The 56,101-nt window shown below is 68.4% G+C and carries 61 protein-coding genes, 1 tRNA gene and 1 pseudogene (2 of these 63 cut by a window edge); 24 read left to right on the forward strand and 39 right to left on the reverse strand.

Features of this window, described 5'->3' with window-relative positions:
- On the forward strand, window positions 1-13 hold the 3' end of the coding sequence (locus A5688_RS18275) for an adenylate/guanylate cyclase domain-containing protein (RefSeq protein ID WP_067908680.1). It extends 1,616 nt beyond the left edge of the window; 13 of the gene's 1,629 nt are visible here — the last part of the coding sequence; the start codon falls outside the window, past its left edge; the stop codon is at window positions 11-13.
- Window positions 14-19: 6 nt separating this feature from the next.
- Here A5688_RS18275 and topA read toward each other — a convergent pair whose 3' ends face one another.
- The 3 genes from topA to cspA form a co-directional block, all read right to left on the reverse strand.
- Window positions 20-2,845: a type I DNA topoisomerase gene (gene topA, locus A5688_RS18280; RefSeq protein WP_067831359.1), complete on the reverse strand. Its 2,826-nt coding sequence runs from the start codon at window positions 2,843-2,845 to the stop codon at window positions 20-22.
- Between the two features lie 214 nt (window positions 2,846-3,059).
- Window positions 3,060-3,659: a hypothetical protein gene (locus A5688_RS18285; protein WP_067831361.1), complete on the reverse strand. Its 600-nt coding sequence runs from the start codon at window positions 3,657-3,659 to the stop codon at window positions 3,060-3,062.
- A gap of 167 nt (window positions 3,660-3,826) precedes the next feature.
- The gene (cspA, locus tag A5688_RS18290; protein WP_007166602.1) at window positions 3,827-4,030 is read right to left on the reverse strand and encodes a cold shock protein CspA; all 204 of its coding nucleotides are present in this window, start codon (window positions 4,028-4,030) and stop codon (window positions 3,827-3,829) included.
- A 296-nt stretch (window positions 4,031-4,326) separates the two neighbouring features.
- Here cspA and A5688_RS18295 point away from each other — a divergent pair, with 296 nt between their 5' ends.
- Complete coding sequence (locus A5688_RS18295) at window positions 4,327-6,666, forward strand: DEAD/DEAH box helicase (protein ID WP_068268235.1); 2,340 nt, start codon at window positions 4,327-4,329, stop codon at window positions 6,664-6,666.
- 71 nt (window positions 6,667-6,737) lie between these two features.
- Window positions 6,738-7,775: a PAS domain-containing protein gene (locus A5688_RS18300; RefSeq protein WP_067831366.1), complete on the forward strand. Its 1,038-nt coding sequence runs from the start codon at window positions 6,738-6,740 to the stop codon at window positions 7,773-7,775.
- On the opposite strand, the gene A5688_RS18305 is transcribed toward A5688_RS18300, so the two are convergent.
- Genes A5688_RS18305 through ssd form a run of 7 tightly spaced genes read right to left on the reverse strand, consistent with a single transcriptional unit; the run spans window position 7,772 to window position 12,280 of the window.
- Window positions 7,772-8,089 (reverse strand): Rv3654c family TadE-like protein, encoded by a 318-nt coding sequence (locus A5688_RS18305; RefSeq protein ID WP_067831368.1) that lies wholly within the window; start codon window positions 8,087-8,089, stop codon window positions 7,772-7,774. The genes A5688_RS18300 and A5688_RS18305 overlap by 4 nt on opposite strands.
- A 16-nt stretch (window positions 8,090-8,105) precedes the next feature.
- Entirely contained in the window at window positions 8,106-8,396 is a 291-nt protein-coding gene (locus A5688_RS18310; protein ID WP_207546698.1) for a TadE family type IV pilus minor pilin, read from the reverse strand.
- A 26-nt stretch (window positions 8,397-8,422) separates the two neighbouring features.
- Window positions 8,423-8,623 (reverse strand): DUF4244 domain-containing protein, encoded by a 201-nt coding sequence (locus A5688_RS18315; protein ID WP_067831370.1) that lies wholly within the window; start codon window positions 8,621-8,623, stop codon window positions 8,423-8,425.
- 18 nt (window positions 8,624-8,641) lie between these two features.
- Complete coding sequence (locus A5688_RS18320) at window positions 8,642-9,235, reverse strand: type II secretion system F family protein (protein WP_067908668.1); 594 nt, start codon at window positions 9,233-9,235, stop codon at window positions 8,642-8,644.
- A 14-nt stretch (window positions 9,236-9,249) separates the two neighbouring features.
- Window positions 9,250-10,050 (reverse strand): type II secretion system F family protein, encoded by an 801-nt coding sequence (locus tag A5688_RS18325; protein WP_067908665.1) that lies wholly within the window; start codon window positions 10,048-10,050, stop codon window positions 9,250-9,252.
- A complete protein-coding gene (locus tag A5688_RS18330) occupies window positions 10,047-11,222 on the reverse strand; it encodes a TadA family conjugal transfer-associated ATPase (protein WP_067831377.1) in 1,176 nt (391 codons plus the stop codon). Before A5688_RS18330 ends, A5688_RS18325 begins: the two co-directional genes overlap by 4 nt.
- Entirely contained in the window at window positions 11,219-12,280 is a 1,062-nt protein-coding gene (gene ssd / locus A5688_RS18335) for a septum site-determining protein Ssd (RefSeq protein ID WP_120312172.1), read from the reverse strand. Before ssd ends, A5688_RS18330 begins: the two co-directional genes overlap by 4 nt.
- Window positions 12,281-12,772: 492 nt before the next feature.
- On the opposite strand from ssd, the gene A5688_RS18340 reads away from it, so the two are divergent.
- Window positions 12,773-13,630, forward strand: a complete 858-nt coding sequence (locus A5688_RS18340; RefSeq protein WP_067908659.1) for an HAD-IB family hydrolase — start codon at window positions 12,773-12,775, stop codon at window positions 13,628-13,630.
- A gap of 462 nt (window positions 13,631-14,092) precedes the next feature.
- Here the strand turns inward: A5688_RS18340 and A5688_RS18345 are convergent, their stop codons facing one another.
- From A5688_RS18345 to A5688_RS18365, 5 genes are read right to left on the reverse strand one after another with little or no spacing between them, the layout of a single operon-like run.
- Window positions 14,093-14,851: an oxidoreductase gene (locus A5688_RS18345; RefSeq protein ID WP_067831382.1), complete on the reverse strand. Its 759-nt coding sequence runs from the start codon at window positions 14,849-14,851 to the stop codon at window positions 14,093-14,095.
- 4 nt (window positions 14,852-14,855) lie between these two features.
- Window positions 14,856-16,490, reverse strand: coding sequence for a dipeptide ABC transporter ATP-binding protein (locus tag A5688_RS18350; RefSeq protein ID WP_068268249.1), 1,635 nt, complete (start codon window positions 16,488-16,490; stop codon window positions 14,856-14,858).
- Window positions 16,487-17,350: an ABC transporter permease gene (locus tag A5688_RS18355; protein WP_067908658.1), complete on the reverse strand. Its 864-nt coding sequence runs from the start codon at window positions 17,348-17,350 to the stop codon at window positions 16,487-16,489. Before A5688_RS18355 ends, A5688_RS18350 begins: the two co-directional genes overlap by 4 nt.
- The gene (locus A5688_RS18360; RefSeq protein WP_067831386.1) at window positions 17,343-18,269 is read right to left on the reverse strand and encodes an ABC transporter permease; all 927 of its coding nucleotides are present in this window, start codon (window positions 18,267-18,269) and stop codon (window positions 17,343-17,345) included. The genes A5688_RS18355 and A5688_RS18360 overlap by 8 nt, the downstream gene beginning before the upstream one ends.
- Window positions 18,270-18,272: 3 nt before the next feature.
- Window positions 18,273-19,901 carry a peptide ABC transporter substrate-binding protein gene (locus A5688_RS18365; protein WP_207546699.1) on the reverse strand — a complete coding sequence of 543 codons (1,629 nt, stop codon included), beginning with the start codon at window positions 19,899-19,901 and terminating at the stop codon, window positions 18,273-18,275.
- A gap of 83 nt (window positions 19,902-19,984) precedes the next feature.
- Here A5688_RS18365 and A5688_RS18370 point away from each other — a divergent pair, with 83 nt between their 5' ends.
- On the forward strand, window positions 19,985-20,791 hold the full coding sequence (locus A5688_RS18370; RefSeq protein WP_067908653.1) for an LppU/SCO3897 family protein: 807 nt from the start codon (window positions 19,985-19,987) through the stop codon (window positions 20,789-20,791).
- Between the two features lie 6 nt (window positions 20,792-20,797).
- Here A5688_RS18370 and A5688_RS18375 read toward each other — a convergent pair whose 3' ends face one another.
- Window positions 20,798-21,340: a DUF4232 domain-containing protein gene (locus A5688_RS18375; protein WP_082951120.1), complete on the reverse strand. Its 543-nt coding sequence runs from the start codon at window positions 21,338-21,340 to the stop codon at window positions 20,798-20,800.
- A 115-nt stretch (window positions 21,341-21,455) separates the two neighbouring features.
- Between A5688_RS18375 and acs the strand changes: the two genes are divergently transcribed.
- The gene (gene acs / locus A5688_RS18380) at window positions 21,456-23,408 is read left to right on the forward strand and encodes an acetate--CoA ligase (protein ID WP_067908645.1); all 1,953 of its coding nucleotides are present in this window, start codon (window positions 21,456-21,458) and stop codon (window positions 23,406-23,408) included.
- A 10-nt stretch (window positions 23,409-23,418) separates the two neighbouring features.
- Here acs and A5688_RS18385 read toward each other — a convergent pair whose 3' ends face one another.
- Entirely contained in the window at window positions 23,419-24,117 is a 699-nt protein-coding gene (locus tag A5688_RS18385; RefSeq protein ID WP_120312169.1) for a S1 family peptidase, read from the reverse strand.
- A gap of 207 nt (window positions 24,118-24,324) precedes the next feature.
- Between A5688_RS18385 and A5688_RS18390 the strand changes: the two genes are divergently transcribed.
- Window positions 24,325-24,867 carry a phage holin family protein gene (locus A5688_RS18390; RefSeq protein ID WP_067908644.1) on the forward strand — a complete coding sequence of 181 codons (543 nt, stop codon included), beginning with the start codon at window positions 24,325-24,327 and terminating at the stop codon, window positions 24,865-24,867.
- Window positions 24,868-25,827 (forward strand): alpha/beta fold hydrolase, encoded by a 960-nt coding sequence (locus A5688_RS18395; protein WP_067908642.1) that lies wholly within the window; start codon window positions 24,868-24,870, stop codon window positions 25,825-25,827.
- 10 nt (window positions 25,828-25,837) lie between these two features.
- Here A5688_RS18395 and marP read toward each other — a convergent pair whose 3' ends face one another.
- Genes marP through nth form a run of 4 tightly spaced genes read right to left on the reverse strand, consistent with a single transcriptional unit; the run spans window position 25,838 to window position 29,246 of the window.
- Window positions 25,838-27,031 (reverse strand): acid resistance serine protease MarP, encoded by a 1,194-nt coding sequence (gene marP, locus A5688_RS18400; RefSeq protein ID WP_120312173.1) that lies wholly within the window; start codon window positions 27,029-27,031, stop codon window positions 25,838-25,840.
- A gap of 5 nt (window positions 27,032-27,036) precedes the next feature.
- Window positions 27,037-27,849, reverse strand: coding sequence for an NUDIX hydrolase (locus A5688_RS18405; protein WP_067831400.1), 813 nt, complete (start codon window positions 27,847-27,849; stop codon window positions 27,037-27,039).
- 29 nt (window positions 27,850-27,878) lie between these two features.
- Entirely contained in the window at window positions 27,879-28,532 is a 654-nt protein-coding gene (locus A5688_RS18410; protein WP_067831402.1) for a TlpA family protein disulfide reductase, read from the reverse strand.
- Between the two features lie 33 nt (window positions 28,533-28,565).
- Window positions 28,566-29,246, reverse strand: a complete 681-nt coding sequence (gene nth, locus A5688_RS18415) for an endonuclease III (protein ID WP_067831404.1) — start codon at window positions 29,244-29,246, stop codon at window positions 28,566-28,568.
- Window positions 29,247-29,419: 173 nt separating this feature from the next.
- Here nth and A5688_RS18420 point away from each other — a divergent pair, with 173 nt between their 5' ends.
- The gene (locus tag A5688_RS18420) at window positions 29,420-29,815 is read left to right on the forward strand and encodes a hypothetical protein (RefSeq protein WP_242660210.1); all 396 of its coding nucleotides are present in this window, start codon (window positions 29,420-29,422) and stop codon (window positions 29,813-29,815) included.
- A gap of 105 nt (window positions 29,816-29,920) precedes the next feature.
- The gene (crp, locus tag A5688_RS18425) at window positions 29,921-30,595 is read left to right on the forward strand and encodes a cAMP-activated global transcriptional regulator CRP (protein ID WP_036465140.1); all 675 of its coding nucleotides are present in this window, start codon (window positions 29,921-29,923) and stop codon (window positions 30,593-30,595) included.
- A 268-nt stretch (window positions 30,596-30,863) separates the two neighbouring features.
- Here crp and A5688_RS18430 read toward each other — a convergent pair whose 3' ends face one another.
- From A5688_RS18430 to A5688_RS27410, 3 genes are read right to left on the reverse strand one after another with little or no spacing between them, the layout of a single operon-like run.
- Window positions 30,864-31,664: an MBL fold metallo-hydrolase gene (locus tag A5688_RS18430; RefSeq protein ID WP_067908636.1), complete on the reverse strand. Its 801-nt coding sequence runs from the start codon at window positions 31,662-31,664 to the stop codon at window positions 30,864-30,866.
- A gap of 5 nt (window positions 31,665-31,669) precedes the next feature.
- Window positions 31,670-32,125 carry a RidA family protein gene (locus A5688_RS18435; RefSeq protein WP_067908633.1) on the reverse strand — a complete coding sequence of 152 codons (456 nt, stop codon included), beginning with the start codon at window positions 32,123-32,125 and terminating at the stop codon, window positions 31,670-31,672.
- Window positions 32,126-32,137: 12 nt separating this feature from the next.
- Window positions 32,138-32,299 carry a DUF4177 domain-containing protein gene (locus A5688_RS27410; RefSeq protein WP_007772224.1) on the reverse strand — a complete coding sequence of 54 codons (162 nt, stop codon included), beginning with the start codon at window positions 32,297-32,299 and terminating at the stop codon, window positions 32,138-32,140.
- Window positions 32,300-32,369: 70 nt separating this feature from the next.
- Between A5688_RS27410 and A5688_RS18440 the strand changes: the two genes are divergently transcribed.
- Window positions 32,370-33,389, forward strand: coding sequence for an ArsA-related P-loop ATPase (locus tag A5688_RS18440; RefSeq protein WP_067831411.1), 1,020 nt, complete (start codon window positions 32,370-32,372; stop codon window positions 33,387-33,389).
- On the forward strand, window positions 33,386-34,543 hold the full coding sequence (locus A5688_RS18445; RefSeq protein WP_068268237.1) for an ArsA family ATPase: 1,158 nt from the start codon (window positions 33,386-33,388) through the stop codon (window positions 34,541-34,543). Before A5688_RS18440 ends, A5688_RS18445 begins: the two co-directional genes overlap by 4 nt.
- Before the next feature lie 147 nt (window positions 34,544-34,690).
- Here the strand turns inward: A5688_RS18445 and A5688_RS18450 are convergent, their stop codons facing one another.
- On the reverse strand, window positions 34,691-35,041 hold the full coding sequence (locus A5688_RS18450; RefSeq protein WP_067831881.1) for a WhiB family transcriptional regulator: 351 nt from the start codon (window positions 35,039-35,041) through the stop codon (window positions 34,691-34,693).
- A 352-nt stretch (window positions 35,042-35,393) separates the two neighbouring features.
- Here A5688_RS18450 and ponA2 point away from each other — a divergent pair, with 352 nt between their 5' ends.
- From ponA2 to A5688_RS18470, 4 genes are all read left to right on the forward strand, one after another.
- A complete protein-coding gene (ponA2, locus tag A5688_RS18455; protein WP_067831883.1) occupies window positions 35,394-37,823 on the forward strand; it encodes a transglycosylase/D,D-transpeptidase PonA2 in 2,430 nt (809 codons plus the stop codon).
- Window positions 37,824-37,925: 102 nt separating this feature from the next.
- Window positions 37,926-38,885 (forward strand): metallophosphoesterase, encoded by a 960-nt coding sequence (locus tag A5688_RS18460; RefSeq protein ID WP_067831891.1) that lies wholly within the window; start codon window positions 37,926-37,928, stop codon window positions 38,883-38,885.
- A complete protein-coding gene (locus A5688_RS18465) occupies window positions 38,882-39,997 on the forward strand; it encodes a PLP-dependent cysteine synthase family protein (protein WP_067831894.1) in 1,116 nt (371 codons plus the stop codon). Before A5688_RS18460 ends, A5688_RS18465 begins: the two co-directional genes overlap by 4 nt.
- 61 nt (window positions 39,998-40,058) lie before the next feature.
- Window positions 40,059-40,132, forward strand: a tRNA-Pro gene (locus A5688_RS18470).
- Between the two features lie 39 nt (window positions 40,133-40,171).
- Here the strand turns inward: A5688_RS18470 and A5688_RS28350 are convergent.
- Window positions 40,172-40,297 (reverse strand): hypothetical protein, encoded by a 126-nt coding sequence (locus A5688_RS28350; protein WP_278184164.1) that lies wholly within the window; start codon window positions 40,295-40,297, stop codon window positions 40,172-40,174.
- A 159-nt stretch (window positions 40,298-40,456) separates the two neighbouring features.
- Here A5688_RS28350 and A5688_RS18475 point away from each other — a divergent pair.
- Window positions 40,457-40,786 (forward strand): annotated as a pseudogene (locus A5688_RS18475) (ANTAR domain-containing protein); the annotation flags it as partial.
- A gap of 45 nt (window positions 40,787-40,831) precedes the next feature.
- Here A5688_RS18475 and A5688_RS18480 read toward each other — a convergent pair.
- The 3 genes from A5688_RS18480 to A5688_RS18490 form a co-directional block, all read right to left on the reverse strand.
- Complete coding sequence (locus tag A5688_RS18480; RefSeq protein ID WP_067907972.1) at window positions 40,832-41,479, reverse strand: restriction endonuclease; 648 nt, start codon at window positions 41,477-41,479, stop codon at window positions 40,832-40,834.
- Between the two features lie 109 nt (window positions 41,480-41,588).
- A complete protein-coding gene (locus A5688_RS18485; RefSeq protein WP_067831900.1) occupies window positions 41,589-41,891 on the reverse strand; it encodes a DUF4193 domain-containing protein in 303 nt (100 codons plus the stop codon).
- Between the two features lie 234 nt (window positions 41,892-42,125).
- Window positions 42,126-42,443, reverse strand: a complete 318-nt coding sequence (locus tag A5688_RS18490) for a hypothetical protein (RefSeq protein WP_067831902.1) — start codon at window positions 42,441-42,443, stop codon at window positions 42,126-42,128.
- A gap of 200 nt (window positions 42,444-42,643) precedes the next feature.
- On the opposite strand from A5688_RS18490, the gene A5688_RS18495 reads away from it, so the two are divergent.
- Entirely contained in the window at window positions 42,644-43,360 is a 717-nt protein-coding gene (locus tag A5688_RS18495; RefSeq protein ID WP_067831905.1) for an HAD family hydrolase, read from the forward strand.
- A 15-nt stretch (window positions 43,361-43,375) separates the two neighbouring features.
- Here A5688_RS18495 and A5688_RS18500 read toward each other — a convergent pair whose 3' ends face one another.
- The gene (locus A5688_RS18500; protein ID WP_067831906.1) at window positions 43,376-43,876 is read right to left on the reverse strand and encodes a DUF6328 family protein; all 501 of its coding nucleotides are present in this window, start codon (window positions 43,874-43,876) and stop codon (window positions 43,376-43,378) included.
- Between the two features lie 184 nt (window positions 43,877-44,060).
- A complete protein-coding gene (locus A5688_RS18505; protein WP_242660185.1) occupies window positions 44,061-44,426 on the reverse strand; it encodes an STAS domain-containing protein in 366 nt (121 codons plus the stop codon).
- Window positions 44,427-44,586: 160 nt separating this feature from the next.
- Between A5688_RS18505 and A5688_RS18510 the strand changes: the two genes are divergently transcribed.
- The 6 genes from A5688_RS18510 to A5688_RS18535 all read left to right on the forward strand — a co-directional run bounded on the left by A5688_RS18510 (window position 44,587) and on the right by A5688_RS18535 (window position 50,225).
- A complete protein-coding gene (locus A5688_RS18510) occupies window positions 44,587-45,489 on the forward strand; it encodes an STAS domain-containing protein (RefSeq protein ID WP_067831910.1) in 903 nt (300 codons plus the stop codon).
- 22 nt (window positions 45,490-45,511) lie between these two features.
- A complete protein-coding gene (locus tag A5688_RS18515; RefSeq protein WP_067831912.1) occupies window positions 45,512-45,901 on the forward strand; it encodes an STAS domain-containing protein in 390 nt (129 codons plus the stop codon).
- Window positions 45,891-46,301, forward strand: a complete 411-nt coding sequence (locus tag A5688_RS18520) for an anti-sigma regulatory factor (RefSeq protein ID WP_067831914.1) — start codon at window positions 45,891-45,893, stop codon at window positions 46,299-46,301. The genes A5688_RS18515 and A5688_RS18520 overlap by 11 nt, the downstream gene beginning before the upstream one ends.
- Entirely contained in the window at window positions 46,294-46,920 is a 627-nt protein-coding gene (locus tag A5688_RS18525; protein ID WP_067831916.1) for a SpoIIE family protein phosphatase, read from the forward strand. Before A5688_RS18520 ends, A5688_RS18525 begins: the two co-directional genes overlap by 8 nt.
- Window positions 46,917-49,127, forward strand: a complete 2,211-nt coding sequence (locus tag A5688_RS18530; RefSeq protein WP_067831919.1) for a SpoIIE family protein phosphatase — start codon at window positions 46,917-46,919, stop codon at window positions 49,125-49,127. The genes A5688_RS18525 and A5688_RS18530 overlap by 4 nt, the downstream gene beginning before the upstream one ends.
- Window positions 49,128-49,193: 66 nt before the next feature.
- Window positions 49,194-50,225 carry an iron-containing redox enzyme family protein gene (locus A5688_RS18535; RefSeq protein ID WP_067831921.1) on the forward strand — a complete coding sequence of 344 codons (1,032 nt, stop codon included), beginning with the start codon at window positions 49,194-49,196 and terminating at the stop codon, window positions 50,223-50,225.
- Here A5688_RS18535 and A5688_RS26975 read toward each other — a convergent pair.
- The 8 genes from A5688_RS26975 to fdh all read right to left on the reverse strand — a co-directional run.
- Window positions 50,161-50,406 carry a CDGSH iron-sulfur domain-containing protein gene (locus A5688_RS26975; protein WP_165606903.1) on the reverse strand — a complete coding sequence of 82 codons (246 nt, stop codon included), beginning with the start codon at window positions 50,404-50,406 and terminating at the stop codon, window positions 50,161-50,163. The genes A5688_RS18535 and A5688_RS26975 overlap by 65 nt on opposite strands.
- Window positions 50,403-51,092, reverse strand: coding sequence for a HemK2/MTQ2 family protein methyltransferase (locus A5688_RS18540; protein WP_067907976.1), 690 nt, complete (start codon window positions 51,090-51,092; stop codon window positions 50,403-50,405). The genes A5688_RS26975 and A5688_RS18540 overlap by 4 nt, the downstream gene beginning before the upstream one ends.
- Before the next feature lie 106 nt (window positions 51,093-51,198).
- The gene (locus A5688_RS18545; RefSeq protein WP_067907979.1) at window positions 51,199-51,753 is read right to left on the reverse strand and encodes a type 1 glutamine amidotransferase domain-containing protein; all 555 of its coding nucleotides are present in this window, start codon (window positions 51,751-51,753) and stop codon (window positions 51,199-51,201) included.
- A gap of 52 nt (window positions 51,754-51,805) precedes the next feature.
- Window positions 51,806-52,204: a malate dehydrogenase gene (locus tag A5688_RS18550; RefSeq protein ID WP_242660186.1), complete on the reverse strand. Its 399-nt coding sequence runs from the start codon at window positions 52,202-52,204 to the stop codon at window positions 51,806-51,808.
- A gap of 184 nt (window positions 52,205-52,388) precedes the next feature.
- Window positions 52,389-53,375 carry an LLM class F420-dependent oxidoreductase gene (locus A5688_RS18555; RefSeq protein WP_067907982.1) on the reverse strand — a complete coding sequence of 329 codons (987 nt, stop codon included), beginning with the start codon at window positions 53,373-53,375 and terminating at the stop codon, window positions 52,389-52,391.
- 47 nt (window positions 53,376-53,422) lie between these two features.
- Window positions 53,423-54,508 carry an NrfD/PsrC family molybdoenzyme membrane anchor subunit gene (gene nrfD / locus A5688_RS18560; RefSeq protein WP_067908009.1) on the reverse strand — a complete coding sequence of 362 codons (1,086 nt, stop codon included), beginning with the start codon at window positions 54,506-54,508 and terminating at the stop codon, window positions 53,423-53,425.
- A complete protein-coding gene (locus A5688_RS18565; RefSeq protein ID WP_067907985.1) occupies window positions 54,505-55,488 on the reverse strand; it encodes a 4Fe-4S dicluster domain-containing protein in 984 nt (327 codons plus the stop codon). The genes nrfD and A5688_RS18565 overlap by 4 nt, the downstream gene beginning before the upstream one ends.
- Window positions 55,488-56,101, reverse strand: the final stretch of a protein-coding gene (gene fdh, locus A5688_RS18570) for a formate dehydrogenase (protein ID WP_165606904.1). 2,656 nt of this gene lie beyond the right edge of the window; 614 of the gene's 3,270 nt are visible here — the last part of the coding sequence; its start codon lies off the right edge, out of view; it ends in the stop codon at window positions 55,488-55,490. Before fdh ends, A5688_RS18565 begins: the two co-directional genes overlap by 1 nt.

Genomic DNA, 56,101 nt, shown 5'->3' on the forward strand with positions numbered 1-56,101 from the left:
CCCCGGCTACTGAACCCGGCTAGCTCCGCTTGGTGGCCCTTTTCGCCCCCGCCTTCTTGGCCGGCGCCTTGCGGGCGGCCTTCTTGGCGGGACGCTTCGCCGGACCACGCGCCCGGCGATCGGCCAGCAGTTCGGCGGCGCGCTCGTCGGTGATCGAGGCCACGTCGTCGCCCTTGCGCAGGCTGGCGTTCGTCTCACCATCGGTGACGTACGGGCCGAACCGGCCGTCCTTGATCACCATCGGCTTGCCGGTCGCCGGATCGTTGCCCAGCTCACGCAGCGGCGGCGCGGCGGCGCCCTGCCGGCCCCGGCGTTTGGGCTCGGCGTAGATCTTCAGCGCTTCCTCGAGGGTGATGTCGAACATCTGCTCCTCGGTCGCCAGTGAGCGAGAATCGGTGCCGCGCTTCAGGTATGGACCGTAGCGGCCGTTCTGCGCGGTGATCTCCTCACCGGAGGCGGGGTCGACACCGACCACCCGGGGCAGCGACAGCAGCCGCAGCGCGTCCTCGAGCGTGACCGTCTGCAGGTCCATGGTGCGCAGCAGCGAGCCGGTGCGCGGTTTGGGACCGGTGGGCTTCTTGCCCTTCTTCGCGGGCGCGGCGCTGCCGTCGTCGTCGCCGGGTGGCGGCTCCGGCAGCACCTCGGAAACGTATGGCCCGTACCGGCCGTCCTTGGCGACGATCTCGTGCCCGGTTGCCGGGTCCACGCCCAGCACCCGACCTTCCTGCGGCGTGGCGAACAGTTGCTCGGCCACCTCCAGCGTCAGCTCGTCGGGGGTCAGCGAGTCGTTGAGGTTGGCCCGCTGCGGCTTGGGCTCTCCGTCGTCGCCGGTCACCATGCGTTCCAGGTAGGGCCCGTTCTTGCCCACCCGGACGTAGACCGGCCGACCCTGCTCGTCGTCAAAAAGCTTGATGGAGTTGACTTCTCGAGCGTCGATGCCTTCCAGGTTGACGCCGACGAGTTTCTTCAGACCACCGGAGCGGGCCACCGAATCGGCCACCCCGTGCTCGCCACCGAAGTAGAAGTTGTTGAGCCAGTCGGTGCGTCGTTCCTGACCCGAGGCGATCGCGTCGAGCTCGTCTTCCATCGCGGCGGTGAAGTCGTAGTCGACGAGGCGACCGAAATGCTGTTCCAGCAAACCGGTTACGGCGAACGCCACCCAGGACGGCACCAGCGCGCTGCCCTTCTTGTGCACGTAGCCGCGGTCCTGGATGGTCTTGATGATCGACGAGTACGTCGACGGGCGGCCGATGCCCAGCTCCTCGAGCGCCTTGACCAGCGACGCCTCCGTGTAGCGCGCCGGCGGGTTGGTGGCGTGGCCGTCGGGCGTGAGCTCGATGGCGTCCAGCCGCTGGCCCTGGGTCAACTGCGGCAGCCGGCTCTCGGCGTCGTCGGCCTCGCCGCCGGCCAGCTCGTCCACCGTCTCCACGTAGGCCTTCAGGAAGCCCGCGAACGTGATGGTGCGACCGCTGGCCGAGAACACGACGTCTCTTGGGGTCTGCGCCCCGCGTGATTGGCCGTTGATCCGCAGGCTCAGCGTGGTGCCGCGGGCATCGGCCATCTGCGAGGCCACCGTGCGTTGCCAGATCAGCTCGTAGATGCGGAATTCGTCGCCGTCGAGTTCGCGACGCACCGCGTCCGGGGTCGCAAACGTCTCCCCCGCGGGGCGGATCGCTTCGTGGGCCTCCTGCGCGTTCTTGACCTTGCGGGTGTACTGGCGCGGCGATGGCGAGACGTATTCGGCACCGTAGAGCTGGCGGGCCTGGGTACGCGCGGCGTTGATCGCCGACTCCGACAGCGTGGTCGAGTCGGTACGCATATAGGTGATGTAGCCGTTTTCGTAGAGCCGCTGGGCGATGCTCATCGTGCGCTCGGAGGAGAACCGCAGCTTGCGGCCGGCCTCCTGCTGCAGCGTCGAGGTCATGAACGGCGCGTACGGGCGCCGGGTGTAGGGCTTTTCCTCCACCGACGCGACGTTGAGCTGGGCGCCGCGCAGGCCCGCGGCCAGCTGGGTCGCGCTCGCCTCGTCGAGAACGGTCACCTCGTCGGCCTTGCGCAGTTTCCCCAGCGAGTCGAAGTCGCGGCCGGAGGCCACGCGCAGGCCGTCGACGCCGGTCAGGCGGGCGGTGAAGGTGGGCGGCGAGGCCTGCGGGTCGGACACGCTCGCATCGAGCTGGGCCACGATGTCCCAGTAGGACGCGCTGCGGAACGCCATGCGGTCGCGTTCGCGCTGCACGATGATCCGGGTGGCCACCGACTGGACCCGGCCCGCCGACAACTTGGGCGCGACCTTCTTCCACAGCACGGGGCTGACCTCGTAGCCGTACAACCGGTCCAGGATGCGCCGGGTCTCCTGCGCGTCGACCAGGTCGATGTCCAGGTCGCGGGGGTTCTCGGCGGCCTCGAGGATGGCCGGCTCGGTGATCTCGTGGAACACCATCCGCTTGACCGGGATGTTCGGCTTGAGGGTTTCCAGCAGATGCCAGGCGATGGCCTCGCCCTCGCGGTCACCATCCGTGGCCAGATAGAGCTCGTCGACGTCTTTGAGCAGGCCCTTGAGTTCGGTGACGGTGCTCTTCTTCTCGGGGCTGATGATGTAGAGGGGTTCGAAGTCGTGATCGACGTTGACCCCAAGCCGGGCCCAGGGCTCGGATTTGTACTTCGCGGGCACGTCGGCGGCGGCCCGGGGCAGGTCGCGGATGTGGCCGCGCGACGATTCGACGATGTACCTGGAGCCCAGGTAGCCGGCCAGTTTGCGCGCCTTGGTGGGCGACTCGACAATGACGAGTCGCCGACGGCTGCCATTCCCGCCGCTGCTGGTGTCCTTTAGTTTCGGGTCAGCCAACTGCCCTTACGCTCCATCCCTGATTGGTCCCCCCTGCGAGACCACCTGCAGGAAGAATGACAGGTCGGCTTCGAAAATTCCGGTGAAATTCAGGTACGCGACCGTTCCTTCGCCCTGCGGCATCTGACAATTTCGCACCCTTGGGCGGGCCTGCGCAAACTGACATTCGCGGAAACGGCGCAAAGCCGACGCGATTTCGGACGTTACCTCCTGGCTAAACTCGCGGCCACCGCGACAACGCCTCGGCGCCGTCTGGCGGTTCCCCCACGTTCTCTACCAGGCGCGATAGCCTCCGGCGTCCGCTGATCCGCAGCGCCGGCCGACCGCCCCGGGTGCCGATCAGGGTGGGCGCGATCCCGACGCGCATCAACGCCGACGCCAGCGGCGAGTGCGTGTCCGGCGCGTGCGGGTCCAGCGCCAGCAGGTAATGCTCGCCCTCCGGGTTTCCGGCCGCCAGCGTCCAGGCCCGCAACTCGCGGGGCCCGGGCAGCCAGCGCGGCGGCACCGTCTTGACCGCCCCGCGTGTCCATTCGGTGGCCAGCGCGCTCAGGGAGGGGTCCACCGCGGTCCGCACCAGCGGGGTGTCCTCGTCGGTCCGGCTGATCTCGGCCACCAGACCCGCCTCCCGGATCATCTCCGCGAGCGCCGAGGCCCGCCACGCCTGATCCACGACCACCGACAGCCGGGCGCCGGCCACGTGACTTTCACCGGTAGCGCCGACGGTGACGATCTGCCCGGACGCCGCCAGCACCCCGGAAAGATCGGTGGCCGCGGGCGGCACCGACTCCGCTGTAAAGAAGGAAAGCTGGCTCACGCCCCCGACAGTAGGCCAGGGGGGCCGCCCGCGTCTTGAGGCAACCGGCGCGGCGTCCGGGGCCGGCCGGGATGCAGACCTGGTGGCGGCAGTAAAAGAGGAAACCCCCCGGCTCAACCCGCTGGGCGGGTCTGCACGGGGGGTTATCCGTTCAGGTCTGCTCTTCGCTACACCGAGCGGACTCCGGTGGCCTGGGGGCCCTTAGGGCTATGGCCGATCTCAAACTCGACCTTCTGGTTCTCTTCGAGGGTGCGGAAGCCCGAACCCTGGATCTCCGTGTAGTGGACAAACACATCGGCGGAACCGTCTTCGGGGGCAATGAACCCGAAGCCCTTCTCCGCGTTGAACCACTTCACAGTTCCCTGTGGCATCTCTCGATCTTTCCTTTTCTTCTGGGTGCGGGGCATCGCCTTTCGATGCCCCGGGCCTGGTACGACCGCCATACCTCGCTGAGTCGCCGGAACTTCACCCGACCGATTAACCTCGCAGGAACCGCGGCCGCAACGTCGATCCTGCGAAAGTTTGACACGAACACAGAAGCTGCGACCGCAAATAGTCAACCATGTTCATCGCGTCGGCGACAGACTTGTGTCTTCGGCCGATTCGAAGGCTGATTCCGGGGCCGACGCGAAGGCCGAATTCACAACGGATCCACCGAAGGAGTGAGATGGCGAGTTTCGGCAGTGACCTGCTCGCCGCCGCACTCGCCGGAACCGCGCCAGACGAGCATCCGCTGCGCCATGTCGCCGAATTGCCACCGCGCAGCGGCCGCCCGCGCGAGTGGCCCGCCTGGGCCGAGCCGGACGTCGTCGACGCGTTCACCCGCCGCGGGATCACCGCACCCTGGTCGCATCAGTTCGCGGCCGCCGACCTGGCGTATTCGGGCCGTCACGTGGTGCTCAGCACCGGTACCGCGTCGGGCAAGTCACTGGCCTATCAGCTCCCGGTCCTCAACGCATTGGCGACCGATCCGCGGGCACGGGTGCTGTACCTGTCGCCGACGAAAGCGTTGGGCCACGACCAATTGCGAGCCGCACACGCACTGACCGACGCCATTCCCCGGTTGCACGACGTCGCCCCCACCGCCTACGACGGCGACAGCCCGACCGAGGTCCGACGCTTCGCGCGGGAACGTTCGCGGTGGCTGTTCTCCAATCCCGACATGATCCATCTGTCGATATTGCGCAATCACGCCCGCTGGGCCGTCCTGTTGCGCGGCCTGCGATTCGTGGTGGTCGACGAATGTCATTACTACCGTGGGGTATTCGGGTCCAACGTGGCGATGGTGCTGCGCCGCCTGCTGCGGTTGTGCGCCCGCTATTCGTCCTCACCGACGGTGATCTTCGCCAGCGCGACAACGGATTCGCCGGGCGCGACGGCGGCCGAGCTGATCGGGTTGCCGGTCGAGGAGGTCACCGAGGACGGTTCACCCCAGGGCGCCCGGACCGTGGCGTTGTGGGAGCCCGCGCTGCGGGCCGACCTGACCGGTGAGAACGGCGCGCCGGTGCGCCGCTCCGCCGGTGCGGAGGCGGCACGCGTGATGGCGGACCTGATCGCCGAGGGCGCCCAAACGCTGACGTTCGTGCGGTCGCGCCGGGCCGCGGAGTTGACCGCGCTGGGTGCGGCGGCGAGGTTGGACGACGTCGCTCCGGAGCTGTCCCGCACGGTGGCGTCGTATCGGGCCGGTTACCTCGCGGAGGACCGCACCGCGCTGGAACGCGCGCTGGCCGAGGGCCGGTTGCGGGGCCTGGCCACCACCAATGCGCTGGAGTTGGGGGTGGACATCGCCGGACTGGACGCGGTGGTGCTCGCCGGTTTCCCCGGCACGGTGGCGTCGTTCTGGCAGCAGGCCGGCCGGTCCGGGCGGCGCGGGCAGGGCGCGCTGGTGGTGCTGATCGCCCGCGACGATCCGCTGGACACGTATCTGGTGCACAACCCGGCCGCGTTGCTGGACAAGCCGGTCGAGCGGGTCGTCATCGACCCGGCCAATCCCTACATCCTGGGTCCGCAGCTGTTGTGCGCGGCAACCGAACTGCCGCTGGACGAGGCGGAGGTGCGCACCCTCGGCGCCACCGAGGTGGCGGACGGCCTGGTCGACGACGGACTGCTGCGGCGGCGTGCCGGCAGGTACTTTCCGGTGCCCGGACTGGAACCGCATGCCGCCGTGGACATCCGGGGCTCGGCGGGCGGCCAGATCGTCATCGTGGAAGCGGACACCGGGAGGTTGCTGGGCAGCGCCGGCGCCGGTCAGGCGCCGGCCACCGTCCACCCCGGAGCGGTGTACCTGCATCAGGGCGACAGCTACGTGGTGGACTCGCTGGACACCGAGGAAGGCATCGCCTTCGTACACGCCGAGGACCCGGGTTACGCGACGTTCGCGCGGGAGATCACCGATATCGCCGTCACCGGCGCGGGTGAACGCCTGACGTTCGGGCCGGTCACGCTGGGCCTGGTGCCGGTCAGGGTCACCCACCAGGTGGTGGGCTTCCTGCGTCGCCGGCTCTCCGGCGAGGTGATCGACTTCATCGAACTGGACATGCCGGAACACACGCTGGCCACCACGGCGGTGATGTACACCATCACCGAGGATGCGCTGCAGCGCAACGGTATTGAGGCGACAAGGATCCCTGGGGCGTTGCACGCCGCCGAGCATGCGGCGATCGGACTGCTGCCGCTGGTGGCCAGTTGCGACCGCGGCGACATCGGCGGCCTGTCCACCGCCGTCGGTCCCGATCCGCGTGGGCTGCCCAGCGTCTTCGTCTACGACGGCTATCCGGGCGGCGCGGGATTCGCCGAGCGGGGCTTTCGCCAGGCCCGCACCTGGCTGGGCGCGACGGCCGCAGCCATCGAGGCGTGCGAGTGTCCCTGGGGGTGCCCGTCGTGCGTGCAGTCCCCCAAGTGCGGCAACGGCAACGACCCGCTCGACAAGGCGGGCGCGGTGCTGGTGCTCAAGCTGGTTCTCGCGGAGCTGGCGCAGGGGCCACGGGAGAACGATCCCCGCGGGTGACGACCCGTCGATCCACCGCGACCGGCGGTGAGGGTGTCGACGACCCGTCCCCTCACCGTAAAATCGGCCCCATGGCCCACGACTGGTTGCTCGTGGAGACACTCGGCGGAGATCCCACCGTTGTGTCGCAGGGCCGCCAACTCAAAAATCTCGTCCCTATCACCACGTTCCTGCGCCGCAGCCCCTATCTGGCCGCGGTTCGCACGGCCATCGCCGAGTCGGTGCAGACCGGCCAGGCGTTGACCAGCATCACGCCCAAACGCGACCGCATCATTCGCACCGAGCCGGTGGTGATGTCCGACGGCTTCATCCACGGCGTGCATGTCTGGACCGGCCCCGCCGACACCGAACCGCCCGAGCGGCCCATCCCGGGGCCACTGAAGTGGGACCTGACCCTCGGTGTGGCCACCGACACCCGTGAATCGCTGATCAACAGCGGCAAGAATCCCGAAGTCGAAGTCACCTTCGGCAGGGCCTTCGCCGAGGACCTTCCGTCCCGTGAACTCAACCCGAACGAAACCAAAGTGCTGGCCATGGCGGTCAAGGCCAAGCCTGACCAAACACTCTGCAGCACTTGGGATCTCACTGACTGGCGCGGAGAGTCGATCCGGATCGGTTTTGTCGCGCGCACGATCCTGGAACCGGGACCCGACGGACGGGAGCACTTGGTGGCGCGGGCAATCAACTGGCAGTCCGAATTGAAGGGCCCGGAGGTGTCGACCGATGATCTGGCGCAACGGATCCTCAGCGGTCTCGCCCAGGCCGGGGTTCATCGCGCGCTGATCGACCTCAACACCTGGACCCTGCTGAAATGGCTCGACGAGCCCGCCACCTTTTACGACTGGCGCAGCATCGAGGCGGGCAAGCCCCGGGTTCACCCCGATGACCGGGACTTGATGTCCACCATGACAAGGGAATTCAGCGGGGGCGCCACCAGTCGCGTGTTGCGGTTGCCCGGGCACAACGGAGATTGGGTGCCGGTGCATGTCACCGTCAACCGCATCGAGCTGGAAACGGACACGTACGCCGGGCTGGTATCGCTGCGCTTACCCACCGACGAGGAACTGGCCACCGCGGGTTTGTCGGCACCGCCGGACGCGGCGCCCTAATCGGCTGCCCCGGTCGCCGGGCCCGCCCGCGCGGCGGCCCTGGCCGCGCCGCCGAAGGCGACCGCCACCCGCGCCGTGATGACGACATCGAGACCGTCGATGACACAACGGATGTCGTCGACCCGCATCCGGTGGGCCACGCCCGCGGCGACCGCGCAGGCCGTCGGCGCCCCAGAGCTCAGCCGGGCCGCGGCCGCCAAGGCGGCCAGGTCGGCCACCGCCTGCGCGCGGTGGCGCGCCACCACCGCCGAGCCCAGGTACGCGCCGGCTCCGGTCGCCGTCAGCAGCACCACGACCATCCAGGCCGCGACCAAAGTGGCGGAGCCTCGATCATCTCGATGGTTCGGCCGCCGAGACCGCTTTGGCCGCAATATCGATGGTGGGCAATAACTTCGAATGCGCGACGACGGTGGCCACCACAAAATCCCCGTCGCGGCGCAGGTCGACCCGTGCACCGGCGGGCGCGAGCCGGCGGGCGGCGGACACCGCGGAGCGCTCGTCGTCGCGGGCCGCCAGCCGGGCAGCTTCGCGGGCGGCGTCGACACAGCGCACCTGCATCGATATCGCGGTGATCCCGGCCAGGCAGAGCACCAGCACCACGACGAGCGCGGCGATGCCCAGGGCCGCCTCGACGGTGCTGGCACCGGCTACACCTTGGTGTTGAGCGCACGACCGATGATGTTGGTCAGCGCCGAGACGATGGAATCGCCGGTGACGACGGTGTAGAGCACCGCGCCGAAGGCGGCCGCCGCGATGGTGCCGATGGCGTACTCGACCGTCGACATGCCCGACTCGTCGGCGGCCAGCACGGCGATCCGCGCAAAGAATTCTCGAAACATGTTGATCATCAATGGCTTCCTCTCGTTTCACAGCAGGCCCGACTGCAGGACATCACCGGCCAAGCCGGCCACCACCGGGACGATGCCCAGGCAGACGAACGCCGGCAGAAAGCACAGGCCCAGCGGCCCGGCGATCAGTACGCCGGCCCGTTCGGCGGCCGCCGTCGCCGCGTGCGCGGTGTCCTGCCGAGACTCCTGCGCCAAGTCGGCGACGCCACCGGCCAGCGCCGCACCCGAGGACGCCGAACGCCGGGCCAACCGCAGCAAGGCATCGATCTGCGGGTCGGCCGGATGTTGCGGGCCGGGCGGAATGGACCATGCGACAGCGGAATCGGCGCCCAGCGCGAGCAGGCCGGCGGCGCGGCGCAGCACCCGGGCCAGGTTCGGCGGCGCGGACGGCGCGGCGGCCGCCGCCGCGGCAGACACGGCCATACCCGCCTGAAGGCACACGGCCAGCACGTCGAGGCAGGAGGCGACCGCCAGCGGGTCCAGGCCGCGCGCCGGCGCCGCGCTCCGCCGCAGCCGACCGCCACGCGCCCGCATCCCGGCGCGGCTTCGCACCAACGCAGGACCGGGACCGATCCACAGCGCCACCGCCAGCAGCACCGCCGCGCTTTGCATCGTCGCCGGCGTACTCACGAAGCCACCCGATCGGCGATGCGGTCGGACCACAGCAGGCCGACGCAGGCCAACGTCGAGCCGATGAGCAACAGCCACCCGCCCGCGTGCCCGCTCAGCAAGAAGCCCAGCGGCCGGGCCCCGATCAGTTGCCCCAGCAACACGCCGAGCACCGGCAGCGCCGCCAGTATCGCCGCGGTTGCGCGCGCGCCGGCCATGCTCGAGGACACCCGGGCCGAGAACCGTTGCCGCGCGGCGATATCGCGCTGAGCGGCGCGCATCAGGGTGGCTATTCCCAGCCCGTTGTCGCTGGCCAGTCGCCAGCACAGCGCGAGCCGCTCCCAATGAGCGGGCAGCGCCGAGGAGTGGCCCGCCGTGGCCAGGCCGGCCGCGACGTCGGCACCCAACCGCGCCCGCGCCGCCACCGAACGCAGCGACACCGCTACCGCGCCGCCGGTGTCATCGGCGGCGACGCAGAACGCGCGCACCGGATGCGAGCCGGCCCGCAATTCACCGACAAGCACCTCGAGCGCCGTGTGCAGCGCGTGACCCTCGGCCGCGGCGCGCCGGATACGTCGGCTCCGCCGGTAACGCAGACCCGCGGTCGCGCCCACGACCGCGACGCACAGGACAGTGGTCAGCGGCAGCGCGATGGCGGCGGCGCAGCCGATGCCCGCGGCGAGGCAGGCCGCCCCACGAGCCCCGGTGGCAGGCGAGACCCGGGACCGTCGTGACGCCGAGAATCGTCGTCGCGGCGAGGGCCGACCGACGACGAGCGCGAGCGACAACAGCAGCGCCCCGGCCAGCGGGCCGGTCACGCCCGCATCCGGCTGTGCAGCAGATTCCGCAGCCCCGTGGCGGCGTCCGTCATCCCCCGATCCGCATGCCATACGGTGACCGCCCGCACCCGGTCTTGATCGTGTTGCAGCGCAGCGATTTCGCTGAGTCGCCGCCGCCCGGCGCGGTCACGCTCGACGTGCAGCAGCACCCGCACGGCGGCGGCGAGTTGGCTGTGCAGTGCGGCCCGATCGAGGCCGCCGAGTGCACCCAACGCCTCCAGGCGGGCGGGAACCTCCCCGGGGCTGTTGGCGTGCACGGTGCCCGCGCCGCCGTCGTGCCCGGTGTTCAGGGCGGCCAACAGATCCACCACTTCGGCGCCCCTGACCTCGCCGACCACGATGCGGTCCGGCCGCATCCGAAGCGCCTGCCGGACCAGTTGGCGCACCGGAACCTCGCCGACGCCCTCGATGTTGGCGCACCGCGCGACCAGCTTCACCAGATGCGGATGCCGCGGCGCGAGCTCCGCGGCGTCCTCCACGCAGACGATCCGTTCGGCCGGCGACACGGCGCCCAGCATCGCGGCGAGCAGTGTCGTCTTGCCCGCGCCGGTGCCGCCGCTGACCAGGAACGCCAACCGCGCCTCGATGATGTCGGTGACCAGCGCGGCGGCCGCCGGCTCGATCGCACCGGCGGCGGTCAGGGCCGCCAGATCCTGGCTGGCGGGCCGTAGGACACGCAGCGACAGGCAGGTGCCCGCGGCGGCCACGGGCGGCAACACCGCGTGCAGCCGCACCGCGAATCCACCGGCGCCGATGCCGGTCAGCTCGCCGTCCACCCAGGGCTGCGCGTCGTCGAGGCGCCGTCCGGCGGCCAGCGCCAGCCGCTGCGCCAACCGCCGCACCGACGCCTCGTCGGGAAAACGAATCTCGGTGCGCCGCAGGCCGGTGCCGTCGTCAACCCACACCGCGTCCGGTGCGGTGACCAAGACGTCGGTCGTCCCGTCGGCGCAGAGCAGCGGATCGAGGATGCCGGCGCCGGTGAGTTCGGTCTGCAGCACCCGGAGGTTGGCCAGTACCTCGGTGTCACCGAGCATCCCGCCGGACTCCGCCCGGATCGCGGCGGCCACCACCGAAGCCGACAACGGGGACCCCTGCGGGCCGGCTTCGCCGGCCAGTCGCTCGCGGACGCGTTCGATCAGCGAACCGCTCACGCCGCCCGGCCGTTCTGCCCCGCGCGCCGCGCCGCGCCGGGTGGCAGCACGGCAAGCACCTGCCGGGCCGCCACCCCGAGCGCCGTGCGCCGCCCCAACCGCAGGCCGCCCCGGTCGGCCTGTTCGGCCAGTTGCGGCTGGGCTTTGATGGTGGCCAGCAGCGGCAATCCGGCGATCTCGGCGATCTCGGCGGCGCGCAAGCCGCCCGGCGAGGGGCCCCGCACCACCAGGCCGACGTTGGGATTGAGGGACGCCAAGGCCGGCGCCAGTGCACCGGTCGCCGCGCACGCGCGCACATCGCAGCGACTGACGACGACGACCAGATCGGCCGCGCTCAGCGCCGCCTGCGTCGCGTCGGTGAGGCGACGGGGGAGGTCGCAGATGACGGTGACCGCCCCACGGCGGCCGGCGTCGATGACGGCGTGCACCGGCCCGGCGTCCAGCTCGTATCCGCGCCGGGTGCCGGACAGCACGCTGACTTCGCGGTGGCGCGGCAGCGCATCGCGTACCGCCGACCAGTTGAGCCGCCCGCCCTGCAGCGCAAGGTCCGGCCAGCGCAGCCCCGGAGTGGATTCGCCGCCCAGCAACAAGTCGAGCCCGCCGCCCCACGGGTCGAGGTCCACCAGCAGCGCGTCGGTGGCGCCCTGGGCCAGGGCGACGGCGAGCAGGGAGGCGCCGGCTCCGCCGCATCCCCCGATGACGGCGACCGCGTGGCCACGGGAACCGTCGTCGCGCGCCGATTCGGCGGCTTCGGCCAGGGCGCCGACCAAGTCCGCTTCCTGCCCCGGCAGCCGCAACACATGCTCGGCGCCGACCCCGACGGCGGCCGCCCACGTCGCGGTCTCGGGTTCGGCGACGGTCAGCACGGTCACGTGATCGCGGCGCGGCAGCCCCCATCGTCCGCACCGGCCCGCCGCCCGCGCGTCGAGCACGACGGCCGCGGCCGCCGCCCAACTCTTGCGGCTGACCGGAGCCACATCGCCGGCATGGACCACCCGAACGCCGGCGGCGGCCGCCACCCGGTCCAACTCGGCGCGCATGTCGGGCTCCGTCAGCACCGCCAACACACCCGCCGAACCCGCCGCATCAACTCCCGAGCCGATCGTCATCCGCCCACTGTGCGGGGCCGTGACCTTGGCACAACAGTCCCAAATGCGGATTTGTGGATAGAGACGCGAGTGTGCACAAACGCGTCGCGGGCCCACGCCGCCAGCGACGACGGACACACTTTCCCGCAACGCATCGGGAGCCGAGCCCGGCGCCGGGAGGCGAAGAAAACCGACCCTAGAAAAGGGACGACCCCCGCCAGGGGGGGAGGAGGCGAGGGTCGTCGTGTATCAGCCCCGGGGGGTCGGGCTGATACACCCTCGGCTCAGGCCGAGTAATGCTTACTATACACATGACAAGCCGGAGTAACGCAAGAAGATCTTTTACTGAAAAAACAGCTTGAGCCGCGTAAATACTGCTCCATCCGGACCCCGAACCGCCCTGAGCGGCCATTTCCGGTGCGGGATCGCGGCCTCGCGAGACACCCGACCTATGCTGGGTCGGTGACCGTCTTCGACCCCACCGCGGAGCAGTCAGCCCCGGAGCAATCAGCCGCAACCACCAGTCCCCACGCCCGCACCGCGGCCTTCTTCGACCTGGACAAGACGATCATCGCCAAGTCCAGCACCCTGGCGTTCAGCAAACCGTTTTTTAACCAGGGCCTGCTCAACCGCCGTGCCGTGCTCAAGTCCAGCTACGCGCAGTTCATCTATCTGCTGTCCGGTGCTGATCATGACCAAATGGATCGGATGCGCGCCCACATGACCAACATGTGCACCGGCTGGGACGTCGAGCAGGTCAAGTCGATCGTCAACGAGACGCTGCACGACATCGTCACGCCGTTGGTGTTCGCCGAGGCCGCCGACCTGATCGCGGCCCACAAGTTGTGCGGGCGTGACGTCGTGGTGGTGTCGGCCTCCGGGGAAGAGATCGTCGCCCCCATCGCGCGGGCCCTGGGCGCCACCCACGCTATGGCGACCCGGATGGTCGTCGAGGACGGTCGGTACACGGGCGAGATCGCGTTCTACTGCTACGGCGAGGGCAAGGTGCAAGCGATTCGGGAGTTGGCCGCGCGCGAGGGCTACCCACTGGAACACTGCTACGCCTATTCCGACTCGATCACCGATCTGCCGATGCTCGAGTCCGTCGGCCACCCGAGCGTGGTGAATCCCGACCGCGGGTTGCGCAGGGAAGCCCAGGAGCGCGGGTGGCCCGTGATCTCGTTCTCTCGGCCGGTGTCCTTACGCGACCGCATCCCGGCACCCTCCGGTGCCGCGATCGCCACGACGGCCGCGGTGAGCATCAGTGCGCTGGCGGCCGGCGCGGTCACGTATTCGTTGTTGCGCCGCTACGCATTCTGAGCCCAGCGGCGCGCGACAGCAAACTCGTTAAACGCGCAATCCAAAATGAATTTGGCGCCATTTAACGATTTGACCCTTGCTGTGCTAGGGGTCTAGTAGTACAAAGGAACCACGGAAGCCCGGTGAGGCCTAGATCGATCCGGAAGAGAAGGTTCGTTCTCCCAACCCGGGCGCCCAGCATGGTGCTCGGCACCCACGCGGAGTCATAGCCGCGAAAATGGCAGAAGTGTTGCGGGCCTGCGAAATTGCGAAAATGCGGAAGGTGTCGACGACCCTTTGGGTGGGGTTGCAACCACAAGCGTCGTGAGATCGCCGAGGCCAACCCACGCAGCCCCGAAATGCACGCTTGGTAACCGAGTACCGTGCTAGCGGGCGGCGGACCGAACATTCGGAACGCCGCCCGCTCTGCATTTCTGCGGCCCATTCCCGGTGACATTTTCCCGGCTGTGGCTACCGCTTCAGCTATCGGTTCGACATCGAGTCGGCGATCGACACAGCCTCTTGCGCACCGGCTTTCATCGCGCGGCAACACAGCACCAGCCAGGCCCCCACGCCCTCCGGTGTGCCTTCGGCGAATCCCTGCGCCGCGTCGCGGTACGCGGCGGGTTGACGCATCCAGCTGACTTCGGGAACACCCAGCCCGTGCGGGTCCAGCCCGCTGGCGATGGTCACCAACCTCGACACCGCCCTCGCCACCACACCGTCGGAGCTGCCGAACGGCTTCAGCGTCAGCAGCTCGCCGTGGGCGACGGCGGCGAGCACCGGCGCCGGCACCCGGGTGCGTCCGTTCACCAGGTCCGCCAATAATTCCAGTCGCGGCCCCACCCCGGCATCGGCCCGTGGGCGACCCAACCGCTCGTCGTCGACCTGTTCCGCCGCGGCCAGCACGTGCAGACGGGCCAGCGCCTGCAGCGGTGCCCGTCGCCAAATGGCGACGACGGGGCCCTCGCCGCCCTCCAGCGCCTGGGCCACCCGAAGCGCGCCCGCAAACACCGGATCACTGACCTGCCCGGCATCGGCGAGATCCTCCAGCCGAACGGGGCCACCGTCCAGAACCGACGACGCGCGCGCAGCCCGCAGCGCCGCCTCGGCGGCGGTCACGGGCCAGCCTCGCAGGTTGGCGCGGTGGCGGTGGGCACGACCGAGCGCGTCGCGGGCGCGGTCACTGGCCTCGGCGACGCCGGGCAGTTCCATCAGGGGGGCCAGCGGATCAGCCGTCACAACCTCACAACCTATCCCCGCCGGATTCCAGCGGGTGCGGGATGGCGTCCAGCAACTGCCGGGTGTATTCGTGCCCGGGGTCGCTGAACAGCTGCCCGGTGGGCCCGTGCTCGACGACCCGGCCCGCCCGCATCACCAGGACGTCGTCGGCGATCTGCCGGATCACCGCCAGGTCATGGCTGATGAACAGGTAGGCCAAGCCGAGTTCGGCCTGCAGCTCGGCCAGCAGGTCAAGAATCTGTGCCTGCACCAACACGTCGAGCGCCGACACCGCCTCGTCGCAGACCAGCACCTCGGGCCGCAACGCCAGCGCCCGAGCGATCGCCACCCGTTGCCGTTGCCCACCCGAGAGCTCCCGGGGCAACCGGTCCAGCACCGACGACGGCAGCGCCACCTGCTCGATGAGGTCGCGCACCGCTCGTGCACGCTGGCCGCGGTCCCCGACGCGGTGAATGCGCAGCGGCTCCTCGATGGCACGAAACACCGAGTACATGGGATCGAGGCTGCTGTAGGGGTTTTGGAACACGGGCTGTACCCGGCGGCGGAATGCCAGTTGCTTGGCCCGGGGCATCGCGCCGTCGATCCGGACGCCGTCGAATTCCACCGTGCCCGCGGTGGGCGGCAGGAGTCCGAGCACCATCCGCGCCACGGTCGATTTCCCGGATCCCGACTCTCCGACTATCGCCAGTGTGCTGGCGCGGCGCAGCCGAAACGACACCGCGTCGACCGCTCGGAATTCGGTGCGCCGCCACGGTGCCCCGTGGGCTTCCCGGTAGACCTTGGTCAGCCCGGAGGCGACGAGGATGTCCCCGGGGTGTTCGGCTTCCGGGGTCGCGCGGGCCCGCGCGGGGGGGGGGATGGTCAGCGCCGGCGCCGCGGCCACCAGCCGCCGTGTGTACTCGTGTTGCGGGCTGCGGAGAATCGACCGTGCCGCACCGGATTCCACCACGACCCCGCGATGAACGACGACCACGGACTCGGCGCGCTCGGCGGCCAGCGCGAGATCGTGGGTGATCAGCAGCAGCGCGGTTCCGAGTTCGGCGGTGAGCCGCTGCAGATGGTCGAGGACCTGCCGCTGCACGGTGACGTCCAGCGCGGACGTCGGCTCGTCGGCGATCAGCAGCCGCGGGCGGCCCGCCAGCCCGATCGCGATCAGCGCACGCTGACACATGCCGCCGGACAGCTGATGGGGGTAACGGCCGGCCTGCCTTGCCGGATCCGGCATGCCCGCCGCCGCGAGCAGTTCCACCGCCCGCTGGCGGGTGCGTCGATCGGTTGTGTTGGCCCGCAAGGCTTCCCGGATCTGGAAGCCGACCTTCCACACCGGGTTGAGGTTGGTCATCGGGTCCTGCGGGATGTAGCCGATCTCGCGCCCCCGGATCGAGCGAAGCGCCCGGCGCTCGGCGGCCGAGATGTCGACGCCGTCGAACATGATGCGCCCGGCCGTGATTCGCCCGCCGGGCGGAAGGAGCCCGAGGATCGCGGCGGCGGTGGTGGACTTGCCCGATCCCGATTCACCCACCACCGCGACGGTCTGGCCGGGCAGCACGCTCAGATCCAGGCCGCGCACCGCTGCGTGGTCACCGAAGCCGACCTCCAGGCCCTCGACCGACAGCAGCGGCGAGACCGTGCCGCTCATGCCCGCCACGCCCTCGACGCCGGATCCAGGGCATCGCGGAGCGCGTCACCCATCATCATGAAGGCGAGCACGGTCGTGGCCAATGCGCCGGCGGGATAGAACAGGATGGGCGAGCCCGCCCGCAGCCGCGTCTGGGCGAGGTTGATGTCGCCGCCCCACGACACCACCGACGGCGGCAGGCCGACACCGAGGTAGGACAGGGTGGCCTCGGTGACGATGAAGGCCCCCAAAGCGATCGTCGACATCGCAAGCACCGGCCCCACCGCATTCGGCAAGGCGTGCCGCAGCAGCGTCTGAAACCTGCTCATCCCCAACGCTTTGGCCGCGAGCACATAGTCGCTGCCGCGCACCTGAAGCACCGCGCCGCGAGCGATCCTGGCGATCTGCGGCCAGCCGAACAGGGCGAGGATCGCGATAACCGTCCACACCGTGCGATGGTGCAAAACCTGCATGAGCACGATCGCGGCCAGCAGCAGCGGCAGCCCGAAAAAGATGTCGGCGACACGAGAGACGACGGCATCGAGCCACCCGCCGTAGAAGCCGGCCAGCGCGCCCAGCACCCCGCCGACGACGAACACCAGCAGTGTGGCGCCCAACCCGACCGTCACCGACGCCCGCGCCCCGTAGACGGTGCGGGTGTAGATGTCGTGGCCTTGCAGGTCGGTGCCGAACCAGTGCGCCGCCGACGGGCCGCGCAGGCTTTGGCTGGGATCGGCGTAGCCGGGGTCGGCGTGGGTGAACAACGCGGGAAACAGTGCGACGAGAAGGATGAGGACGATCAGCACGCCGGCGACGACGAACTTCGGGCGGCGGTGCAGCTTTCGCCAGGTTGCGCCCCAAAATCCGGAGTGCTCAGGCATAGCGGATCCTGGGGTCCAGGGCGGCGTAGAGCAGGTCCACCATCAGATTGGTGACGAGATAGATCAGCACCAGTACCGTCACGACCGATACCACGGTCGGCGCCTCCTGCCGGGTGACCGCCTGGTACAGCACGCCGCCGACACCATGGATGTTGAAGATGCCTTCGGTCACGATGGCTCCGCCCATCAGCGCTCCCAGGTCGGCGCCCAGAAACGTCACGACCGGGATCAGCGAGTTGCGCAGGATGTGCACGGTCACCACCCGGGGCCGCGACAATCCCTTGGCGGTGGCGGTGCGGACATAGTCGGCGTGCGCGTTGGCGGCCACCGCCGATCTGGTCAGCCGGACGATATAGGCGAATGAGACTGAGCCCAGGACGATTCCGGGAAGCAGCAGGCGCGCGACGGTCGCCCGTTCGCCGACGGTGACCGGCGCGATGCCCAGCTTGACCCCGAACAGGAATTGGGCCAGAAAGCCCAACACGAAGATCGGGGTCGCGATGATGACCAGGCCGGCGATCAGCACCGTGGCGTCGAATAGTCCCCCCTGGCGAAGCCCGGAAATCACGCCGAACCCGATGCCCAGCACCGCCTCGACGACCAGGGCGATCAACGCGAGCCGGATCGTGACCGGAAATGCATGTGCGAGAACGGCACTGACCGGCAACCCGGAATAGGCGCGGCCAAGGTCGCCGCGCACGACGCCGCCCAGGTAGCGCAGGTACTGCACGATGAACGGGTCGTCGAGGTGGTAGCGGGCGCGCAGCGCGGCGGCCACGGCCGGCGTCAACGGCCGATCGCCGGCGATGGCGGCCAGCGGGTCGCCGGGCAACAGGAAGACCATGCCGTAGATCAGCAACGTGGCGCCCAGGAAGACGGGCACCATGACGGCGATCCGTCGCGCGACATACCAGCCCATGTCCTAGCCCTTGACCAGATTCTCGTAGTCGGGCAACCCGTTCCAGGTGACCTTGACGGCGCTGACCTGCGGTGACCAACCGAGGACGGCGATGTAGTACCACAGCGGTACGGCGGGCATGTCGTGCAACAGGATTCGTTGCGCGACGTTGACCAGGACGTCGGCCTGCCGCAGGTCGGGAGCCGCCTCGGCGGCGGCCAGGCCGGCGTCGAAGTCGCGACTGGAGTATCCGACGTCATTGGAGCCCGCCCCGGTGGCGTACAGCGGGGCGAGGAACTCGATCATCGACGGGTAGTCGCCGATCCAGCCGGCCCGGAACGCGGTGTCGATCGTCCGGTTGGTGATCCGGGTGCGAAACCCGGCGAAGGTGGGCTGCGGCGCACCGACGGCATCGATGCCCAGCACGTTCTTGATGCTGTTGGCCACCGCGTCCACCCACTCCTGATGGCCGCTGTCCGCGTTGTAGGCGATGGCGTACCGGCCGCTCCACGGTGAGATCGCGTTGGCCTGGGCCCAAAGTTGTCGTGCCCGTTCGGGATTGAAGTCCAACGCGCCACTGCCGGGGATATTCGGGTCGAATCCCGGCAGCGAGCTGGCGGTGAAGTCGCGGGCCGGGCTGCGGGTGTTGTTGAAGATCTGCTGACAGATCTGCGGACGGTTGATGGCCGCCGACAACGCCAACCGGCGCAGTCGACCTTCCTCACCCCCGAAGTGCGGCAGCCGCAGCGGCGTGTCGAGCGATTGGCTGACGGCGACGGGTCCGCTGGCGGCGTTGCCGCCCAGGTCGCGCTGGTAGACCGTCAACGCGCTGGACGGAATCGTGTCCAGCACATCGAGGTTGCCGGACAGCAGATCGGCGTAGGCGGTGTCCAGGTTGGAGTAGAACTCGAACCTCAGCCCCTTGTTGTGCGGCTTGCGGTTGCCGTGATAATCGGGGTTGGGCCGCAAGTCGATTCGGACGTTGTGCTCCCACGCGGGCCCGTCGGGACCGTCCGCCAGTGTGTACGGGCCGTTGCCGGTCGGGTGCTGACCGAAAGCGTTCATGTCCCGAAAGGCCGCCTGCGGCAAGGGATAGAACGCGCTGTGCCCGAGCCGCAACGTGAAGTCGATGGTGGGTGCCTTCAGCCGGACGGTGAACTCCCGGTCGTTGATCACCCGCAGGCCGGACATGGTGGTGGCGGTCGGTTTGCCGCCGGCGGTCAACCCGGCGACGGCGTCGTACCCGTCGATGGGGCTGAAAAAGCTCTGCTGCAGTTGGGCATTGGTGCTCAGCGCGCCAAAGTTCCAGGCGTCGACGAAGGAATGGGCGGTCACCGGCGACCCGTCGGTGAACGTCCAGCCGGGTTTGAGGGTGATCCGGTAGTTGACGTTGTCGGTGGTGTCGACCGACTGGGCGACCTCCGGCGACGGATTGCCGGCGGCGTCATAGGACATCAGCCCGGCGAAGAGCCGATCGAGGATCCGCCCGCCGAGGCTGTCATTGGTGCCGGTGGGGATCAGCGGGCTCGGCGGTTCCCCGCCGTTGACCACCACCAGATCCGGGCTGAGGACGCCGCCGCCGCAACCGGCCAGCGAGGCAACCGCCAGCATCGCGGCGGCAACCGGGGCCAGCAAGGCCACCGGGCTCCGCATCCGACGCATGACACCCGACCCTAGGGCCTGCAGCCCCGCGGCGGTGAAGTGCCCGGTCCGGGTTCCCAATTTAGAATCCGGTCGTGTCCGTGGCGTATCTGGCCTCGCATGAATCGGGTGTGCGAGCAGGCTATTTGCTGTTCTGGCTCGGCATGCCCGCAATTGGATTGGTCTGCCTGGTCGTTGGGCTGGTGGAGCGCTCGCGCAACCGTCGACGGGCTTCCGGCTACCCGCCGCAGTACCCCCCGAATTTCCCCGTCAACCCCGGTTACCCCTACCCGCCACCGCCGGGCTATCCAGCTGCGCCGTATCCCGGCTACGCCCCCGGCTATCCGCCGCGGCCGCGGACGCCGAAGTCGGCCACCGCGCTCATCACCATCGGCGCTGTGCTGCTTGCCCTGGGCGGGCTGGGCATCCTGGGCAACGCAGCACGCGTCCTGTCCGGGCACGGCGCCGGTGCGGTCGGCGGCACATCCCTGCAGGTGGGCGATTGCATCAGCGAAAGCGACTACAAGGCAGAGCATTTCAACTCTAGCCTGGGCGTCGGCTGCGCCGACCCGGCGGCGACCTACGAACTCGCTTCCAGGGGCGGCGCGAGCGACACGTGCCCCGACGGAAAACGAGAGCACTCCGTCTATGACCGCTTCACCAACGACTCGACGATCCTGTGCTTTGCGGTCAACCTGAAAGAGGGCCAGTGCTATCAGATGATCAGTGATGGCGAGGCGATGACGCTCAGGTTGGGCGACTGCGACAAGCCGAGCCCGGCACAAGTCAAGGTCAGTCAGCGCATCGACGGCAGCTCGGACAAAACCCGGTGCCCGTCCGACAGCAGGGGCATCGCCTACCCCAACCCCGCCCGGGTTTACTGCCTGGCCAGGGCCGACTGACGCCGGTCAGACCGCGGTGATCGGGTGCACCTGCAGCGCGCAGGCGTCGATGGTCGCCGCTACGGTGAGCACGATTTCGGTGTCGGGCGGGTTGACGCTCAGCTCGGTGTAGGTGGGGCACGGGACACCGTCGGCGTCCACGGCCATCCCCTCCACGATCGCCTGCCCCTGCGTCGATATCGACAGCAGCACGGCGGGCGGGACATCCACGCCGTCCGGCAGCCCACCCATGTAACCGCGCAGCGTCGGCCGAGCATGAATCAACGGGCCACCGGCGCCCGAGTCGACCCCGGCGTATCCGGTGAGCGTGCACGGCTCGGCCCCGCCGGCGAGGCTGAACATCAGGGTCAGCGCGCGGTGCCCCACTGCGCCTTCGGCCGGGGAGGCGTTCACGGCGACCTGCTCCGACCGGCAAGGTATGGCCTGGTCCCCGCTCTCGATCGGCACGGCCGATGCCGGCCATCCCAGCGCGGTGGCCGCCGCGTAAATCGTTGCGGCCGCGGCAAAGCTGGGGATTAGTCGGCGGAGGCCCCGCCCATGACCGGGCACACCGGTGATTATCCGGCATGCGGGCACGCTTTGACCTCTATTTCACGCGTCGCATTTCACCTTGTAGGGCTAGGCTCTCTGACGGTTGACGAGCCTCGACACAGGAGAGAACCCAGTGACAGCCACCAACACCGCAGGCCCCTCGTCGTATCCGCCGCCGGCGCGGTTCGTCGAGCAGGCCAACGCCGGCGAGGAGATGTACCGCGAGGCCGAGCAGGACCGGCTGGCGTTCTGGGCCAAGCAGGCCAATCGGCTGACTTGGGCGACGCCGTTCACCGAGGTGCTGGACTGGTCGGAGGCTCCGTTCGCCAAGTGGTTCGCCGACGGCAAGCTCAACGTCGCGTACAACTGCGTGGACCGTCACGTCGAGGCCGGCCTCGGGGATCGGGTCGCCATCCATTGGGAGGGCGAACCCGTCGGCGACCACCGCAGCCTGACCTATTCCGATCTGCAGGCGCAGGTGTGCAAGGCGGCCAACGCGCTGACCGACCTCGGCCTGGTCGCCGGCGACCGGGTCGCGATCTATCTGCCGTTGATCCCCGAAGCGGTGATCGCGATGCTGGCCTGCGCACGGCTGGGGCTGATGCACAGCGTGGTGTTCGCCGGCTTCACCGCCAAGGCCCTACAGGCGCGGATCGCAGACGCGCAGGCCAAGCTGCTGATCACCAGCGACGGCCAGTTCCGCCGCGGCAAGCCGGCGCCGTTGAAGGACGCGGCCGACGAGGCCGTCAAGGACGGCGACAGCCCCGTCGAGCACGTACTTGTGGTGCGGCGCACCGGGATTGACGTGTCCTGGAACGACGACCGCGACCTGTGGTGGCACGACGTCGTCGACGCCGCGTCGCCCGAACACACCCCGGAGCCCTTCGCCGCCGAGCAGCCGTTGTTCCTGCTGTACACCTCGGGAACCACCGGCAAGCCCAAGGGCATCGTGCACACCAGCGGCGGCTATCTGACCCATGCGGCCTACACGCACTACTACGTTTTCGACATCAAGGCCGAATCCGACGTTTTCTGGTGCACCGCCGACATCGGCTGGGTCACCGGGCACACCTACGGGGTGTACGGTCCGCTGGCCAACGGGGTCACCGAGGTCCTCTACGAGGGCACCCCCGACTCACCCAGCCAGCACCGGCATTTCGAGATCATCGAAAAGTACGGCGTGACAATCTATTACACCGCCCCAACGCTTATTCGCACGTTCATGAAGTGGGGACGCGAGATTCCCGACGCCCACGACCTGTCCAGCCTGAGGCTGTTGGGGTCGGTCGGCGAACCGATCAACCCCGAAGCGTGGCGCTGGTACCGCAAGGTCATCGGGGCGGACCGCCTGCCGATCGTCGACACCTGGTGGCAGACCGAGACCGGCGCCACAATGATCTCCCCGTTGCCCGGAGTCGCTGCGGCCAAACCGGGTTCGGCGATGCGGCCGCTACCGGGTATCTCGGCCAAGGTTGTCGACGACCACGGTGACCAGTTGCCGCCGGGCAACGACAAGGGTGAGCACGTGGCCGGCTACCTGGTGTTGGATCAGCCGTGGCCTTCGATGCTGCGCGGCATCTGGGGCGATCCGGAGCGATTCGTCGAGACCTACTGGTCGCGGTTCGCCGAGCACGGCTGGTATTTCGCGGGCGACAGCGCCTATTACGACGCCGACGGCGACATCTGGGTGGTGGGCCGCATCGACGACGTCATGAACGTGTCGGGGCACCGCCTGTCCACCGCCGAGGTGGAGTCGGCGCTGGTCGGCCACGTCGCGGTCGCCGAGGCGGCGGTGGTCGGGGCGACCGACGAGACAACCGGCCAGGCCATCTGCGCGTTCGTGGTGCTGTGCGCCGATTTCCACGTGCACGACGGGATCGTCGACGAGTTGCGCGTCGAGGTCGCTCGGGAGATCTCCCCCATCGCCCGCCCGCGGGAGGTGCACGTGGTGCCCGAGCTACCCAAGACCCGCAGCGGCAAGATCATGCGCAGGCTGTTGCGCGACATCGCCGAAAACCGCGAATTGGGTGACACGTCGACGCTGCTCGATCCGGGCGTCTTCGACGCGATCAAGTCGGCGAAGTAGCCGGTGCCGGTCAGCCCGGCAGCGGGCTGAACCCCGCACCGGGCCGATGTTTGGCGTTGATGTCGGCCAGGACCGCGTTGAACGACTGCACCACCGCCGGCGTGTGCAGCGGGATGTATTTGATGACGCAGGTCGGCAGGTTGTCGCTGAACGCGCCGTGGATCATCCCGACCAGCTGATTGTTGACGGTGACCGGCGCGCCGGAGTCGCCCGGTTGACCGCAGACCTGCATGACGATGGTGCCCGGCGTCTGCCCGGGCCCCCAGGTGACGCCGCACGAGTTGCCGGTGGTGCGGCCCTGCTTGCAGGCGATCTCACCGAAGGCCGGATCCGGACCGATGCCGCTGATCAGGAAGCCGTTGAAGTTGGCCACGGGTGTCACCTTGGCCGGATCGAACTTGATCACCGCGTAGTCCAGGTTGTCGTTGCCGGCGACCATGGTGCCCAATATGCCTGCGTTCTCGGCACCCTCGGCGGCGACCTGCGCGCCGGGCCCCCCGCAATGCGCCGACGTGAAACCGATCAGCTCGCCGGCGGCGTCGCCGCCGATGGTGGTCAGGGTGCACATGGTGTCGCCGTTGATGACGATGCCCGCACCACCGCCGATCGGGATCCGGACGTCGGCCGCAGCGGCGCGGGCAAGCGAACCCATCGCGGTCACGAGCAGGGCGGCCATCGCCACCAAGAAGCACCGGTGCGCTCTCCGCACAGCCCCACTCCCATCGGTCCGCCGGACATCGAGACCGGCTTGGCCGAGTGTAATCGGCCGGGGTGCGATGTACGCGTCGCAGAGCCCGCCCGTTCCCGCGGCGTCGCGGGCTCGGCTGGCCTCGTCTGGCTTCTTCTATCCGGGCGCCACATGGCAACATAAACCGCGACGACAAGCGAGCCGGGTGACGACGAAAGAGGACCGTCTGTGAGCAAAGCCGATGGCAAGAACGGTGTGCCCAGCACCCTGACCACGATTCCGTTGACCGACCCGCACGCCAAACCCGCCGAGCCGTCGATCGGTGATCTCATCAAAGACGCGACCACTCAGGTCTCCACGCTGGTCCGCGCCGAAGTCGAATTGGCTCGCGCCGAGATCACCCGGGACGTCAAAAAGGGTCTCACCGGCAGCGTCTTCTTCATTGCCGCGCTGGTGGTGCTGTTCTACTCGACCTTCTTTTTCTTCTTCTTCGTCGCCGAGTTGCTCGATACCTGGCTATGGCGCTGGGTGGCGTACCTGGTCGTGTTCGGGATCATGGTGGTGGTCGGCGCCTTGCTGGCGCTGCTGGGCTTCCTCAAGGTGCGCCGGATCCGGGGGCCGCGGCAGACCATCGAATCGGTCAAGGAGACGCGCACCGCGCTGACCCCGGGCCACGTCAAGGCCCCCGGGGCCGCCGGGCAGCTCCCCGAGGCGCACGGCAGGCACGCGAAGCCCGGCAACGGCGGTGCCGCCGATCCATCGGGTTGGTAGATGGCGCCGCCCGATCCGTCGGTAACCCGCATCGACGGGCCGTGGCGCCATTTCGATGTACACGCCAACGGCATCCGCTTCCACGTCGTCGAGGCCCTGGGCGATGCCGGCGGCCCACCTGCGACGGCACGCCCGCTGGTGATGCTGCTGCACGGTTTCGGATCGTTCTGGTGGTCCTGGCGCCATCAGCTGCGCGGACTGCGCGGGGCGCGGGTGGTGGCCGTCGACCTGCGCGGCTACGGCGGCAGCGATAAGCCGCCCCGCGGCTACGACGGCTGGACGATGGCAGGCGACACGGCCGGACTCATCCGGGCGCTGGGGCACTCCACGGCGACCCTGGTGGGCCACGCCGACGGTGGGCTGGGATGCTGGGCGACGGCCTTGCTGCATCCGCGGCTGGTGTCCGCGATCGCGCTGATCAGCTCGCCGCACCCGGCGGCGTTGCGGCGATCGACGTTGACGCGGCGCGACCAGGGTTATGCCCTTTTGCCGACGCTGCTGCAATACCAGATTCCGTTGTGGCCCGAGCGCATGTTGACCCGGGACAACGCCGCCGAGATCGAGCGCCTGGTCCGCAGCCGCAGTTGCGGCAAATGGCTTGCCTCCGAAGACTTTTCCGAGACCATCGGCCATCTGCGCACGGCGATCCAGATCCCGGCGGCCGCGCACAGCGCACTGGAGTACCAGCGCTGGGCCGTTCGCAGCCAACTGCGTGATGAAGGCCGACGCTTCATGAGGTCGATGAGCCAGCAGCTCAGCGTGCCGCTGCTACACCTGCGCGGCGAGGCGGATCCCTATGTGCTGGCCGACCCGGTCGACCGTACGCAGCGCTACGCGCCGCAGGGCCGCTACGTATCCATCGCGGGCGCAGGGCATTTCAGCCACGAAGAGGCGCCCGAAGAAATCAACAGGCACCTGACGAAATTTCTCGAGCAGGTGCACCTGACCCGAGCGAGGTAAGCCCGGCGGCTCAGCCGACGCAGGACCCCGTGCCCACGAGTTGGCTGTCTTGAACCCTGGCAAGCTGACTGGCGACCTCGTCGGCGGTCAACACGAACCCGGTGTCGGGATCGTCGACCGCGGCGCCGAACACCACACCGAGCACATGGCCGTCGAGATCGATCAGCGGTCCGCCCGAATTGCCTTGCTCCACACTGGCTCTGATCGTGTAGACGTCACGGGTGACCGGAGCCGGATCCCGATAGATGTCGGGTCCGCTCAACTTGATCAGTTCGCGGATCCTGGCCGGGGTCGCGGTAAAGTTCCCACCGCCGGGATAACCCAGAACCACAACGCTCTCACCGGTTTTCGCGTCAGCCCGGGCGAAAGTCAAAGGGGGCGGCGGCAAGTTGGGGACGGCCAGGATCGCAATGTCGACCGCCGGATCGTAGGACACCACGGTGGCGTCGAGGGGGTTGCCGCTGGCGTAGATCTGCACGCTGTTGGAACCGGCGACCACGTGCGCATTGGTCATCACCCGGTCCGGTGCGATCACGAATCCGCTGCCCTCCAACACTTTCTGGCAGCTGGGGGCCAGGCTGCGGACCTTGACCACACTGGGCGCGGTGGACTGCACCACCGGATTGGCGGCCAGCTCGGGATCGGGAGAGGCGACCGGAATGACCGGGGTGCGGCTGAACGGCTCCAGCACCGCGGGCAGACCGGAGGTGTTCAGCAGCGCGGAAAGTCGCTTGGGCACCGTCTTGAGCCACGGCGGCGCCAACTCGTTGACCTGAGCCAACACTCGCGAACCGCGGACCGCGGCGGCCAGTTCGGGCTGGTCCTTGGACTGGGTCAGCGGCGTCGCCAACAGCCACGCCGCGGTCAGCACCACGACCAGCTGAACCGCCACCCCGATGACAGAGTCGACCGTCCGGACGGAACGGCTGCGGATCGCGCCGCGGACGGCGCGTCCCAACACCACACCGGCGACCTCGCCGATGACGACCAGCGCGAGGATCAAGAACAGTGCGGCAAACAATTTCGCGCGCGGCGCGGCGATGTGGCTGACCAGGTGGGGCGCCAGCAGCACCCCGGCGATCGCGCCGAGCAGCACGCCCACGAACGACAGCAACGAGCCCAACGCGCCCGAGCGCCAGCCCGAGATCGCCGCGATGAATGCGACCGCCAGGACGGCGACATCCAGCCACTGCGACGGGGTCATGGAATTCATCGAGACCCGCCTTCGCCGACCAGCGCCATCGCCGCGTCCAATTCCCGCTCGTCGGTGGTGTCCCACGGCTGGGCCCAGCCGGCGACGTCGAGCAGCGCGGAGATCACCTGGCCAGTGAATCCCCAGACCAGCATCTCGTTGAGCAGAAACGCCGGCCCGGCCCACCGGCGCCCGAGGTCGCCACGGTAGACCATCAGCCGGTTGGCCGGATTGATGAAGGCGCGCACCGGAACTCGGGCCACGATCGCCGTTTCGGCCTCGTTGACGACGGCCACCGGGCCGGGATCCGGCGAGTAGGCCAGCACCGGGACGACGTGAAACTGCGACGGCGCGATGAACATCCGCTCCATCGTGGCCAGCGGATGCAGCCTGCTGACGTCGATCCCGGTTTCCTCGCGGGCTTCGCGCAGCGCGGTGTCCACCGGTCCGTCGTCGGTGGGATCGGAGGCGCCGCCGGGAAACGCCGCCTGACCGGCGTGGTGGCGAAGGGTCGACGCGCGCACGGTGACCAGCAGGTCGGCGTCGTCGGGGATGCCGCCATCGGGTGGCCCGGACTGCGGACCGGAGAACAGCACCAGGACGGCGGCTTCGCGGGCGCCGCCGCGCAGCTTCGTCACCGCCGATGCGGCCGTGCCGGTGATCATGGCCAGCACGTCGGCCGGCAGGCGGCGCCGGGCCGCGTCGGGAACGTCATCGACGTTGTCGACCAGCGGACGCAGCCAGGGTGGGCCGGCGTCAGGCCTCAGCGGAACGGTCCCGCGCGCGGGGGCGGGGTCCCCATTCCGCAGGGGTGAACCCCCAGCACTCACGGCCCCTCCAGTCGGTTCAATTTTTCCGCTTATCCCCTGTCGTTGCCGATCGCGGCCGCGATCTCATCGGCAGTGGTGAAAGCTCGTGGCAGCGTCTGGGCAACGCTACCGTCCGGCCGGAGGACCACCGTCGCGGGCATCACATTTGCCACCCGCAGCGCGGCCGCGACCCGGCGACGACCGTCCTGCAGGGTCGGCAGGCGCACGCCCAGCTCGGCCAGCCGCAGCAGGGCGGCCGTCTCGTTCTCGTCTTGATGCACCGTCACCACCGTCACGCTCGAACCGGCCCGACGTTGATACTCGGCCATGGCGGGCAGTTCGGCGGCGCACGGCGCGCACCAATACGCCCACAGGTTGAGGACCACCCGGCGCCCGGCCACCGCGCGGGCGACGTCGACAACCGAACCGTCGGCGGCACAATCCGCCGTCACACCGCGCAGCGCCTCGGGGCCCGGGCCGCTTCCGGCGCCGGGGCACGGCGGCAGGTTGGCGCGTTGCCGCGGACCCGCCAACGCGGCGGGCGTGTCGGCGTCGCGGTGGTCCCGGTCGGCCGCCGGCCGGCTCGCGGGTGACCCCGTCGTGCTTGAGTCGTCGCGCAGCTGGGCGACCAGCGCCGCGACCAGCGCCGCCACCACCGCCAGGATCGCAATGTGCCAGCGAGCCTTCCGGGTCAGCGTCGGCATTGCGGTCCCTGTGCGCGTCGGTCGCGGGCCGGCTTACAGGCCGGCCAGGGCGAGCAGGTGCTCGGTTTCCGGGCCCTTCACCAGCGGCGCGGCCAGCGCCGCTTCGGTGGGGCCCAGGCCGAAGGAGGGGCAGTCCTTGGCGATCAGGCAGACACCGCATGCCGGTTTGCGCGCGTGGCATACGCGACGGCCGTGGAAGATCACGCGGTGGCTCAACATGGTCCACTCTCCGCGTTCGATCAGCTCGCCGACGGAGTGCTCGATCTTCACCGGATCCGTGTCCGCGGTCCAGCGCCACCTGTGCACCAGCCGCGCGAAGTGAGTGTCGACGGTGATGCCGGGGATCCCGAACGCGTTGCCCAGGATGACATTGGCCGTCTTGCGTCCCACCCCGGGCAGCGTGACCAGTTCCGCCATGGTCGACGGCACCTCGCCGTCGAACCGTTCGACAAGGGCCTGGCCCAGGCCGATCAGCGAGGACGCCTTGTTCCGGAAAAAACCGGTCGGACGGATCAGGTTTTCCAGCTCGTCGCGGTCCGCCTGGGCGTAATCCAGCGCCGATGGATACCGCTTGAACAGTGCCGGCGTCGTCAGATTGACCCTCTTGTCGGTGCTCTGTGCCGAAAGGATCGTGGCGACGGTCAGTTCCAGCGGCGTGGTGAAGTCCAGCTCGCAGTGTGCGTCCGGAAACGCCTGTGCCAGTGCACGATTCATCCGCCGCGCACGTCGCACCAAGCCGACTCGGGTTTCTTCGGACCAGCGCCGGGCATCACCGCCGCCGGGCGGGGCCGGAGTCGATTTCGAACGCCCGGACGACTTAGCCGCTGTCACGTACGACAGAGTACTGATTTCGTGATCTCGCTGAGACCCGGTGTTGATTCAAGGCCATGTTTACTCTTCTGGTGTCGTGGTTGCTGGTGGCCGGTGTTCCGGCGCTGCTGATGCTGGCGGCGCTGGGTCTTGGGCGGCTCGAATCCGAGCTCGCCCCGGACGCCTTGGCGGTGGCCGACGTCGACGAGTTCCTCGAACGTGCAGGCGGTGTGGACATGCACACGCTGGCGTCCGAAGGCATGCCGGAGGCGTTGGAATACCTGCATCGGCGCGAAATTCAGCAGCTGGCCGAGGCCCCGGCGAACGGGCGCGGCGGCGGGCCGCGGCACGCCGCGCCGTCGTTTGCGATCGGCTTCGTTGACCGCGACGAGCTGACATTGCCGACCCGGATACACGGCCATTCGCATGTCAATCCGCAGTTTAAGGCACCTCGACACGCCAATCGTGTGTAGCGTTGGCACGTTAGACACACTGGCGTACCTCTAGACTCGTCACGCGAGCAAGGGGTTAGCCTGCCCGTATCACACTAAATTTTCTGGGAAAGTTGAAGAGGCAACGTGGACGAGATCCTGGCAAGGGCAGGAATCTTCCAAGGGGTTGAACCCGGCGCAGTCACAGCGCTGACCAAGCAGCTGCAACCCGTCGACTTCCCCCGTGGACACACGGTCTTCGCCGAGGGTGAACCCGGCGATCGGCTGTACATCATCGTCTCGGGGAAGGTGAAGATCGGTCGCCGTTCGCCCGATGGACGCGAGAACCTGTTGACGATCATGGGCCCGTCGGACATGTTCGGCGAATTGTCGATCTTCGACCCGGGCCCGCGGACATCCAGCGCCACCACCATCACCGAGGTGCGCGCGGTGTCGATGGACCGCGACGCGCTGCGGGCGTGGATCGCCGATCGTCCCGAGATCGCCGAGCAGCTGTTGCGGGTGCTGGCCCGACGCCTGCGCCGCACGAACAACAACCTGGCCGACCTCATCTTCACCGACGTGCCCGGCCGGGTGGCCAAGCAGCTGCTGCAGCTTGCGCAGCGGTTCGGCACCCAGGAGGGCGGCGCGATGCGGGTCACCCACGACCTGACGCAAGAAGAGATCGCGCAGCTGGTCGGGGCGTCCCGGGAGACGGTGAACAAGGCCTTGGCCGACTTCGCCCACCGCGGCTGGATCCGCCTGGAGGGCAAGAGCGTGCTGATCTCGGACTCCGAGCGGCTGGCCCGCCGAGCGAGGTAAGCGCGCGCGGAGCGCGGGCGCGACCGAGCGAGACATCCAACGCCGAGCGAGGTAAGCGCGCGCGGAGCGCGGGCGCGACCGAGCGAGGTAGCTGGACGACGATGCGGGCGGCTGGTTAGCCCCCGCCGCCACACCTGCCACATGGGCACCGTCAGGGAACCATTAGGCGAGTCCATAACGCGCTAGCGCCGGTGCTAGCGCATTTCAGAAGGACTGTGCGTCTCCCGAGCCGGGACTCCCGGGGCAGGGGCGGCCCGTGCGACCAGAGTTACGCCGGTGACGAGCGCAGGTGATTCAGCTGCACCTGCACCGACCACTCGGCGGCATCCCAGAGCTTCTCGTCGACATCGACATAAACGTGTTCGACGATCCGGCGCGCGCCGGCGTCCTCCCCCAGCTCGCGTAACGCCGAACGCACCTGGTCCAAGCGCTCCCGCCGGTGCGCGAGGTAGCCCTGCGCGACTCTTTCCAGATCGGGCAGGTCCGGGCCGTGCCCGGGCAACACCGTCCGCCCGCCCAGGCCGCGCAGCCGCCGCAACGATTCCAGGTAGTCGGTCAGGCTGCCGTCCTCCTTGTCGAGCACGGCCGTGCCGCGGCCCAGGACCGTGTCGGCGGTCAACACGGCGTCGTCGAGCAGGAACGACAGCGAATCGGCGGTGTGCCCGGGAGTGGCCATGACCTTGATCTCGAGGCCCGCGGCATGGATCACCTCGCCGTCGGTCAGCTCACCGCCGAGGCCGCGCAGGAAACCACTGCCCGCCGAGCGGACCGTCGCGCCGGTCAACTCGACCAGCTTGTCGATGCCGTCGGTGTGATCGCTGTGCCGGTGGCTGATCAGGACCAGGGCGATACGGCCCAGCGCGGCGATCCGCGCGATGTGCTCGTCGTCGTCGGGTCCGGGGTCCACGATGACCAGCTCGTCGCTGCGCGGGCCGCGCAACACCCAGGTGTTGGTGCCCTCCAGCGTCAGCAAACCGGGGTTATCGGCCAACAGGACCGACGCGGTCTCGGTGACCGCCCGCAACTTGGCGTATGCGGGATGGGTCAGCGACTCGGCGGCCTGGGTCACGGGCGTCAGGCGACCTCGACGATCAGCTCCACTTCCACCGGCGCATCCAGTGGCAGCTCGGAAACCCCGACCGCCGAACGTGCGTGCGCGCCCTGCTCGCCGAACACCTCGGCGAGCAGCTCGGAGGCCCCGTTGATGACGCTTGGCTGACCGTTGAAACCCGGCGCCGACGCGACGAACCCGACGACCTTCACCACCCGCGTCACCGCGTCGATACCCACCAGCGAGTTAACGGCAGCCAACGCGTTGAGCGCACAGGTCCGCGCCATCGCCTTGCCCTGGTCCGGGCTGACCTCGGCACCGACCTTGCCGGTACCCAACAGCTGTCCGGCCTCCATCGGGAGCTGGCCCGCGGTGTAGACGAGGTTGCCGGTACGCACCGCCGGCACATAGGCGGCCAGCGGCGCAACCACCTCCGGAAGCGCGAGGCCGAGCTGCCCGAGCCGGGCCGAAGCACTCATCGGACCGGCCCCTTACTTGGGGCGCTTCAAATATGCGACGTGCTGCTCGCCGGTCGGACCCTGCAGCACGGACACCAGCTCCCAGCCGTCGGCGCCCCATTGGTCGAGGATCTGTTTGGTGGCATGCGTCAGCAGCGGGACCGTGACGTACTCCCATGCGGTCGGTTGGCTCATGCCGCGAGCTTATCGCTCAGAGGTGAACCGCTCCGGCCAGCCCGAGTCCCGGTCGGGCTAGCATGCGAAGGTGGCAACCACATCGAGCGGCGGAGCTGCCGTCGGCTGGCCGGCGCGCTTGACGAAGGCCCGTTTACATTTTGTGACCGGCAAAGGCGGAACGGGGAAGTCGACCATCGCGGCCGCGCTGGCCCTGACCCTGGCCGCCGGGGGCCGCAAGGTCCTACTCGTGGAAGTCGAGGGCCGCCAAGGGATTGCGCAACTCTTCGATGTGCCACCCCTGCCGTATCAAGAGGTGAAGATCGCGACCGCCGAACGCGGCGGCCAGGTCAACGCCCTGGCGATCGACATCGAGGCCGCCTTCCTGGAATACCTCGACATGTTCTACAACCTGGGCATCGCGGGCCGGGCGATGCGCCGCATCGGCGCGATCGAGTTCGCGACGACGATCGCGCCGGGGCTGCGTGACGTGCTGCTGACCGGCAAGATCAAGGAGACGGTGATCCGCGTCGACAAGAATCGGCTTCCGGTCTATGACGCTATCGTCGTGGACGCCCCGCCCACCGGGCGGATTGCGCGCTTCCTCGATGTGACCAAAGCGGTGTCCGATCTGGCCAAGGGCGGCCCGGTGCATTCGCAGGCCGACGGCGTGGTGAAGCTGCTGCACTCCGAGCAGACGGCCATTCACTTGGTCACCCTCTTGGAGGCGTTGCCGGTCCAGGAAACGCTGGAAGCGATCGAGGAGCTTGCCGAGATGCAGCTGCCGATCGGCAGTGTGATCGTCAACCGCAACATTCCCTCGTACCTGCAGCCGGCCGATCTGGCGAAGGCCGCGGAGGGAGACGTCGACGCGGACTCGGTGCGGGCCGGACTGGAGAAGTCCGGAATCACCTTGAACGACAAGGACTTCGCGGGCCTGCTGACGGAGACCATCGAGCATGCGACGGTCGTCGCGACGCGTGCCGAGATCGCCCAGCAGCTCGATGCGTTGAAGGTGTCACGACTGGAACTACCAGCGATTTCCGACGGGGTCGACCTCGGTAGCCTCTATGAGCTGTCGGAATCACTTGCCCAGCAGGGGGTTCGATGAGCATCACGCCCACACAGCTTGATATGGCCGCGATCCTGGCCGACACGACCAATCGTGTGGTGGTGTGCTGCGGCGCGGGCGGGGTGGGCAAGACCACTACCGCGGCCGCGATCGCGCTGCGCGCCGCCGAATACGGGCGCAATGTCTGCGTGTTGACCATCGATCCGGCCAAGCGGCTGGCCCAGGCGCTGGGGGTCAGCGACCTCGGGAACACGCCGCAACGGGTCCCGCTGGCCGCGGAGGTTCCCGGCGAGCTGCACGCGATGATGCTCGACATGCGCCGCACCTTCGACGAAATGGTGGTCCAGTACTCGGGACCCGGTCGCGCACAAGCGATTCTGGACAACCAGTTTTATCAGACCGTCGCCAGTTCGCTCGCCGGCACGCAGGAGTACATGGCGATGGAGAAGCTGGGCCAGCTGCTGGCCGAGGATCGCTGGGACCTGGTTGTCGTCGACACCCCGCCGTCGCGCAACGCACTGGACTTCCTGGACGCGCCGAAGCGGCTGGGCAGCTTCATGGACAGCCGATTGTGGCGCCTGTTGCTGGCGCCGGGCCGGGGCATCGGCCGGTTGGTCACCGGCGCAATGGGTTTGGCGATGAAGGCGATGTCCACGATCCTGGGTTCACAGATGCTCGGCGATGCCGCAGCGTTCGTGCAGTCGCTGGACGCCACCTTCGGCGGGTTCCGCGAAAAAGCCGATCGCACCTACGCGCTGCTGAAAAGGCGTGGGACGCAGTTCGTTGTGGTGTCGGCGGCCGAGCCCGACGCGCTGCGCGAGGCGGCCTTCTTCGTCGACCGGCTGTCGCAGGAGGGGATGCCGCTCGCGGGGCTGGTTCTGAACCGCACCCACCCGCCGCTGTGCTCCCTGCCGGCCGAGCGCGCGATCGACGGCAGCGAAATGCTGGATCACGATGCCGACTCCGAAGCGGCGTCGCTGGCCTCGGCGGTGTTGAAGATTCACGCCGACCGTGCGCAGACCGCCAAGCGGGAGATCAGATTGCTTTCGCGGTTCACCGGAGCCCATCCGCATGTGCCGGTCATCGGCGTTCCGTCGCTGCCGTTCGATGTCTCGGACCTGGAGGCGCTGCGGGCGCTCGCCGATCAGATCACTTCGGTCGGTGACGAGGCGGGCCGGGCAACGGCCCGCTGAGGAACCGGCCCATCTGAACACGTCGGTGACGAGGCGGGCCGGGCAACGGCCCGCTAGGGAACCGGCCCATCTGAACACGTCGGTGACGAGGCGGGCCGGGCAACGGCCCACGGGCCCCTGCACTAGGGGCCCGGTCGAACCGCTGGGTCAGCCGACGCTGCGGCCTCGCTTCTTGTCGAAGAAGTCCGCCCAGGACACCACCTCGGGGTGCTGCTTGAGCAGGGCGCGGCGCTGCCGCTCGGTCATGCCGCCCCAGACCCCGAACTCGACCTTGTTGTCCAGCGCGTCTGCTCCGCACTCCTGCATCACCGGGCAATGGCGGCAGATCACTGCCGCCTTACGCTGGGCCGCTCCGCGGACGAACAGTTCGTCGGGATCGGTGGTCCGGCATAGCGCCCTGGAGACCCAAGCGATCCGTTCTTCGGCATCAACACTGCGGAGTATCCCTTGTGCGGCTGCAATGTTTGTCCTACGCGCCGCCGGCCGTATTGGTGACACGAACTGTTCCCTTCCCTACCGGCCGCCCGTCACGGCCGCCCTCCTGGGGTGCAGATCCTCACCTAGCGATCTACGCCACACTATGTACATCGGTGTTACCTGAATCTCACCGTGTGTCTAAGTTAGGTGGTCAGGTGCCAATTGCGCAACAGTCCGATAACGCTTTTTTTGGGACGGGCGTGCCGTCTCGTACCGAACGATAGCCGAAGAAGTGATCTTGCACACTCCGCTGCGCTTCTGACCTGTGACGCGACTGCAAATTCGGGCCCGCCGCCCCCGATCGCGAAACGACGCAATTTTTGAGTGAACGCGCAGCGTGGCGGCGTGACTGAGGGCCGCTACTGTAGTAGCCATGTCAGACCGCCCCCCGGCCGCGCTCACGATCCTCAAGCTTGCGGGGCTCTGTTTGTTGGCCAGTGTGGTCGCCACGGCCCTGCTGTTTCCCTTCGCCGGCGGAATAGGCCTGGTGTCCAATCGGGCGTCGGAAGTGGTCGCCAACGGCTCGGCTCAGCTGCTCGAGGGCGAGGTGCCGGCCGTCTCGACGATGGTCGACGCCAAGGGCAACACCATCGCCTGGCTGTATTCGCAGCGCCGCTTCGAGGTGCCCAGCGACAAGATCGCCAACACGATGAAGCTGGCGATCGTGTCCATCGAGGACAAGCGGTTCGCCGACCACAACGGGGTCGACTGGAAAGGCACCCTGACCGGGCTGGCCGGCTACGCGCGCGGTGACGTCGACACCCGCGGTGGCTCGACCATCGAGCAGCAGTACATCAAGAACTACCAACTGCTGGTGACCGCGAAAACCGACGCCGAGAAGCGCGCGGCGGTGGAGACCACCCCGGCCCGCAAGCTGCGCGAGATCCGCATGGCGCTGACGCTGGACAAAACCTTCACCAAGCCCGAGATCCTGACCCGGTATCTGAACCTGGTCTCGTTCGGCAACGGCTCGTTCGGCGTGCAGGACGCCGCCCAAACCTACTTCGGCATCAACGCGTCCGACCTGAACTGGCAGCAGGCGGCGCTGCTGGCAGGCATGGTGCAGTCGACCAGTGCGCTCAACCCGTACATCAATCCCGACGGTGCGCTGGCGCGGCGAAACTTGGTGCTGGACACCATGATTCAAAACATTCCGCAGGAGGAGGACGCGCTGCGCGCGGCCAAGGCCACGCCCCTGGGAATCCTGCCGCAGCCCAACGAGCTGCCGCGGGGCTGCATCGCGGCGGGCGATCGCGCCTTCTTCTGCGACTACGTCCAGGAGTATCTCTCCCGGGCCGGGATCAGCAAGGAACAGGTGGCCCGGGGCGGCTACCTGATCAAGACGACGCTGGACCCCGACGTGCAGATCCCGGTCAAGGCGGCCATCGACAAATTCGCCAGCCCGACGCTCCCGGGGATTTCGAGCGTGATGAGCGTGATCCAGCCCGGCAAGACGTCGCACAAGGTGATGGCGATGGCCAGCAACCGCACCTACGGGCTCGACGTCGACGCCGGTCAAACCATGCGCCCACAGCCGTTCTCGCTGGTCGGCGACGGTGCGGGCTCCGTCTTCAAGATCTTCACCACGGCCGCGGCCCTGGACATGGGGATGGGCACCAACGCCATCCTCGAGGTGCCGGGCCGCTTCCAGGCGAAGGGCATGGGTAGCGGCGGGGCCAAGGGCTGCCCGAAGGACAACTGGTGCGTGGTCAACGCCGGTAACTACCGCGGGTCGATGAACGTCACCGACGCGTTGGCCACCTCGCCCAACACCGCGTTCGCCAAGCTGATCCAGCAGGTCGGCGTGACGCGCACGGTCGACATGGCGATCAAGCTCGGGCTGCGGTCCTATGCCGACCCCGGCACGGCCCGCGACTACAACCCCGACAGCAACGAGAGCCTGGCCGACTTCGTCAAACGGCAGAACATCGGCTCGTTCACCTTGGGCCCGATCGAGGTGAACGCGCTGGAGCTGTCCAACGTCGCGGCCACCCTCGCCTCGGGCGGCACCTGGTGCCCACCCAACCCGATCGACAAGCTGGTCGACCGCAAGGGCAACGAGGTCGCGGTGACCACCGAGACCTGCGACCAGGTGGTGCCCGACGGTCTGGCGAACACGCTCGCCAACGCGATGAGCAAGGACGCGCTGGGCGGCGGCACGGCGGCCGGTTCGGCCAGCGCGGCGGGCTGGGACCTGCCGGTGTCCGGCAAGACGGGCACCACCGAGGCGCACCGCTCGTCGGGCTTCGTGGGCTTCACCAACCATTACGCGGCGGCCAACTACATCTACGACGACTCCCCCAACCCCACCGATCTGTGCTCTTCTCCGCTGCGCCACTGCGGCGAGGGCGACCTGTACGGCGGTAATGAACCGGCGCGCACGTGGTTTACCGCGATGAAGCCGATCGCCACCAATTTCGGGCCGATTCAGTTGCCGCCCACCGACCCGCGCTACGTCGACGGGGCACCCGGGTCCCGGGTGCCCAGCGTGGCCGGCCTGGACATCGACGCGGCACGCCAGCGCATCAAGGAGGCGGGCTTCCAGGTCGCCGACCAGAACAGCTTCGTCAACAGCAGCGCAAAGCAGGGCGAGGTGGTCGGGACAACCCCCAGCGGCGCAACGATTCCGGGGTCGATCATCACCATCCAGGTCAGTAACGGCATCCCGCCCGCGCCGCCGCCGCCACCGGAAGGGGCACCGCCGCCGGTCGGCTCGCAGGTCGTGGAGATTCCGGGGCTGCCGCCGATCACGATTCCGCTGCTGGCGCCACCGCCGCCCGCGCCCGGCCAGCCGCCTCCGTAGGCGTGATTGCCGCACTCCTCCTCACCCCGCATCGTCGTACGGCCGGGCGCCGTAATCCAAGAGATACAGCTTCCAGCTGGCGACCGGCAGTAGGCTGCCAGCATGGCTGATGTTTTGCCCGTCCTGATACGTGCCGGCGCCGCCGCGCTCGGTACGAGCGTCGCCGGCCTCGGTTACGCCGCGGTCATCGAGCGGAACGCGTTCGTCCTGCGCGAGATCACCATGCCCGTGTTGACCCCGGGCTCGACACCGCTGCGGGTCCTGCATATCAGCGACCTCCACATGACGCCCGGCCAGCGCCGCAAACAGGCGTGGCTGCGCGAGCTGTCCGGCTGGGAACCGGACCTGGTGGTCAACACCGGCGACAACCTGGCCCACCCGAAGGCCGTGCCGTCGGTCATCCAGGCCCTGGGCGATCTGCTGTCGCGGCCGGGCGTGTTCGTGTTCGGCAGCAACGACTACTTCGGGCCGCGGCTGAAGAACCCACTGAACTACGTGACCAACCCGTCGCACCGGGTCCGCGGCGAGCCGCTGCCCTGGCAGGACCTGCGGGCGGCGTTCACCGAGCGCGGCTGGCTCGACCTCACTCACACCCGGCGCGAGTTCGAGGTGGCGGGCCTGCACGTCGCCGCCGCAGGCGTGGACGACCCGCACATCGACCGGGACCGCTACGAAACCATCGCGGGCCCGGCCAGCCCGGCGGCGAATCTGCGGCTGGGCCTGACGCATTCGCCGGAGCCCCGGGTGCTGGACCGGTTCGCCGCCGACGGCTATCAGCTGGTGATGGCCGGACACACCCACGGCGGTCAGGTGTGCCTGCCGTTCTACGGCGCGCTGGTGACCAACTGCGGGCTGGACCGCTCTCGCGCCAAGGGGCCGTCCCGCTGGGGCGCGCACATGCGGTTGCATGTCTCCGCCGGGATGGGCACCTCGCCGTTCGCGCCGGTGCGATTCTGCTGCCGGCCGGAGGCGACCCTGTTGACGTTGATCGCCACCCCGATGGGCGACCGCGACGCGGCCAGTGACCTGAGCCGTTCGCAGCCAACAGCTTCGGTGCGTTGACCGCCCAGACCCGGATTGCGGTGCGCAGCCGCTCACGGTGCTGGACAGACAACGCGATCCGGCTGATTCAGGCCGACGCCCGCCGCAGCGCCGACACGCATCTGCTTCGCTATCCGCTGCCCGCAGCGTGGTGCGCGGGCGCCGATGTCGCGCTGTACCTCAAGGACGAGACCACGCACATCACCGGCAGCCTCAAGCACCGGTTGGCCCGGTCGTTGTTCCTCTACGCGCTGTGCAACGGCTGGATCGACGAGGGCACGACGGTGGTCGAGGCGTCGTCGGGTTCGACGGCGGTGTCGGAGGCCTATTTCGCGGCCCTGCTGGGTCTGCCGTTCGTCGCCGTGATGCCCGCGGCGACGAGCACGTCGAAGGTGGCGCTGATCGAAGCCCACGGCGGCCGTTGCCATTTCGTGCAGAGCTCCAGCGAGGTCTACGCCGAGGCCGAGCGGGTGGCCCGCGAAACCGGGGGCCACTACCTGGACCAGTTCACCAACGCCGAACGGGCCACCGACTGGCGGGGCAACAACAACATCGCCGAGTCGATCTTCGAGCAAATGGGCGAGGAGGACCACCCCGTCCCGGAATGGATCGTGGTCGGGGCGGGCACCGGCGGAACCAGCGCCACGATCGGGCGCTACATCCGCTACCGGCGGCACGCCACCCGGTTGTGCGTCGTCGACCCGGAGAACTCCGCGTTCTTCCCCGCCTACGCCCAAGGTCGGAACGACCTGAACGACTCAGTGATGCCCGCCTCGTCGCGCATCGAGGGCATCGGCCGGCCGCGGGTGGAGCCGTCGTTCCTGCCCGGCGTGGTCGACCGGATGGTGGCGGTGCCGGACGCGGCGTCGATCGCGGCCGCGCGCCATGTCAGCGCCGTGCTTGGACGGCGGGTGGGGCCGTCGACGGGCACCAACCTGTGGGGTGCGTTCGGCCTGCTCGCCGAGATGGTCGCCGAGGGCCGCAGCGGGTCGGTGGTCACGCTGCTCGCCGACAGCGGCGACCGCTACCGCGACACCTACTTCAGCGACGAGTGGGTCGCCGCGCAGGGGCTCGATCCGGCCGGCCCGGCCCAGGCGCTGGTCGAATTCGAGCGATCCTGCTCCTGGGAGTGACCCGGCGCACCGCGGTTTGGCCACTCGATGGGCCGGTGCGATAGGCTGTCGAAGCTTCAAGCGGGGTGTGGCGCAGCTTGGTAGCGCGCTTCGTTCGGGACGAAGAGGCCGTGGGTTCGAATCCCGCCACCCCGACTAGTTAGACATTGATCGCTCTTTGCCGTCCAGCGCCGGTCACACCGGCTGTTCGAGCGACGGATCGCGGCCCGTCAGCGCGTTTTCGCCGGGGCGGTGTCGGGCGCAATCACCCGAAACCGGGCCGATATGGTGGATCTCACCGTAGTGCTGAGCAAACAGCATTGACATTCGTCGCCGTCAAAAACCACAACTGATCGCCTCGCGAGACCGCAGACTGCTGAAACGGCACGGGGTAATGCCTGCCACCGGTCCCGACGCATGAGGGCGACATTCAGTGACCAATTTTGACGATCTCACCCTGCTCACCGACGTTCTGCGCGCCTGTCGCTGCCGATGTTCGCCGACGAGCTGAGCATGGGCGCGCTGAACTTCTACACCGATCACCCACAGGCCTTCTCCGAGGACTCGCGCCGGATCACCGCCATCTTCGCGACGCTCGGCGCCCCGTGGAGCAACGTCGTGCGCACCCAACAGTTCCGGGAAGCCCTGAGCACCCGCGACACGATCGGACAGGCCAAAGGAATCCTCATCGAGCGCTACGACCTCGACGACCAGACGGCCTTCAACACCCTGATCAAGCTCTCGCAGAGCATGGACACCCCGCTGCGCGACGTCGCGCGCCGGGTAATCGAGGATGCAACAGGGCGGTGACGTCGCGGGGCTCAGGCCGAACATGCTGTGGCCCAAGGCATCTCGCTAGCTTTCCCACTCCGGTTCCAGCCGCCGCGGCCCGGCGTGGGGCGCGACCCCGTGGGTGCGCCGCCGACCCCGCGCGTGGACGGGCGCGATGCGCGTCCAGCTCTGCAACTGAGTGCGCCCCACCAGACGGCAGTGATGGGTGACGGCCAATTGGCGGGCCGCCTTGGTGAACGTTTGGTTGGTCACCACGACCGTGCGGTTGCAGCCATGCTGCAGCGCCCCGGCTACGACCTGCTGGACCGCGGCCACGCCCACGGCCTTCGCCAACCGCTTGCATTGAACGGCCATGCGGGCGCCGTCTTTTCTGGCGATCAGATCCACGCCGTAGTCGCCGGTGCTGGCCGTGGGTGTCACGGTGTAGCCCGCGATGCGTAGCTGCGCCGCAACGAATTCCTCGAACTCAACGCCGGACATCCGATCGATGGTCCGCAGCCCGGATTTCGCGCATTTGAGGTCGCGCCGTCGCTGGGCGTCGGCCTGGTAGCGGTCCCGTTGCACCGAAAGCCACCACAAGATGGCCACCGCGACGGCGAGCCCGCCGAGTCCCGCCGCGCATCCCGCCGGCAGGCTGCCGGTGCTCTTTTGCGTGAGATACCAAGGGAGCGCCAACCCCAGCACGAGGAGCGACCCGAGTACCTTCTCCATGGCTCCTCAACGTGCCGACGCCGACTTGTTCGATGAACCTAGTGGATGCCACCGACAATCCGGCGAAGGTGCACGGTCGCGCCGCGGGCCGCGGGGCGGCGCACCGGTGTCAGGCGCAGTCGGCGCACACCGGAAGGCCGGAGCTCGAGCCGCGCATCCGGCTACGGTGCTGCACCAGAAAGCAGCTCGAGCAGGTGAACTCGTCGGCCCGTTGGGGAATCACCGTCACCGACAGCTCTTCCCCGGACAGGTCGGCGCCCGGTAGTTCGAAGAAGTGCACATCGTTGGGGTCCTCGTCGACCACGGTGGTCGCAGGCCCCTGCAGGGTTGGGGCGAGTTCACGAAGGGAGGACTTGTCCTGGGTGTCGGTCTCGGATACACGGCGTGCGTCGTAGTCAGTGGTGGTCGCCATCGGGGTTCCTTCCTGCTATGGAACGGGTTGACGCACCTTGCTGTACTCACCCGTGGCGCAGGCAGTACCCCGTTCCGGCGCGCGCTACACGGAAGCGGCCCAAAAAAATTGCGCCGACCCCGATCGCAACACAACGTCGGCGGGCATCGGCGGCCCTTCACCGGCACCTGTGCGGTGCCGACGGTCGTCGGCTTCGGCGGCGGTGTGCTGCGTGACGGGGCAAACCCCGAGCGCTCAGCTGCTTGGCGGCGGCGGGGGGTGGTCGGAATACACGGCGTGCCAGCGCAGTTCGGCGTCGCGGACTCTGCGGTGGGCACGCAGCAGCCAGGCCGCGCTCAGCGCACCCAGTGTGGCGGCCACGATCAGCGCGATGGCGCCGCCCACGAGATGTCCGGCCGCCACGGCGAACAGGCCCACGGTCATGGCGATAACCGCGGCGGCCGAGCCGAGGAGGCCGGGTGCGTTGGCACCGTTCCTGATGGATTCGCCGGCGTGCTGGCGAGTGGTACGGGCATGGTCGACTGGAGCGTTCTTGCGGAAATCCAACGTCATCCCTCGTCGAAACGTATTGTGTACCAGTATTATTCGTTGCGGCTGAATTCCGCTGGCAGGCACGGCGAAACCGCCCCGATATCGCGGAACACCACCGACGGTTACCCGTCATCGCGGGGCGCAAACGAAACCGCGCGCTGTGTCAGCCGTGCCCGGCGTGGGTATGAAGGACACATGATTTCACGAGCGCAGGCGGGCCTATGCGCCGCCACCGACGCCGGGAGCCTGCCCTGACGGCGCACGGCGGCACGCCCGCCGTGTTGTTCGACGTCGATGGAACCCTGGTGGATTCCAACTACCTGCACGTCCATGCGTGGCAGCGCGCGTTCGACGCCGAAGGCATCGTGGCGGCGTCCTGGCAAATCCATCGCTGCATCGGCATGGACGGCGCCAGGCTGGTGCGAACGCTCTCCGATGACGCCCCGGCCGACGTGCAGGAGCGGCTCAGCGACAAACACAGCCAGTACTACCGGGAGATCACGCCACTGCTGCAACCTCTGCCCGGCGCCCAAACCCTGCTGCGCCGCGTCGCCGACCTGGGTTTACAGGTCGTGCTGGCCAGCTCGGCGCCCGAAGACGAGCTGGAGATCCTGCGCAAGGTGCTCGATTGCGACGACGTCATCTCCGAGACGACGTCCTCGCGCGACGTCGACACCGCCAAACCCGAACCCGGCATCGTGCGGGTGGCCCTGGACCGCGCCGGCGTGGATGCCGAGCACGCCGTGTTCGTCGGGGACGCGGTGTGGGACGCCCACGCCGCTGCCGGCGCGGGATTGCCGTGCATCGGGCTGCTGAGCGGCGGCATCGCCCGCGCGGAGTTGCAGGAGGCGGGCGCCGATCCCGTCTTCGCCGATCCACGCGACCTGCTTGAGCACCTGGAATCCACCCGCATCGCGGCGCTCGCGCCGGGGCGTTGACCGACGGGGTCGCGGCTATTCGCCGTGGCTCCGCAGCAGCAGCGGCAGTACCCACCAGAAGAAGGTGAACAGCGGCAGGGCGCACGCCCCGGCTATGAGGCCCACACTTCGTCCGGCCACCGCAGCGAAAATGATCGTGGTCAGGCCGATCAGTGCCAGGCCGAGCAAGCCCAGCCCGGCATAGGCGCACCGGTGTGCGGCCGACACGAGGACTTGAAGGCGATGGCGCCGGAAAAGTATCCGGTGCATGGCGACCGGGGCGATCAGCAAGACGGTCGCGCACACCGCGGACACCACGGTGGCCAGATAGACGACGCGCATATGCGGCCCCAACACGTCGAAGCGCTGCTGGAACGGCAGTGTCAGCAGAAAACCGGTCAGCAGCTGCACCCCGGTCTGAACCACCCGCAGCTCCTGCAGCAGGCTGTTCCAATTGCGGTCCAGCCGTTGAACTTCGGTTTCGCCCCGCTCTTGGCGATCCCACCGCTGGTCGGATTGCGGATGGTCGACGTCCATAGCCCTGATCATCGCACCCGGGGTGCGGGTGGACACAGCTTCGATGGCAATGCGGAATCAGACTCGGCGCGATCGTGCCAAAGGTGTTGCCGGACAACTACACCTGTCGGGACTCGGCTCACCCGGGCATGGGCGCGGAGCAGCGGGGCGCGACGCGCTGCTGCGCGCCAGGGGCAGCGACTCGCTAGTTGAGTTTGCCGTCCCGCACCCCGGTCAACGCATCGTCGAGCGTCGGGTACAGCGGGAAGGTCTTGTCCAGGCCGGTCAGGTGGATCGGCCTGCGGGTCGCCGGGCCCCGTGCGACCACGCCGAACCCCGTCTCCCTGCCCAGCTTCTCGTAGGTCGCCGCCAGGATCTTCAGGCCGACCGAGCCGAGAAACTCCACCGCGGACAGATCGATGACCAGTGCCGCCGGGCCCTCAGCGACGACCGCGCCGATCGCCTGTTCCAGGGCGGGAGCCGTGACCAAATCGATTTCGCCGCTGACACTGACCACGGAAACGCCGTCGTGGTCCTCAACCAACGTGGTAATCGAATCAGGAGCTGACAATGGCAATCCTTCGTCCTGGGCCGTGGCGTGGTCTTACCCTAGCCTGCGTTACGAACTGCGGGAAGAATATGCCCTCTACACGTGCCCCGCGACTAGCCAGGCTAGTCTCGCAGCAGGGAACGACAGACCGCAGGGCGCGACGTGGCACTCGGGAGGCCAGATGTCAGATTCGCCGTCGGAGTTCAACAGTACCGGCACCGCAGCGCAGACCGTCGGCATCTCCAGTGAGGGGCTGCTTCCCCAGCTAGTCCAGCACCTCCGGCAGAACCGAACCGTTCTGCGGGAGGAATGGGCCCGCCGCATCACCGAGGCCGAGCTGCTCACCGCGATGACCCCGGAGGAAATCTTTTCCGAGGCGACCACGGTGTACGACAGCTACGTCGAGGTGCTCGAGACCGGTAGCGTCGAGGCGCTGCAGGACTACGCGCGTGACCTGTCGGAACGCATCATTCCCCGCGGCGTGGAAACCGACGAGGTCGTCGGCATCGTGCTGCTGCTCCGCGACGTGCTGGCGCGGTCGCTGTTCGAGAAGTACCAGACCGACTTCGAGATGCTCAACCGCGTCCTCGACGCCTACGAACCGGCGGCCAACCGTATTGCCAACACCGTGGCCGTCAGCTTCGTGCAGGAACGCGAGCGCATCATCCGCCAGCAGCAGGAGGCCATCCGCGAGCTGTCGACGCCGGTGCTGCAGGTGCGCGAGCAGCTGCTGATCTTGCCGATCATCGGTGTCCTCGACAGTCAGCGAGCCCGCCAGGTCACCGAACAGCTGCTGCGGGCAATCCGCGCGAACCGCGCGAAAGTCGTGGTCATCGACATCACCGGTGTGCCCACCATCGACTCGACCGTGGCGAACCACCTGGTGCAGACGGTCGACGCGTCGGGCCTGATGGGCGCCAGCGTGATCATCACCGGCTTGTCCTCGGAAATCGCGCTGACGCTGGTGACCATCGGCCTGGACCTGTCGAAGATGAACGCCGTCGGCGACCTGCAGGGCGGTATCGAGGAAGCCGAACGGCTACTCGGCTACGAAGTCACACGCACCGGCGAACAGACCGGATAGCCACCATTAGCACGAGCACCCCATGCCAGTACCGATTCTGAAACAGGGCTCGATCCTCATCGCCTCGGTGCAGTCGGCGCTCACCGACTCCGATGCCGAACGCCTTCGCTTCGACCTGATGGAACGGGTCAGCAGGTTCCGCGCGCAGGGCATCATCGTCGACGTCACCGCCATCGACGTGATGGACTCGTTCGCCGCCCGATCGCTGCGGACCATTGCCCACATGACCCGGCTGCGGGGCGCGGACACCGTGATCGTGGGCCTGCAGCCGGAGGTGGCCTTCGCGATGGTCCAGCTGGGCCTGGCGTTCGATGACATGAACACGGCGCTGGATCTTGAAGAGGGCCTCGCGCTGCTGAATCGCCAAGGCGGAGTGGGGAAATCGACGATCGGACGCGACGGTGGCGACTGATATCGTCGTCGCCATCGACAATTCTGACGACATCGTCGAAGCTCGCAAAGCCGGACATCAACTCGCACTCGACCTGGGATTCTCCCTCACCGACGTCACGATGATCGCCACGGCGATCTCGGAAATAGCGCGGAACATCACCAGTTACGCCGGCCGCGGTGCCGTTCGGGTCGCCGTCGCCGATCGGGATGGGCGCAGGGCCCTGGTGGTTCGCGCCGAAGATCAGGGCCCCGGCATCGCCGACATCGAACGTGCGATGGAGGACGGATACACGACCGGACGCGGGCTGGGGATGGGCTTGCCGGGCGCCCGCCGCCTGATGGACCGCTTGGTCGTCGAGTCCACCCTCGGCAAGGGGACCATCATCGAAATGTGGAAATGGGTGCCCCCTCGTGCATGAAAACGGCCGCTTCGGTCCAATCGAGTGGGCAAGGGCGGGCAGGCCTTTGCCCAGCGAGTACACGTCCGGCGACCGGGGTATCGCCGTCGAGGTCGGCGATACGGCCGCGCTGTTCGGGGTGGTGGACGGCCTTGGCCACGGGCCCGCCGCCGCAGACGCCGCGTTGCGCGCCGTCGAGGCAATCACGCGCGCCAGTTCCGAGCGGGTCGAAGTCCTCATCCAGCTCTGCCACCGCGTGTTGGACGGCACCAGAGGTGTCGCAATGACGTTGGCGCGTATCGATTTCGCCACAAACACGCTGACCTGGACCGGCATCGGCAACGTCACCGCCGATCTGCTGGTCAAGGCACCGACCGGTATTCAGGTTCGGTCCAGTGCACGACTCACCGGCGGCATCGTCGGCTACCGCATACCGGAAATCCTGCCGGCGCAAGTGGTTTCCATCCGGCCCGGTGACCTGTTGGTGATGAGCACCGACGGAATAGCCGAAGACTACCTGGATCATATCGAATTCTCGGCCCCGGCCGTGGCTATCGCGGAAGGACTCCTCGGTAAGGACGCCAAGGAAACCGACGATGCGATGGTGCTGGCGGCGCGTCACAGGGGAGTGCGAACTTGAGCGCCGACAACGACTTTCACGATCAGTACGCGGCCGCGTTGCGCGCCTATCTGGACTCGCACGACGAGGCCAGCCTGTCGGTTGGCAATGAGCTCGGACGCAGGGCCCTGCAGGAACAAATCAGCCTGCTCGAAATCATCGAGCAGCACGTCCGGCTGGTCTTCGAAATCTCGCAAGACGTGCGCATCGATGCGCCGATCGCGCTGGAGTTCCTCCTGCAGCTGCTGGTCCCCCTCGACGTCGCGACGCGCGGCTTCATCGACGGCAACCGACGCTACGCCGAACAGCGAGCCCGGGCCGAGGGGCTGGCCGACCGTGACAAATTCCGTACCGCGCTGGTCAACTCGCTGCAGGAAGGTTTCTTCGTCGCCGATCACGAGGGCTCGGTGGTCGAAGTCAACAGCGCCTTCATCGAGATCCTCGGGTTTCCCAGCGAGGGCCTGCCGTACAAATGGCCGCACCCCTGGCTGGTCGACACGAAGACCGCGGGCGAACAGATCAGTCGGGTTCTCAGCGACGGCAGGGCCGACTACGAAACACCGATCCGCCATGCCGACGGGCATCTGGCGTGGGTGAAGGTGAGCATCAACGCGGTCAAGGAGACCGGCAGCGACCGGGACGCCTACGTGGGAACGATCCGCGACGTCACCGCCGAGCGCGCCTTCGCCGCTCGGGAAAGTGCGGTGCTGCGCCTGGCCACCGCGGTGGCGGTGGCCAAGAGCGTGGACGAGCTGCTGTCGATCACGCTCGACGAGTGCAGCGCGGCGGTCGATGTGCGACGGGTGATCGCGGTCTCGTGGCCCAACGGTGACAGCGACCCGACGGTCGAGGCGGCGGGCGAGCCCTCGGTCTCGTCGTGGCGCGAGCTGGATCCGTGGTTGCGCCATACCTTCCAGGACGCGCGTCACCAATTGCCGCTGACGGCGAAAACGATTGCGGCGCCGGACAATCCCGGCAAAGCACAGGGCCTGGTCGCCGTCCTCTCCGGCACCGGCGACCTGACATTGTGGCTCGAGCTGCGCACGCCACGCTGGATCAGCGGGGAGGATCGGCTGCTGGTCACCGTGCTGATCGGCCACCTGAGCCTGGCCATGCAGCACGTGCGTCAGTTCGAGAGCGCGCGGGAGACGTCGCTGACGTTGCAGCGTGCCATGCTGCCGCCGGTTCAGCCGCCGCCGGGCTTCGCGGTCCGCTACGAACCCGCGGTGCCGCCGTTGGAGATCGGCGGCGACTGGTATGACGTGTTGCCGATCGGCGAGCACCACATCGGCATCGTCGTCGGAGACTGCGTGGGTCGCGGCCTGCCGGCGGCCGCGATCATGGGGCAGCTGCGGAGCTCCGCGCGGGCGCTGCTGATCAACGGCGCCGAGCCGGCCGTGCTGCTCGATCAACTCGACTCGGCGGCATCGCTGATACCGAATGCGTACTGCACGACGGTGTTTCTGGCGATTCTCGACACCGAGACCGGGGTGCTGCAGTACAGCAATGCCGGGCACATGCCGGCCGTCCTGGTCGGCCCGGAGCCCGGCGCCACGAAAATGTTGACCGACGCCGCATCGGTGCCGCTCGCGGTCCGGCGGCATGAACCGCGCCCGCAGACCACCCAGGTGCTGCCGCCCGGCTCGACGCTCATGCTGTTCACCGATGGGCTCGTCGAACGCAAACACGAGTCAATTGACGACGGAATCGGGCGGGCCGCAGGCGTTCTGGCGCAAACCACGACATCGCCGTTGGACACCGTCGCCGATGTGGTGCTCCGTGAACTGGCCCCGGCAGGGGGGTACGACGACGACGTCGCAATGGTGATCTACCGGCACCAGCAGGCACCCTTGCGGATCGAAACCGGCGCCACCGCAGACCAATTGGTCCTTATTCGGCATCGACTGGCGAACTGGCTGCGCGCCGGTGGCGTAACGGACGAGTTGGCAGCCGACATCGTGCTGGTCGTCAGCGAAGCGTGCACCAACTGCGTCGAGCACGCATATCGCGGATTCGCCGCCGGCACCATGCTGGTCGACGTCAGTCTTGTTGACGGGCAAGTACGCACCCGGATCACCGATTACGGCTCGTGGAAGGCGCCGTCCACCCCACCGGGCAACGGCGGGCGGGGCCTGCCGCTGATGGAGGTGCTCAGCGACTCGATGAACCTCGACACCACCGCCACCGGCACCACCGCCGATTTCACCTTCCGCCTGCCGGCCGGCTGAGCCGCATCGAGGGCGGTACGCAACCGCGTGCCGTTTGCCCGCCCCGCACAGCGGGTAGACATCGGCGTGACCCGCACATCGACCACGACCGAACCCGTCCTGCCAGCGGCACACGGGCCGCTGTCGACGGCCGTGCGCTGCGCGCTGGCAGGTCCACCTTCGGTCGACCACCTGGCCCGCATCGGCGCATCCGTGCGTGATTCCGATCCCTACGGTCTGGATCTGCAACTGGCGCTGTCCATGTGTTACGAGCTGCACTACCGCGGTCTGGCCGGTGTCGACCCCGCATGGGAATGGAATCCCGCGCTGCTAGGCCTGCGCGCCGAACTGGAGCGGGTGTTTCTGGCCGGCGTGCGCCGCGACGTCGGACACATCGATCCCGACCAGACGGCGGCCGCCGAGATGGAAGCGATCACGGTCGAACCCGTCGACGGAACCGGTCCATCGTACTTTTTGCGCGATACCGGAACCTGGCAGCAGATGTGCGAATACTTCGTGCACCGCTCGCTGTATCACCTCAAAGAGGGTGATCCGCACGCGTGGGCCATCCCGCGTCTGACGGGAATGGCCAAGGCGGCATTCGTGGCAGTCGAATTCGACGAGTACGGCGCCGGACGGGGCTCGCGGCTGCACCAGCAGCTGTTCGCCGATCTGCTGGCGGCGGCCGGTCTGGACGCGACCTACTGGGGTTACGTCGACGCGGTGCCCGCCGAATCTTTGGCGGCGGTCAACCTGATGTCGCTGTTCGGACTGCACCGCTCGTTGCGCGGCGCGGCGATCGGGCACTTCGCCTCGACGGAGATCACCTCACCCCCGGGGTCGCAGCGCATGGTGAAAGCCCTGCGGCGCCTGCAGGCTCCGGAGCCGTGCGTCGAGTTCTACAGCGAGCACGTCGAGGCCGACGCGGTGCACGAACACGTGGTGCGTATCGACGTGGTGGGCGATCTCGTCGCGCAGGAGCCGAAGCTCGAGCACGATGTGATCTTCGGAATCCGTGCCCATGCCGCGGTCGAAAACCGCTTGGCGGAACGGATTATGACGTCGTGGCAGCAGAATCGGACGTCGTTGCGGAGCCCGCTGGAGCATCCGATATTTTGACGCGCCGGCACCGGCGATGGCTGGTGTCGCACAACGGGTAGCGGCCGCTACGGCGGCAGGTACAGATCGCCACCATGAACCGATCGGACTCGACGACCTCGCCGCCGGGCATCTCGATCCGCACCGGGCCCGAGACCAGCACGGGCCCGTTGGGGACCACCTGCACCCGGGTGGCGGTCACCGTTTCTCCGCCCGGATCACGATCAGCTCCTCTTCGCGCCGCCCACGCGGTATCAGGCCGACCTCTTCCAGCCACCTCGCCCGGGACGACAGCACCGGGCCGAAGGGGATCCATTTGGAGGCAATCACTTTCGCGTCCATGCCGGCCCACTTCAGGGAATCCAACGACTGTTGGACACCGGCGAGCGCCGAATGCACCAGTAGCAGGGATCCGCCGTCGCGCAACAGCTTTGGCGCCGACTCGCACAGCGGGTCGAGGACCATCCGGCCATCGACGCCGGCGTTCCACGCCCACGACGGTCCGGCCGTCGGGCAGATCTCCTCCAGCTCGGCGCCGGGCGGAGTGGGTACATAAGGCGGATTCGACACCACCACATCGAACGGCGCGCAGTCCACCGCGGCGATCCACGATCCTTCGCGGACGTCGACCTGGACCCCGGCAACCGCGGCGTTCTCCCGAGCGCAACGCACCGCGTGCGGGCAGACGTCGAAGGCCGTCGCACCGGCACAACCCATTGCCGCGGCCGCGATAGCGACGAACCCGCTACCGGTGCACAGATCGAGAACCCTGCGCCCCGGGATGAGCCCGGTGTCGTGCATCACGTCCACCAGCAGACGAGAGTCTTGTTGCGGCTGATACACGTTGGGAGCGGGCGAGACAGCGGGCTCGGGATACGTGGTCGTCACTGTTGGCCTTTCGAGAACCCTACGGAAATTGCCGCTGAACACGGCCTGGCGGGATAATGCCCGCAAACCGGCGCATTCAAACGGAGCAGCCGAAAAGTCATTGCGGCTAACCCGCTGTCCCATGGGCGAACTGCTTGAGGATGGTCGCGCAGAACGCCGGGAGGTCCGACGGCGAGCGGCTGGTGATCAGATTGCCGTCGACGACGACTTCCTCGTCGACGACGTGGGCGCCCGCGTTGCGCAGATCGGTGCGGATACTGGGATACGACGTCAACGTCCGGCCCACCGCCACACCGGCTTCCACCAGCGTCCAGGGACCATGACAGATGGCCGCCACCGGCTTTCCCGACCCGACGAAATCGCGGACGAACGACACGGCGGAGTCGTCCATGCGCAGCTTGTCCGGATTCACGGTGCCGCCCGGCAACACCAGACCGTAGAATTCATCCACCGAGGCATCGGATACCTGCCGGTCCACAGGGAACGTTCCGGCCGGTTCGAGATCGTGGTTACGCGCCTGGATTTCGCCGTCCTTCAAAGACAGCAGCTGCACCTGGGCGCCGGCCTCCTGCAGCGCCGCACGCGGCTGTTCGAGCTCCACCTTTTCCACGCCGTCGGCGGCGAGGATCGCTATTTTCTTGCCCTGCAATTCGTTTGACATCGTCGCTTCCCTTCCGCGATCGCCGATTTCCCCTCGGATCAAGAGCGCGCAGCTATGGAACGCCCCGCCCGGCCCCGTCGCCGGTGGTGCGCAGCGCCGTGTAGAGGTCGAGCCCGGCGATGCCGGAGAGGAGTGTGGCCGAGATGACGCCCTGGCGCCGTCGCCCGGGGCCGCGGGCGGCCACACCGGCGATCAACAGCGCCATGTCCAGCACATCGCCGGCCACCCGGGTCCACACCAGCTTGGCGGGCCCGCCCAGCAGTGCCGCGCCATGGCCGCATTCACGCACCCCGAGCGCGCGGATCACCCGCCGCGAGCGGCTGGTGTCGTCCACACCGGCGATGGCGGCGACCTTCCCCGGGGCCACCAGCTCGCTCACCCCTAGGCCGAAGCTGGCGCCGCTGAGGGCCTTCACGAGTGTTCCTGTGGTGTCACCGGTTCGATCGGTCATCATTCACTCCCCCTGCTTTGCCGGATTCCGGATACCTGCGGGCCCGGCTGCGCGGCAGCAGCGCCGGGGCCAACGCCCGCCGGCACGCCCGTTCACGGTCCCAGCACTCACGACGTCCCGACATCTGGCTGGCTGCGCACGACTGCGACCCGGATACCCGAGCGAGTTGCGGTCAAACCCGCGATCAGTTTGCTGCGTCGCGCAGGGCAGCGAGCAAAGGCTCCGCGGCGTCGGAGAGAAACCTTTCCTGGGTTTCTCCGCCGATCTGCACGAGCGCGATATCGGTGAACCCGGCTTCCCAGTAGGGCCGGACGCTCTCGACGATCGCGTCGAGGTCAGGACCGCACGGAATCGTCTCGGCGACGTCTTCGGGCCGCACGAACTGGGTCGCGCCGGCGAACCCGGCCGGCGTCGGCAGGTCGGCATTGACCTTCCAGCCGCCGGCAAACCAACGGAACTGGTCGTGCGCACGCTTGACGGCGGCGTCCCGATCGGGATCCCAGGACACCGGTATCTGGCCGACCACCCGTCCGCCGCCGGCCAGATTGGCGGCTTGCCGGGCGCCGTGCCAGGCGTCGACCAGTTCCTTCTTGGGTTCCGTCGCGATCAGGTGGTCGGCGAGCTTGGCGAATTTGTCGACCGCCCTGGTGCCCCCGACCGCCACCCCGATGCCGACCGGAACGTCGGGGACGTCCCACAACCGCGCCGAATCGACCTGAAAGTAGTCGCCGGTGAAGTCCACCAATTGTCCGCCGAACAACTCCCGGATGATTTTGATGGCCTCGCGCAGCATGTCTTGCCGCCGCGCGACGGCCGGCCAGCCCTTGCCGACGACGTGTTCGTTCAGGTTTTCACCGCTGCCCAGCCCCAGGGTGAACCTGCCGTCGGACAGGATCTGCACGGTGGCCGCCTGCTGGGCTACGATGGCGGGGTGATACCGCATCGTCGGGCACGTCACATAGCTGTAGAGGTCGACCTGTTCGGTGGCCTGCGCGACCGCACCCAGCACCGCCCAGGCGTTGGGCGCGTGCCCTTGTGAGGTGAGCCACGGCGAGAAGTGGTCACTGCAGACGTGGAAGTCGAAGCCGCGCGCTTCAGCCGAAACGGCATCCCGGACAAGGTCTTTGGGTCCACTCTGCTCGGTCATCAAAGTGTAGCCAAAATTCGTCATGCGTGACGGAGTACCCGGCTGCACCGAGCGCAAACGAGCAGCGCTTTCTACTCCGCGGTGGTGATGGAGTCCCCGGTGACGCCTGCGGCCCGGCGTGCGGCGAGCCTGCGCTTCTGCGGTTCGATCGTGTAGCGGGGATCGCCGGCCGATTCCTTGCCGGCCTCGAAGAATCCGAACCTGAGCATGGCCGAGGCCGTCAGCAACGTCAGGCCGGACAACGCGGCGACGCCGCGGTGACGCCCGCCCAGCAGCGCGCCCAAACCGCCTGCGGCGGCTAGCCATTCGCTGGCCGCCAGCAGCCGGCCGGGTGTGCCGTGGTGCAGCGGTTCCCTGGTCACCGGGTCCATCCGGTACTCGGTGAACCTGGCGGAGATCAGGTCACCGATCGCGCCGATGACGGCCAACTTGCGGGCGGGCCCCGCCTCGGCGACCGGGGTGGTGATCAGCGCCAAGCCCGAGCCGGCCAGGCTGGCCGAGCTGACGAACACGAACGGCAGGTCTCGATACGCGGCATTCCAGGTCGGCGTCGCGGTGTCGGTGAGCAGCACCGCCGTGTAGACGGCCAGTGGCGCCGCGAAGACGGCGGCTTCCAGTCCGGCCGGTCCCTCCACGGCCCGCAGCACGGGGCGCAACGGGCCCAACGGAATTCGCTCGCCGGTCATCCGGTCGACCTCGGACGCCGCGGCCACCCCGATGCCGGCGGAAAAGAAGCTGAGGATCCACGAGCCGATGCTCATCGGCGAGGTCAGCTTGACCGTCCGCAGCATGTTGACGAACCGCTCGGGCCGGCCCAGGTCCTTCACCAGCGCGACCGCGCCCAGGGCCACCGCGATCAGGGCGGACAGCCTGGCGTTGCGGCGCAACGTGTTTCGTCCGGTGAGCTGGGCCCCGGCGGCCAGCAGACCCGACCCGCCGGCGACGCCGCCCAGGAACAGGTATGCCGCCACCTCGTGTCCCCACGGCGCGGGCTTGACCACCGGACGCCCGTAATAGGAGGTGAACTCGGCTTCGGGGACCATTGGCATCTCGCGTGAGCCGTCACCGCCGCCCCGGCGGCCAGCGCGCTTGCCTTTGCGGCGCCTGCCGCCCCTGGGCTCCGGCGGTCGGAAGCTGTCGAATTCCGACGTGCTCACCGGCTGCTCCAGAAAGCCCACGCGGCGGCACCGACCATGCCGGCCGCGGCCATGCTCGCCCGCTTGAACATGGTCTTGAGGTCGGCCGTGCACACCCGCGGATCGGGCGGCAGGCCGTAGACCTCCGGCTCGTCGAGCAGCAGGAACACCGAACCCGTGCCGCCCACACCGTCGCGCTCGTTGGCGCCGTAAAGCCTTGCCTCGGTACGCCCCTCGGCGTGCAGCTGCGCGACTCGCTCGCGCGCGATGTCCACCAGCTCGTCGTGGTTGCCGAACTTGATCGACGTGGTCGGGCAGGTCTGGGCGCACGCCGGCACCTGATCTTCGATCAGGCGGTCGTAGCACAGCGTGCACTTCTGGGCGACACCGGTGACGAATTCCTCCTTCGGCCGGCCCGGGCGTTCCGCCGGCGTCGCATACGTGCCGTCGCTGCGGCGTTCGACGACACCGAACGGGCAGCCCGCCACGCACGTTCCGCAGCCGTTGCAGACGTCATGCTGGACCACCACCGTGCCGAACTCGGTGCGGAACAGCGCACCCGTCGGGCAGACGTCCAGGCAACCTGCGTGCGTGCAGTGCTTGCACACGTCCGACGACATCAGCCAGCGGAACTCCGGGGTGTGCAGCGGTTGCGAAACCGGCTCCGGGTCGGCATGTTTCGCGGCGCCGGGCAGCGCGGGCATGCCGAGATTGATCAGCGCCCGCCCGGATTCACGGGCCTCTTCGATGCGGTCGCGGCCCTGCTCGATGAAGGCCACGTGCCGCCACGTGCTGGCGCCCAGCGCGCCGGTGTTGTCGTACGAGGACCCCAGCAGCTCGAGGTCGCCGTCGCGCGGGTTGCGGTTCCACTCCTTGCAGGCGACCTCGCAGGCCTTGCAGCCGATGCAGATCGACGTGTCGGTGAAAAATCCCTTGCGGGGCTTGCCTTCCGCCCAGCCGGCATCGGCGGCGGGGTCAGTCGGTTCGATCAGCTGCGCCATCAACCCTCCTCGCGAGGCTCGGTGATCCGAATATTGTCCGTCTCCACGGTCACCCCAGCCCGGGACTGGTACTCGTCGATCAGCCGCAGCAACGCCTCGCCCTGCGGGCGGCGGCCCGGACGGATGTCGCATGACCCGGCCTTGGACTCCTGGATCTGGACGTTCGGGTCGAGGGTCACGCCGAGCAGATCGTTGGCGGCATCGCCGCTCACCACCGCATCGCTGCCGACGCCCCAGTGGTAGGGCAACCCGATCTGGTGCACCGTGTGGCCGCCGACCACCAGCGGGGTCATCCGTTCGGTGACCAGCACCCGCGCCTCGATCGCGGCGCGCGGCGAGATGATCGTGGCCCATCCGTAGGGCTCGAGCCCGCGTTCGGCGGCCAGCTCCGGGGACACCTCGCAAAACATCTCGGGCTGCAGTTCGGACAGGTAGGGCAGCCATCGGCTCATCCCGCCGGCGGTGTGGTGCTCGGTGAGCCGGTAGGTGGTGAACACATACGGGTAGACGTCCACGCCGGGAGCACCCGCGCTCGGCGCCCAGAGATTGTCCTTGCGCGGGAACATGATTCGTGACGGATTCTGCTGCTGAGGGTACAGGGCGTTGGCGACCG

This window comes from Mycobacterium mantenii (assembly GCF_001667865.1).
GTDB lineage: Bacteria > Actinomycetota > Actinomycetes > Mycobacteriales > Mycobacteriaceae > Mycobacterium > Mycobacterium mantenii_A.

Bases quoted from the DNA above. Each gene is read 5' to 3' on its own strand.
- cspA (WP_007166602.1), bottom strand. From the start codon at position 4,030: ATGCCACAGGGAACTGTGAAGTGGTTCAACGCGGAGAAGGGCTTCGGG.
- A5688_RS18295 (WP_068268235.1), top strand. From the start codon at position 4,327: ATGGCGAGTTTCGGCAGTGACCTGCTCGCCGCCGCACTCGCCGGAACC.
- A5688_RS18300 (WP_067831366.1), top strand. From the start codon at position 6,738: ATGGCCCACGACTGGTTGCTCGTGGAGACACTCGGCGGAGATCCCACC.
- A5688_RS18315 (WP_067831370.1), bottom strand. From the start codon at position 8,623: ATGATCAACATGTTTCGAGAATTCTTTGCGCGGATCGCCGTGCTGGCC.
- A5688_RS18320 (WP_067908668.1), bottom strand. From the start codon at position 9,235: ATGCAAAGCGCGGCGGTGCTGCTGGCGGTGGCGCTGTGGATCGGTCCC.
- A5688_RS18350 (WP_068268249.1), bottom strand. From the start codon at position 16,490: ATGAGCGGCACGGTCTCGCCGCTGCTGTCGGTCGAGGGCCTGGAGGTC.
- A5688_RS18355 (WP_067908658.1), bottom strand. From the start codon at position 17,350: ATGCCTGAGCACTCCGGATTTTGGGGCGCAACCTGGCGAAAGCTGCAC.
- A5688_RS18360 (WP_067831386.1), bottom strand. From the start codon at position 18,269: ATGGGCTGGTATGTCGCGCGACGGATCGCCGTCATGGTGCCCGTCTTC.
- A5688_RS18365 (WP_207546699.1), bottom strand. From the start codon at position 19,901: ATGCGGAGCCCGGTGGCCTTGCTGGCCCCGGTTGCCGCCGCGATGCTG.
- A5688_RS18395 (WP_067908642.1), top strand. From the start codon at position 24,868: ATGGCGCCGCCCGATCCGTCGGTAACCCGCATCGACGGGCCGTGGCGC.
- marP (WP_120312173.1), bottom strand. From the start codon at position 27,031: ATGACCCCGTCGCAGTGGCTGGATGTCGCCGTCCTGGCGGTCGCATTC.
- A5688_RS18410 (WP_067831402.1), bottom strand. From the start codon at position 28,532: ATGCCGACGCTGACCCGGAAGGCTCGCTGGCACATTGCGATCCTGGCG.
- nth (WP_067831404.1), bottom strand. From the start codon at position 29,246: ATGAATCGTGCACTGGCACAGGCGTTTCCGGACGCACACTGCGAGCTG.
- A5688_RS18420 (WP_242660210.1), top strand. From the start codon at position 29,420: ATGTTTACTCTTCTGGTGTCGTGGTTGCTGGTGGCCGGTGTTCCGGCG.
- A5688_RS18435 (WP_067908633.1), bottom strand. From the start codon at position 32,125: ATGAGTGCTTCGGCCCGGCTCGGGCAGCTCGGCCTCGCGCTTCCGGAG.
- A5688_RS27410 (WP_007772224.1), bottom strand. From the start codon at position 32,299: ATGAGCCAACCGACCGCATGGGAGTACGTCACGGTCCCGCTGCTGACG.
- A5688_RS18445 (WP_068268237.1), top strand. From the start codon at position 33,386: ATGAGCATCACGCCCACACAGCTTGATATGGCCGCGATCCTGGCCGAC.
- ponA2 (WP_067831883.1), top strand. From the start codon at position 35,394: ATGTCAGACCGCCCCCCGGCCGCGCTCACGATCCTCAAGCTTGCGGGG.
- A5688_RS18460 (WP_067831891.1), top strand. From the start codon at position 37,926: ATGGCTGATGTTTTGCCCGTCCTGATACGTGCCGGCGCCGCCGCGCTC.
- A5688_RS28350 (WP_278184164.1), bottom strand. From the start codon at position 40,297: ATGCTGTTTGCTCAGCACTACGGTGAGATCCACCATATCGGCCCGGTT.
- A5688_RS18480 (WP_067907972.1), bottom strand. From the start codon at position 41,479: ATGGAGAAGGTACTCGGGTCGCTCCTCGTGCTGGGGTTGGCGCTCCCT.
- A5688_RS18485 (WP_067831900.1), bottom strand. From the start codon at position 41,891: ATGGCGACCACCACTGACTACGACGCACGCCGTGTATCCGAGACCGAC.
- A5688_RS18490 (WP_067831902.1), bottom strand. From the start codon at position 42,443: ATGACGTTGGATTTCCGCAAGAACGCTCCAGTCGACCATGCCCGTACC.
- A5688_RS18495 (WP_067831905.1), top strand. From the start codon at position 42,644: ATGCGCCGCCACCGACGCCGGGAGCCTGCCCTGACGGCGCACGGCGGC.
- A5688_RS18500 (WP_067831906.1), bottom strand. From the start codon at position 43,876: ATGGACGTCGACCATCCGCAATCCGACCAGCGGTGGGATCGCCAAGAG.
- A5688_RS18510 (WP_067831910.1), top strand. From the start codon at position 44,587: ATGTCAGATTCGCCGTCGGAGTTCAACAGTACCGGCACCGCAGCGCAG.
- A5688_RS18515 (WP_067831912.1), top strand. From the start codon at position 45,512: ATGCCAGTACCGATTCTGAAACAGGGCTCGATCCTCATCGCCTCGGTG.
- A5688_RS18545 (WP_067907979.1), bottom strand. From the start codon at position 51,753: ATGTCAAACGAATTGCAGGGCAAGAAAATAGCGATCCTCGCCGCCGAC.
- A5688_RS18550 (WP_242660186.1), bottom strand. From the start codon at position 52,204: ATGACCGATCGAACCGGTGACACCACAGGAACACTCGTGAAGGCCCTC.
- A5688_RS18555 (WP_067907982.1), bottom strand. From the start codon at position 53,375: ATGACGAATTTTGGCTACACTTTGATGACCGAGCAGAGTGGACCCAAA.
- A5688_RS18565 (WP_067907985.1), bottom strand. From the start codon at position 55,488: ATGGCGCAGCTGATCGAACCGACTGACCCCGCCGCCGATGCCGGCTGG.